Here is a 57,033-nt window from a genome sequence, read left to right as displayed (position 1 = left end):
CAGCAGGTTTTTTTTGTTCTTTTTTCTGTGCTGAATTTTTGTGTGTTTCTATATGCGCCTGCTCAGAAGCGTTTGTACTTTCTTTTATTGGTTCCTGCTTTGGGCCGGCAAGTGCCTTCCAGGAAATGCATAGTAACGTTACACCTAGAATAATCAATATCCCAAAACCTATTTTTCCTATTTGATTCAACTTACGATCCCTTCTTGGTGAATTTGACACTTTTTCCAACTCCTCAATTGTAGATATCAAAACTAGTTTTCTCGCGAACGAGTCACATAAATTAGAAGGACCAATGGAGACAAAGCCCGGTAAAAATGATGCTCTTTTAATATAGATGAGAGTTATCGCAGAAGTTTGATCAACTTGTAAACAAAATGTCAACAAATGAAGGAATCATTGTTATGTAATATCTTGCAGGTATAAGAAAAAACCTTATTTCAATAGAAATAAGGTTTACTTGAAGGATATGATATAAGAGCGATCGTCAAAAAATCGGGCTGATGAGTTTTCCATAGAAATATACCGGTTTTGTTCATAAACGAGCAGGTTGCTGCCATCTGGACTCCAATATATTTCTGATGGGCTGGTGCCGTGGTATATAGGTTCTGCGTAGAGGACATTTTTCCCTTGCAGCTTTCCTGCATAAGTATTGTCCTTGTCATATAAAGAGTAAGCGATCTTCTTTCGATCATTAGATATGGTAAAAACAGCTACATTTTCGAGCAGAACAGAGAGCTCACTGTTTCTGAGGTCGTATTCGTATAAGGTTTCTCCGATACCTAAAAATACAAATTGGTCATTGTTTAACCAAACAGGTTCACCATAGGGGCTAATCTGCCGCTTATTTTGAATAGTGATGCTGTCACCGCTGATGGTCCCCGTCATAATGCGATATTGTTGCCCTTGTAACATGGTTAGCAGCAAACTGTGTCCATCATCTGAAATGGAAACTGCCGTAAGCGAATCCTTTTCATCAACATTCTTCAATGGATACGTTTTGAGGGTTCCGGAATCTATGTTGAATACATTGACCGCAGTCTGGTCACTTTTTGCCGTGTCAATGACAAGATAACAAATGTATTTGCTATTATTTGACCATGAAATATCCTGTACAAAGGCATCCTTGCTAGAAGAAAAGCTGGCTACTTCCTTTTTGTTTCTGTTCGTCAGTGATATTAGATTTAGTGTTATCTTATTTGATGACATCGTTAATCCGGCGATACTTTTCCCGTCGGGAGACAACTTAAGGTTGGAAGTATTGCGGTCAATGCTCTGCAGAGTTTCAGGTTTTTCAAAAGGATAGGAGACATTCTGAAGATGCTGCGCTTTACCTTCCGTTGTGTCATTTCCTTTGAAAAAACCAACTACAGAGTTTGATGAAGACCAGCCAAGCAACTGGTCAGCTTGAGGGAGGCGATATATCTTCTTCACCTGAAAGGAGTCCGACTTCTGATCGTCATCAATCTGGCTCTCTTCCTTGTTTGGAATGATAATGGTTTCAGATCGCTTGCCCATATTATAACTGGATACAAAAATCAAGGAAATCAATAATATCCCTGACAATATAATAAACCGTTTGTTCTTCATGATCAGTTCTCAACCTTCATGTAAGCTAGTTCAATAGTGATGATTGTATGGTTTTCTTCGTAGAACATCTTGATTGTTCCTCCATGTTTTTCGACAATTGTTTTAACTATGCTTAACCCCAACCCTAAACTTCCTTCTTCCGTCACCTTTTGGTTTATTGAATAAAAAGGCTGAAACACTTTTGTGTATTGGTTGTCGTCATATGGATCACTTGGATTTTTGAACATAAAAAGAACCTGATCTCCCGTAACTTTAGCCTGAATCATGATTTCAGAATGAGATAAACTGTATTTGATCGCATTGTCCAAAAGATTAATAAAGAGTTGGCGCACTCTATTCTTTTGACCATACACATAGAGACTGTCTTCTATCTCATAGGTGATCTTCTTTTTATATCGTTCTGCACGAAATTTCATAGATTCGCATACATCTTTCAAAATCGTTCCTGCATCAATCCTATCGAATTGTTCTTTAGAGGTTTCTCTAGATACCTCAAGAAGTTTTATAACCAAATTGTGCAGACGCCGGCTTTCTTCAACAATATGATTCATTCCTTTATCAAAAAACGCCTGATCTGATTCCCCTTTTTGTTTTATGATTTCAGCATAGCCTTGAATAGAAGTCAGAGGTGTTTTCAGTTCATGGGTCATATTGTCAAAAAAACGTTTTTCCTGTTCATTAAGTTCCTTTAACCTGTCCCGATCTTTTTCGATAGTTGAAATTTGATCCCTAATTCTGGTGATCATATCATTGAAATTAACCGTAAGCTGGCCAATTTCATCTTTTCTAGAAAAATGGATATCCACATCCAGCTTGCCCTTTTTGACTTCTGAGGTGGCCTCTGTCAGCTTGACGATTGGAATCGTGATGTGTCTGGAGAGTATATAAGAGAAAAGAAACGCCGCCACAAATATCGCAAGAGCGATATAAAAAATAATATTTAAAATCTCTCCGCTTTGTTTGTAAAGCAAATTAAAATCTTTAGAAAAACGCAATATGCCAACTTTTGCACCATCAATGACAACTGGATAAGAAAAAAACACCTGTGCTTGATTTCGATCATAGGTGATATGATAAGCATTTTTTCCGTTAATTGCTTTTGCTAGGTCCTCGTCAATGCCTTGCGAAAACACTGTTTTATTAGAAGAAGACAACAAAGTGCCATCTACGGTATAAACGCCTACATTGCTTCCTGTTGAATGAGTTAAACTATCCACTATTTCATCGGCCATATCGCCGAAGTATAATTCATTGTTTTTATAATGATTGATTAAAAATGCTTGATTGATATACATGATGCTGTTTTTTTTTAAGTCTATTAAATCTGAGGTCACAATTTTTTCATTGCTTGACCAAATGACGCTTTTGACCGTTTGATTGAGCACTAGGAAAGAGAGAGAAAAAATCAGAAAAAAACCAATAATAAATTTACCCTTGATCGTCCGTAACACTCTCTACTCCTCCTGCTTCTCGAATTTATATCCAATGCCAAACACTGTTTTAATGAGGTCGCTTGCATCCAGTTTTTTACGGAGTCTTTGGATATGAGTATCTACCGTACGTGTATCCCCGGCAAAATCGTAGCCCCAAACAAATTCCAACAGCTCTGAACGTGTAAAGATTTTTCCACGATGGTCAATCAATGTCTTAAGCAGATCAAATTCTTTAGGAGTCAAATCAACAATGATCCCATCTTTTTTTACTATTCTTTCGTCTGGGATCATCACAATATTTTTTAATTGAATGTGATCCTCATTAGACGATCCTCGATCATTCACGTGGTTAGCTTGTTCAAGACGCCTGAGTATTGTACGAATTCTGGCGATAACTTCACGCAAGTCAAATGGCTTTGTAATATAATCGTCAGCCCCAAATTCCAACCCAAGGACTTTATCAGTGATATCTGACTTTGCGGTGATCATAAGTATAGGGATATTATAGCGTTGGGTCACTTTTTTACAGATATCCAATCCGCTGCAATCTGGCAGCATCCAATCAAGCAGCAGAAGATCGGGTTTGAATTGGTCTAGCTGTTTCATCCCTAAAGCTCCGTTAGATTCAGTACACGTTTGAAAACCTTCCTGCGTAAGCCCGTATGAAAGCAGATCTGCTATTGCTTCATCATCTTCAATAATAAGTATTTTCGTTTTATCCATTATTTCATTCATTCCCTGTTTCATGATTAAATTGAATATATCTATCTTAGATTCTGCAATATCACTCATTATAGCATTCTTTTTAATAGTGATTATTCAGAACTTCAGACCAAACTATAATTGGATATATTTTCACCATCGTCAACAAAATCGGGGGAATTGAGCTATCGTTGGATTAGAGGACTATGGTAAACAATGCAATTTTAATTGATAAATGAGCTTATTAAAAAGATACCAAATGATGCGGGTATCTTCTTTATTTATGTATAAGAGCGTTTCCATATCGTTTGATTTTATTGGGTGTTAAATAGGTAAAACATACCCCGCCAACTGTAACCACTCCGCCTAGCAGAGAGATCAGTGTGGGTATTTCGCCGATCCAGATCCAAGATATGATCAAGGCTAAAGCCGGTGTAACATAAAGTGAAAGGGTTGCTTCTGAAGCACCGACGAGTGAAGTGACATATGCTAGTGCGAAGTAAGGAATAACCGTCGGCAATAATCCTAAGTAAACGATAGACAAAGTTGCGCTTATTGAAGCGTTCATCATCTCTTCGCCTAAGCCTGGCAGAAACACAAGCATAGGTATTGTTCCGCCCCAAATGGTGAATGTAACGAATGGAATAAAACCATATTTTTTTATATAGCGGGCTTGAAAAACGAAATAAATACTCTCCGAAAATGCTGCCAGCAGGATGACCAAGATACCGCTCATTGAATATGTAAAGTCTCCCGCCCCAAATGCAATCAATAATACACCCAATAAACTGATCATAGAGCCAAGCCATTTCGTAAATCCAAAATGCTCTTTGTAAAACAGGCGGGATAGCATGGCTGAGAAGATCGGTGCCGTAGTAACGAGTAAGCTTGCAACTCCGGCACTAACTGTTTTTTCACCGATGTTCAGCAAAATGTGATAGAGTGCAAATCCTAAAAACCCTAAAAGAAAAATGGCAGGAATGTCTTTCAAGTCGGGTAGGCGCATCTGAGTCAAAACAGCAAAAAGCAATAATGCCATAGAGCCGATTAACAAACGAAATAAAGCAAGGTGTTCTGGTGTGTACCCTTCTAGTCCTGCGCGAATTCCCGGAAAAGCAGATGCCCATAAACCAATCATGAGACTATGAGATATAATTATTTGAACTGTTTTCTTTCGCATTCCTCTCACTCCTCTTTACAAAAACCAACCAGTTATTTAATGTGTTTTTATATTAATAAAGATTTGGTGATATGGCTTCAACCAGTTAAACGGATTTTGACCCAACCAATTTATTTTAAGGAGACCGATTCTATGAGCTTTCCAGAAAAAAAAAGATGAAAAAGCTCCCTAAGTACAGACAAATCGTTCATTTTATTAAAGAGAAAATAGGAAATGGAGAGTGGCCAATTGGAAGCAAGATTCCAAGCCAGCGCACGCTTGCAAAAGATTTTCAGGTAAATCGGAGCACAGTGATTACAGCGTTAGAGGAATTGATGGCCGATGGGTTAATAGAAGGCACAATGGGGAAAGGCACAGTTGTTATCAACAACACATGGACACTGATGGCTAAGAATTCTGCTCCCGATTGGGATCAATATGTCACCTCTGGCATTCAGATGCCAAGCCGGAAAATCGTTCAAGAGATCAATCAATCGGAATCCAATCCGGATCTGATACAGCTCAGCAAAGGTGAGCTTTCACCTGAGATTTTTCCTTTGGCTGTTATGAAAGAGATGATGGGGAAGGTATCTCATCACATGGAGGCATTCGGTTATGAAGAACCAAAAGGTTACTTACCTTTGAGGGAGGCATTAAGCAACTATTTAAAAACCATTGGAATCAACGTCTCATCTTCTTCCATTCTGATTGTCTCAGGAGCGTTGCAAGCCTTGCAGCTGATATCAATGGGGCTGTTACAAAGAGGATCAACCGTTTATCTTGATCAGCCCTCCTACCTTTATTCATTACACGTATTTCAATCAGCTGGTATGAAGCTGACTGGACTTCCTATGGATAATGAAGGACTTTTGCCTGAAAATGTTCATTTAACAAGAGGAGAGCGGGGAAGGGCTATCTTATATACAAATCCATGTTTTCACAATCCGACTGGTATTCTTATGTCTAAAAAGCGGCGTGAAGAGATCCTGGCAGTAAGTGAGAATACACAGCTTCCTATTATTGAAGATGACATTTATCGTGAGTTATGGATCGATGAAATTCCGCCATATCCTATTAAAACAATTGATAAAAATGGACACGTACTGTACATAGGAAGTTTATCGAAAACATTAAGCCCAGGTTTGAGGATTGGATGGATCGTCGGACCGGAACCGGTGATTGAACGTTTATCTGACATTAAAATGCAAACAGATTACGGATCCAGTTCGCTATCCCAGAGAGTAGCGGCAGAGTGGTTTACTTCCGGCCACTACCAGCAGCATGTAGAAAAGGTTAGGCAGCAATTAAAGGTGAGAAGAGAATTGGCCTTGAGTGCTATAGAAACTCATTTGAAAGATGTGGCGACATGGAATATCCCAAAAGGAGGGTTTTTTGTCTGGATAAAAATATTGCCTTCCATATCAATGAAATTACTTTATACTAAAGCCTTATCAAAAGGGATTCTGCTCAATCTCGGCAGTATCTATGCTCAGGAAAAAGGGAATTATATTCGTTTATCATATGCTTATGCATCTCTTGAAGACCTTCAAAAGGGGATTTATGAGTTGGGTTTAATGATTAAAGAATTGGCTAGCAGGTAGTATTTATTCACAAGGATATTTCCTAAAAAAAGATCAAGCTAATGTTGGCTTGATCTGGTGAGTTTTATTAAACAATTTGTTTATATTGATCATAAAATTGATCTATTTTTCTGAACATTTGTTTTATAAGCGAACCTGTTATAAATGGATTGAGGAACACAGCACGCAGCCAGCGGTTTCCTTTCCATTCCGGCAATGACAAGAAGATATTTTCTTCTTTCAATAAGAACTGCTGCAGTTCCAGGTTCCAGTTATCCCATTGATCCTTTTCAATGTCATGCGGTATACCTCGGAAACAGCAGATGTTTGTATCTGGCTCACAATAAAGCTCAAGAAAAGGCCGCTGTTTCACTTGTTCTATACATTCTTCGTTTAGTGCGAAACTTTTATTTATCAACTGGTTGTATCCTTTTGTTCCAACGTGTTGAAGTGATAAATATAATTTTAAAATATCAGCATGCCGCGTGCCTTGAACACCTAATTCACCCAGATTAATAAAATCAGTTTCATTCATATAAGGGGCAGATATACGGAAATCAGTTTCAAGTATTTCACGATTTTTAAAAAGAGTCATTGCACAGGTCTTTGTGATGTACATCCACTTTTGCGGATTAAAAGTAATGGAATCAGCCATTTCGATACCACTCAGTTTATCACGATATTTTTCAGAAAAAATTAAAGCGCCGCCATATGCTGCATCTACATGCAGCCACAGTCCGTTTTCCTTTGTGATTCTGGCAATTGGCAAAATTGGATCTATGCTTCCTGTCACAGTTGTTCCGGCAGTTGCGACAACAGCAAATGGAATGTGGCCTTCACTCTTTGCACGATGAATTTTTATTTCTAAATCATGAATATCCATGCGGGCCAGATTGTTGCTTTTTACCGGAATGATACTGGAGGTACCTAAACCTAGGATCATAGCTGCTTTGTGCAGGGAGGTATGGCTGACGTCCGAAACAAAGATGACAGGCTGTCCAGAAAGTCCGAAGATACCTGTCTTTTTCATATTTAATTGATGATTTCTTGCTACTGTAAGTGCATGCAGATTAGCGAGACTTCCGCCGCTTGTCATCACTCCTCCTGACTTATCATCATATCCAAACATACGGGCAATGGTTTTGAGTAACTGTGCTTCCACTTTTGAAAAAACAGGGGACATCTCAAGGCTTAGCATATTGTTATTAAGGGAACTGCTTATGAAGTCACCCAAGCATGAAATGAGAGTGGGGATTGAATCCATATGGCCCATATATCTTGGGTTTTGAGGATTCATTGAGTTTTTGATGATACCCTGCAGGTTTACCAAGATATTTTCAATTTCTATACCAGTTTCGGGTATATCACTATAATCAAAAGACTCCACAGCAGGCAGTGTGTCTCTCTTTGCAGCATGACTCGAATGTTCAATAACTAATCCGGCTAATTGATCGACTAAGCTTTTTACTTCATTTGTATTATGTCCATTAGGGTCTATGAATGTGTTTTTAGGTAGAAAAGATAATTCCATCGAGGCCGCACGCTCCTGTCATTACAATTTTTTCAATTATATCATGATGACAGCATGACAATGACGTGTGCTTTTATCTATTATAAAAATAGACCAAGTCTTAGCTTGGTCTTAAAATGATCATGTCTCTGAACGAAAAGTCTTTCCGACTTCTCTTCCTAAACCAAAATAATGTCTGAAATTATAGATAAGCGGGCTCCATTTGGAAGGGTTGATATGGTTTTCGTCCAGAATGATACTTTCCTCGGCATGAAAATGCAGTGCCTGCGTCTCTACAATTGCGAATGACGATTCATATTCTGGAAGCCGAATGTGTTTCACTTCGGCTTCGATTTGGATAGGGCATTCTTTAATTCGTGTTGGTGATACTGTTTTTGATTGTAAAGGCGTTAACCCTGCTGCCTCGTATTTTTCTTTTTTATATGTAAATCCGAGCTGCTTCTTTAAAGGCGGTATACTCTTTTTTCCGCTATAAGATGAAATTCTTTCAATGTTTTCCCATAATTCCGGGCCAGGCAAGTTTATGACACACTCTTTGTGTCTTTCCAAATTGTCGATGGCTTTTCCTCCCAGTCCTACTCCAAGGATTATATAATGTCCAAGAGCCCAAGAAGAAGACATAGGACTAATATTAGTGGTTCCATCCTCATTCAATGTGGTTAGAAGAAATGTCGAGGTACCATAATACATGATCTTGGGTTTGATTTCCTTAAATTGACGAGTGTCTTGTTTTTTGATGTCCAACGTTTTTTCCTCCTTGTCACGCTTACATTTATATTGTAAAGGATTAACATTTCAACTATCATCGAAATATGAATGTAAGGAGGAAAATCATGAATCCTAATATTGCAAAAATCTCTTCGTTGCTATCAGATCCCTCGCGTTCTTCCATTCTTCTCAGTCTGATGGATGGCAGGATACACCCTGCGGGAGAGCTTGCATATCTCGCTAACATTAAACCTCAAACCGCCAGTTTTCACCTGAATAAATTGCTTGAAGCAAAGCTGATTAGCGTAGAGAAGCATGGGAGACATCGGTATTACAGATTGTCTGACTCAGATGCTGCAAATGTGATCGAACAATTGCTTCATATTGCGCCTAAAGCAAAAGTCAAATCTTTAAAAGAGTCAAAAGAGAAAAAGGACTTGCATTTCGCCCGTACCTGTTATGATCATTTGGCAGGTTATGTGGGCGTGCAAATGGCACATTCATTAGTTGAGCAGGGGATGTTAAAAAAAGTTGATTTAAACTTTGAGGTGACTTCAGAGGGTGCTTTATTCTTTTCAAAGTTAGGCATCAATGAAGAGCAACAACGGAATAAGAGGAGAGCCTTTGCCCGCTGCTGTTTGGATTGGAGTGAACGGCAGCATCATATTGCAGGAGCATTAGGAAACGCCCTATTGGTGTGCATGTTAGAAGAAGAGTGGATCGTTCGTATGCCTAAAACGAGAGCGATTAGGATTACACAAAGCGGGAAAATCGCGTTTGAAAAGCACCTAAACGTGAAGATTTAGGATGTTGAAACGGAAACATCAGATGATGCGGTACGAAATCTAGGGAGGAGTAAGATTTGTTCTAATCTTACTCCTTCTTCTTATTTTGAAGCAGCTCGATTCCCCATTGCAATCGAGATGCGGTTCCAACTGTTTATTTGATTAATGATCAGAACAAGGTCAACATATTGTTTCTCATCATAATGTTCCCGCACCCGATGATATAGCTCATCAGGAACCCTTTTAGATGGAATGAGCGTGATGTGTTCAGATAGTTCGAGAGCCGCTTTCTCTTCAGGTGAGTAAAAATCACATTCATTCCAAGCATGTAAACAGTAAATTCGCTGTTCAGTTTCTCCCATTTTGCGGGCATCGGACGTATGCATATCTATGCAGAAGGCACAGCCGTTCATTTGAGAGACTCTGATTTTGATTAGTTCTCTCGTCGTTCGGTTAATTGAGGATTGTTTCGTGTATTTCTCCATATCCATCATGATTTTCATACCTTCAGGTGCAATCTCATAGTAGGACACTCTTTGACTCATAAGGCAAGACTCCTTTCCATAGAATACCTAGATTGTATCCCGGTATTGATCATTTTACCAATGTGCGGTTTGAATGACAGCTGTATCACCGTCTTTTGGAAAGAAGTTTCTTTGAATAAAAATAAGGGTAGCCAGCAATGATGAGTGGAGCTGCTAATGCAAGCAGTATCCATGAGCCTGATTGGCTGTCTCTAGTGACTCTAATGAATATATAAGTACCGATCAGAAAATATAATAAAGCACCTAGAAACCAATACATGTTCAATCTTCTTTTTCCTTGCTTTTTGGTTGCGCATTTTTGTCTGTCATATGGCTTAATCGATCAGGGTTCTGATTTTTTAATACCTTCTCAGTCCGGATTCCTTTTCTCTTTAATGATAAAATTGTGAGATCAATCGATTTCAATGATGATCATTCCTTCAATGAATAGTAAGTTCCTTATGATTTTAAAGGTAAATTTGAAAAGATAAAACGTACATAGAGGCAGAACGTTCATGTACGTTTGGGCAATGATCACTTATTGGAAACTCTAATGTTTCCCTGCACCTGATATTGTTGTGTTCCTTCTCTTCCTATAAAATGATTGGATACATGTATGTTTGCACGTTGAAATATGGGTTCGATTTTCATGAATCTCTATTCGGTGAAACAGGTAAAGGAAGTGGATAAGGTTTGCTTATAAGGAATCCTTTCAAAGATAAATATTACTCACATGATAGGCGGGCATTAAACATGCTTGCACTCAGAGTGCCGGGCCTGGCTTTTATTCTCATGATCTATATAGCCTCTATCGTGCTGCAATTTGTTTCTGGGGGCTGGTCCATTTTATTGCTTTATGCGTTTACCATATTAATCGCCATTTTTGCTTTGCTTCATTGGCACTCATATCGCTGGGTTAAGAAAAAAGTGATTCTGTATTTCGTGGTACAAGGTTTGATCACCTTTGCACTTGCTAATCTCATGACTGGCTTCTTTATACTTGTCATTATCGGCCTTTATGCATTTTTAATTGGACAAATCATAGGAATGGCTGACAGAAGAAGGACTTTTCTCATTCTTTATCTATTGCTGCTGCTGGTCATAAATTCGGCGTATCACCTTCATAAAGGTGAAGTTTTGCATTTTATTGTTATTGCTGCGCCGATCATGATTGTCATCATCACTTATGCCGCAACATTTTTTGCCCAAGTCGATGAAAAAATAAAAGCTCAATTGACTCTTGAAAGGCTGGAGCTGGCTCATCAGCAGGTAGAACAGCTGACGCTGCAGAACGAAAGACAGCGGATGGCCCGAGACTTACACGATACGCTTGCTCAAGGTCTTGTCAGTTTAAATATGCAGCTGGATGCGATTCATGTTCATCTCGCCAAAGGCAACACAGAGAGAGCGAAGGAAATCATACAACAATCGATGAAAAGAGTGAAAAGCACATTAGCTGATGCACGTTCAGCTATTGACGATCTCCGCAGCAAATCAGAAGAAATCGGTGTTTTAAAAGAAAGAATTACCTCATTAATGGATCATTTTATAGAGTCGACAGGCATGGCTTGTTTATTAGATTACAGATTGCATCAGGTGCTGGATGTGCGTACAGCTGAAAACTGTTATTACATCATTGGAGAATGCATGACGAATGCGGCAAAGCATGCTGAGGCGAAAACAATCTGGATATCCATTTGGGATGAAGAAAAGGGAAGGCTCCATTTAACAGTTAAGGATAACGGCAAGGGATTTGATGTTGAAAAAGGAAAGAAAAAGAGAGGACATTATGGGCTTCTTGGCATACAAGAACGCGTCAGGGCAATAAATGGCCAATTCAATATCAAGAGTACAAAATTGAAAGGAACACAAATTGAGATCACTGTACCAATTCAGGGAGAGATGCAAGATGAATAAGGTTTTAATCGTTGATGACCATCTTGTCGTGAGGGAAGGTCTGAAGCTTTTAATTGAAACGAATGATCAATACACCATTATAGGAGAGGCGGAAAATGGAAAAGTCGCAGTCCGTCTTGCAGATGAATTAGAACCGGATATCATTCTGATGGATTTGTATATGCCGGAGATGAGCGGGTTAGAGGCCATTAAACAAATAAAAGAAAAACACGATACCCCCATCATTATTTTGACTACATATAATGAAGATCACTTAATGATCGAAGGGATTGAATTAGGGGCGAAAGGATATCTGTTAAAGGATACGAGTTCAGAAACCCTTTTTCACACAATGGATGCAGCGATCAGAGGAAATGTGCTGTTGCAGCCTGATATTCTTAAACGTCTGCAAGAAATCCAATTTGAGCGGATGAAAAAGCAGCGCAATGAGACGCAGCTGACAGAAAAGGAAGTCATTGTTCTAAAAGCAATTGCTAAAGGTCTTAAAAGCAAAGCGATTGCCTTTGATTTGGGCGTCTCTGAGCGAACAGTAAAGTCCAGATTAACGTCCATTTACAATAAATTAGGCGCGAATTCAAGAACTGAGGCAGTAACGATTGCCATGCAAAAAGGTATTCTGACAATAGACAACTAAACTGCATATTTGAAAATTGCCCAAACGTACATGCCCGAATGTACGTTTTTTTCATTTCATTGTCAACTACAATGAGAAAGAATGTGATCAAGCAATGTGTTGAAAGGAGATTATCATGTCAAAAATGTTATATACATTAGGAGGATGGGTTGCTCGCAATCGCATAAAAGCAATTTGTGCGTGGATCGTTGTGTTAGTTGCTGCGATAGGCCTTGCAGTCACCTTGAAACCAAGTTTTTCTGAGGATATGTCCATACCTGACACACCTTCGGAAAAAGCGATGGATGTGATTCAAAAAGAATTTCCTCACGGTCCTGATAAAGGGAGCATACGGGTTATTTTCGGTGCTGGTGATGGGGAGAAACTTACTGGGAAGCCAGCAAACAAAGCAATAGAAGATACGCTCAAAGAAATCAGTAAAGATGATTCTGTTGACTCGATTGCAAGTCCTTTTGTGACAGGGACAATCGCGAAAGATGGCACAGTTGCCTATGCTGATATCAAGTATAAATCATCAGCAGATGATATAAAGGATTACTCTATCAAACACTTAAAAGACAGTTTGAAAATGGCTGATGATGAAGGATTGCAAACTGAGCTAAGCGGAGATGTACCGGGAGCCGAGATGGAGATAGGCGGTGTCTCTGAAATTGTCGGCATTATCTTGGCTTTTGTCGTTTTAGCCATTACATTCGGTTCTTTATTAATAGCAGGTTTGCCGATTTTAACTGCACTGATTGGTTTAGGTGTAAGTATTGGACTGGTTTTGATTGGGACACAAGTATTTGATATTGCTTCCGTCAGTCTCTCATTAGCCGGAATGATTGGCCTTGCTGTTGGTATTGATTATGCTTTATTTATTTTTATGAAACACCGCCAGTTTTTAGGCGAGGGCATACAAAAGAATGAATCAATTGCGAGAGCCGTGGGAACAGCGGGAAGCGCAGTCGTTTTTGCCGGACTTACTGTTATCGTTGCACTTTGCGGATTAACTGTTGTTAACATTCCCTTTATGTCTGCGATGGGGCTGACAGCAGGGCTTAGTGTACTGATGGCTGTCTTGGCTTCCATCACACTTGTGCCTGCGGTCTTATCGATTGCAGGGAAGCGGATGATTCCGAAATCAAACAAGAAAATAGAAAAACAAAGCACTGAAACAAATGTCTGGGGACGCTTTGTCACCAAAAATCCTATCATGCTAAGTGTATGCAGCATTCTGATTTTGATCGTCATTAGTATCCCATCTATGCATTTGGAACTGGGCTTGCCTGATGCTGGGATGAAAGCTAAGGATAATCCGGATCGCCGGGCATATGACTTGCTTGCCGAAGGCTTTGGAGAAGGATTTAATGGCCAATTAACAATCGTAGCGGATGCCACAAATGCTACAGAAAATAAGGCGGAGGCTTTCGCAGATGCAGTGAAAGAAATAAAGGGTTTAGACCATGTAGCAAGTGTCACCCCTGCAATGCCTAATAAAGAAGGGAACTTTGCCATCATTACGGTCGTTCCGGAAACAGGTCCAAATGATGTCACAACGAAAGATTTGGTACACGATGTACGCAGTTTGTCAGATAAAAACGGAGTAGATTTGCTTGTTACTGGATCGACTGCAGTGAATATTGACATTTCAGATCGATTGAATGATGCGATACCGGTGTTTGCTGTACTTATTGTTGGCTTTGCGTTTGTATTGCTGACCATCGTTTTCCGTTCGCTGCTTGTGCCGCTTGTTGCTGTTGCAGGTTTCGTGTTGACGATGACAGCCACTCTTGGGATCTGTGTATTTGTCTTGCAAGACGGGAATCTCATCGACTTTTTCAAAATACCTGAAAGAGGGCCGATACTCGCCTTCCTGCCGATTTTATCGATTGGGATTCTGTTCGGGTTAGCCATGGATTATCAAGTATTCCTTGTCAGCAGAATGCGTGAAGAATATGTAAAAACAAACAATCCAGTACAAGCCATTCAGGCTGGATTAAAACATAGCGGTCCTGTTGTTACAGCAGCCGGCTTGATCATGATTTTCGTTTTTGCAGGATTTATCTTTGCCGGCGAAGCTTCTATTAAAGCCAACGGATTAGCTCTTTCCTTTGGTGTGCTCTTTGATGCCTTTATTGTAAGAATGACACTGATTCCAAGTGTCATGAAGCTGATGGGGAATGCAGCCTGGTATTTGCCGAAATGGCTGGACAAGATGATTCCGAACGTGGATATAGAAGGGCATCAACTGACAAAGGAAATACAGCCAGAAATAGATCATGAACAAAAGAAGCAAATCATGTAATAGAAAAAGCAGATCTTTTATGATCTGCTTTTTTGTTAAATAGTTAAAGTAATAGCATTAAAACCGCAATCCAAATGCATGAATCACAAAAATCACAACAGGAGGGATCAAGAGGGAAGGCAGCAAATTCAATGTTTTGAACTTCTTGATTCCAAGAATGCTTAGACCTGAACTGAGGATGAGTATGCCTCCCACAATTGTGATTTCATTAATAAGGTCTGTATTGATTGCGCTCTCCATTACTTTAGCAAATAAATAGATGGAGCCCTGCCAGGCAAATAATACAATGGCGGCAGCCGCTATTCCAAAACCAAAAGTTGAAGCGAGCACAATGGAGGTGATCCCATCTAACATCCCGTTTGTCAGGAGGTATGTATAATCTCCATGCAAAGCGGCTTCAACAGGGCCCAATATTGACAGCGAACCTATACAAAATAATAAGACCGCAGTAGATAAGCCCTCTGCTAAATTGCTTTTAGAAAATTTGTTCACCAGCTTGTTGAATCGTAATTCTAAATTGATGATCTGGCCTAGCAAACCTCCAATGGCTAAACTCACAATGAATAGAATGGGGTATTTACTATCAGGCAAATGCTGTGTAATGGCGTTGATCCCCAGCGCGACTGCAGCGAATCCCATTGCCTGCATCAAAATATCCTGGTATTCATCTTTAATGCCTTTTTTGAATATCCCCCCGATTATGCTTCCTGCAATGATCATCACTGTGTTAAAAATCGTTCCAAACATAAGCTTTCTCCTCCAAAAATCATTCCTGCATAAAAAATAAACCCTCTAGTTAGTAGAGAGTCAAGGGAGATCAAAACATATTCATGAGATTATTTGATGGGCAGCAGGATTTCAGTCACATAATTGTCTAGGTTATTCGTAATGCCATAATCAATGAGTGTGATTTCGATTGAATCCCCTGCTACCTCATAATGATGTTCTTCCATATACGCCAGTAATGTTTTGTAGTATGGTTCGGCTTCGAGGTGTGACCCTCTAAACCTAATTTGCAGATATTCTCTTGAAGGGAAAATGATTTCTGATGAAGTTTTTTCATTTTCATCTTCTAGAATCATAAATATACTGGAATATTTGTCAAACTGTTTTGCCCTCACATTTGCTGCAGAAATGGATAAACCGATCTTGCCTATGAATATATCTTCGTTTACATTCAGGTGGGTTCTCAATTCAGCTAACGAATGTTCGATATCATGGCCGAGAACATATTCATGCTGCAAGTAAGCCACACGCATTGCGGGAAGTTTGATTTTTGAAATTTGATGTAACGGCATGTTAACGGCATCTTCTATATGTGTGATACGCCGGGAGATCTTTCGTTCAATGCGTTCCAATTCTTTCTTTTTGCGATCAATTTCAGCCTGCTGGCTTTTTAGTAAATGAAGAAGAGTGTTCGTATTTTGAGAGTTATAAAAATCAAGAAGCTTATTGATTGGCAGGCCTAAGGCCCTCAAATATTTGATGGTATCAAGCCGCTCAAACTGTTGGGTAGAATAATATCTATAGTTCGTTTGCTCGTCTTTATATTCCGGTTTCAAAAGACCGATTTCATCATAATACCGAAGAGCAGAGATTTTCACATTGAATAACTTTGACACTTCTCCAATCGAAAAAAATTCCTTCATTCTAACAACCTTTCTGTCCCTATGATTGATATACACACATTATATAGTACGGCGAGTTCTAAAGGTAAAGTTTGCAGCATAAAGAAAAAACTCCTTCTAAAAAGGAGCTTTTCATTCTTCGAAATAAGGATTCACATGGATGAGCACTTCTTCTACATCTGAAAACTGTCTTTTGATTTCATTTCGAATTTCGCGGGCAATATCGTGTCCCTGCTTAATTGTCAAATCATGATCCAAAGATAAACGGACATCAAGCAATTTATAGTGGCCATGTTCTCGCGCGCGGATTCTATCAATTCGTTTTACTTGATCACATTGAAAAATAACAGCTTTATATTCCTCTATCAGCTCGGGATCAACACTCTTTTCCATGAGCACATCAACAGACGGCCTGATTAATTCCATTGAAATCTTAAAAATGAGGTAAGCAACGATTGCACTGGCAATGGCATCGGCGTACAACAGATAGGACCATCCGCGGGTGTTTCCGATGATAGCCAACAGGACGCCGATAAAAGCGGCAAGAGAGGCAACGATATCGCCTTTGTGATCGTACGCAATCGCTATAATCGCTTTGCTGTTCCATTTTTCCCCTTGCTTTATAGAATAACGATATAAGATTTCCTTAGCCACGTACGAAATCAGAGCCGCAAACAATGCGCTGTATTGGGGAACGCTTGGCCCTTTAACAAAGGACAGAATCGCTTCTATGAGGATATAAACGGATACGATCACTAAGATAATTCCTACAATCGCCTCACTAATGACTTCAGCTTTTCCGTGACCAAAAGGATGGTCTTGATCGGGCGGTTTATTGGAAATGCCGATCACTGCCAAGACTGCAATCGAAGCAACGACATCTGCCGCGGAATGTATTCCGTCTGCAAACACGGCTTCACTATCGCCTACCAGCCCAAAAAAGACCTTTCCTGCCATTAAGATCAGATTGGCGATCAATGCAATCAAAGCAACTTTTCTGCTTATTTGTTCTCTTTCACTTGCCATTTTTTCCTCCTATAAAACTGCACAAAAAAATAGGAGTGCTCTATATACGCTCTCCGTATCCTTTCCTGTGTAATCACTTTGCTTATCATACCAATTCAATTTCGAGTGGGTCTATAGCAACGTTGTTTCCTGTTTACTAATAAATAAGGTGACAGAAAAAAAGTTGGAGCTATGCTAAAAGGTCATAAAGCAAACAAATGAGTTCTTATGTAACAACAGTGATGATTCGCTATTAAAATGCTGCCGTCAGTGAAAAATTCCCACTAATTTTTAAAAACCTCTTGACATGAGAGGATCTGTATTTTACTATTATCTCATATTCAAGATATTTTAATTTGAGATATTTGGTCGAAAAGATCAGCGATCAAGCGCAACTCTAAGTGTTCAATCCGTTGTCATTTCTTTTACACAATATTCAATATGGATTTTTTATAATACAATATCTCGAATTCGAGATAAAAGGGAGTGTATCGTATTGGCTGAATTTATACAGTTAGTCAATGAAAGACGATCTGCAAGCAATTTTCTTTCAGGTCATCCAATCACAAAAGAAGACCTCAATGAAATGTTTGAATTGGTTGCATTGGCGCCATCGGCTTTTAATTTGCAGCATACAAAATATGTGGCGGTTCTTGACCAGGACGTAAAAGAAAAGCTGAAGCAGGCCGCAAACGGACAATATAAAGTGGTTAGCTCATCTGCGGTTCTCTTGGTATTAGGGGATAAGCAGGCATATCAACAAGCGTCCGATATCTATGAAGGTTTAAAGGTATTGGGGATATTAAATAAGCAAGAGTATGACCACATGGTGCACGACACTGTTTCGTTTTATGAAAACAGGGGAGAACAATTTAAGAGAGATGAGGCGATAAGGAATGCTTCACTTTCTGCGATGATGTTTATGCTGAGTGCTAAGGAAAAAGGCTGGGATACCTGCCCGATGATCGGCTTTGATGCGGAAGCCGTAAAACGGATTTTGAACATAGACGACCAATTTGAGGTTGTCATGATGATTACGATTGGAAAAGAAAAAACAGAGAGCAGAAGACCGCGCGGCTACCGGAAGCCTGTGAATGAGTTTGTTGAGTATATGTAAAAGGAGCGGATAAAAATGGCTAAAAAAACGATGGGAATTCATCATATTACGGCGATTGTCGGTCACCCTCAAGAGAACACAGATTTCTACGCAGGAGTGCTTGGGCTTCGTTTGGTCAAGCAAACTGTCAATTTTGATGACCCAGGTACGTATCATCTTTATTTTGGGAATGAAGGCGGGAAGCCGGGAACAATCATTACCTTCTTTCCGTGGGCCGGAGCCCGCCAAGGCGTCATTGGAGACGGTCAAGTTGGCGTGACTTCTTATGTCGTGCCGAAAGGGGCTATGGCATTTTGGGAAAAGAGACTAGAAAAGTTCAACGTTCCATACACCAAAATCGAGCGCTTTGGGGAACAATATGTAGAATTTGATGATCCTCATGGACTGCACTTAGAAATCGTGGAAAGAGAAGAAGGAGAGGCTAATACGTGGACTTTCGGAGAAGTAACGCCCGATGTTGCCATTAAAGGTTTTGGGGGTGCAACCCTATTATCAGCGCATCCTGACAAAACCGCTGACCTTTTAGAAAACATCATGGGGCTGGAGCGAGTCGGCAAAGAAGGGGACTTCGTTCGTTATCGTTCCGCCGGTGATATCGGAAATGTGATTGACCTTAAGTTAACGCCTATTGGCCGCGGGCAAATGGGGGCCGGAACGGTGCATCACATCGCTTGGCGGGCTAACGATGATGAAGATCAGTTAGATTGGCAAAGATATATTGCTTCCCACGGATATGGTGTAACTCCTGTTCGGGATAGAAACTATTTTAATGCCATTTACTTCAGGGAACATGGGGAAATCCTGTTTGAAATCGCAACTGATCCCCCGGGCTTTGCACATGATGAAACACAGGATACAATGGGCGAAAAACTGATGCTGCCTGTGCAATATGAACCGCATCGCACACAAATTGAACAAGGGCTGCTGCCGTTTGAAGTAAGAGAGTTAGATTGATTTGACACATAAAAAATAAAGAAACATATATTCAATTGATGATTGCTGGATACTGTCAGCAAAGAATTAGATAAAATCAAAGATGAGGAGAGATACAAATGGAAGATGCAGGACTGTTGCTTATTCGTATAATGATTGGTGTGGTGTTTTTGTTTTATGGCACACAAAAATTATTCGGCTGGTTTGGCGGATACGGGATTAAAGGAACCGGACAATGGTTCGAGTCAATTGGGGTGAAACCAGGAAACGTTGCGGCCGCTCTATCAGGTCTTGGGGAGTTAGTAAGCGGTATTCTATTTATTTTAGGCGTATTCCTCCCGCTTGGAGCTGCTATCATAACGATCATTATGTTAGGTGCCATCGTAAAAGTCCATGGAGCGAAAGGTTTTGCGAATGGCGCGGGAGGTTTTGAATATAACCTGGTGCTCATTGCAGTTTCCGTAGGGGTTGCACTCATCGGTTCAGGAGCTTACGCTTTGCATTTTTAATAAGAAAGTATGTAAGAACAGTTGCTGCTTGTCAGTAACTGTTCTTTTGTTTTTACATTTTCCGGCAAGCTTACAGGTACTCTGCAAAGCAAAAAAGCGGATATCATAAATAAAAATCTGTATAGTGAATGATACGTATTGATGAGCTTGGTCATGAAAACAGACCTATTTGAAGGAGTAAATGGATGAAAGAGATGACAGAATTACATTCATTAGATTCTATAGAAAATTTTATCAAACAGCACAAATTCAGTTTTATTTATATATCAAGGCCTGGCTGTACAGTATGTCACGCAGTTCTGCCCCAGCTCAGAATAGTATTGGATCAGTTTCCAAACATCAAATTGGCGCATATCAATGCTGACGATGTAGCAGAGGTCGCCGGCAGATTTTCAGTTTTCACCGTTCCTGTGCTTCTTTTGTTCATTGATGGGACTGAGTTTCTAAGAGAAGCCCGTTTTGTTCATTTTGAACAGCTTGAACAAAAGCTGAAAAGGGTTTATCGATTATATGAAGGCGAATAAAGAAATAAGGCAAAAAAAAGAACTCAAATGAGTTCTTTTTTTTGCATCAATTTATTCTTCACTAGGCGAAGAAGGGTTATCAACCTGCCCTTGATCACTTGTATCATTATCACAACTTGCTGAAATAATAATTGAATGAGAAGGAGAGTAATCTCCTAATGTGAAATTGACACCGTAATTTTTGCTGTTCGCAGTATGGCTGTTTTGCAAGTTTTGTCCGATATCTGTATTGGCGTTTTGTGTCATTCCATTTATCGTGAGATTTGAGATGTTGATTTGAGATCGCATGCTTCAAAAACTCCTTTCACTCAGAAGTAGCCGTCATAGAGGACGCTGGCAGTCTATTTACTTCTATGATATTGCGTTTTTATATCATTGCATCAACATAATGGTAAAAATAATAGCGAGTGAATGAGTCTCTTTTGAAGATGATCAACCTATCAGCAGAAATAAAGCCGCCTGATAAAGAGGCGGCAGATCGTTATATGTCATCTATGAATTTGATGTATCGTTTTTCGTTTGCCTAAAGGATAAGATGGTCGTTTTTAATGATGAGTAGGAGCCTATAGCAGCGTAGCCATAAAACCAGCCCATAAATACGCCAGAAAAGAGGCTGTGTCGATGGCTTATGAAAACAGAAATGACAAGGCCTGTTATTAAGGCAACTGATGGTACAAAAGTTTTGGGGATTTTCAATAATATTTTGAGGATTTGGGTTATCAGTATGATGATTGGAATAGCTATCACAGCATCCCAAAAGTTTGTGTGAATAATTGGAAAATCCATACGGCACCTCATGAAGTGTTCATTTCTTATGTTTACGCTAAAAGCTTGGAAAGCAGTTCTTGGACCGCATTTGTAACATGTAGGGCTTGATTGGCGGAGCTTGTTTGGCTTAAAGCATTGGATTCAAAAACCAAACCTGTATTATTCCCTCCGGAACCATCTGTCTCTTTAGAAACAGAGAAAGGGCTGATGGAGAATGCAAAACCGTTATTAAAAACGCTGTTTCCGGATATCGAATGAATATAAACTGGGAATTTCATCATTCATCTCTCCTCTCCGTTATGACTGTTTATACAATATGGTGTGAGAGCAGCAATTGCTTAAACAAAACGGCAAAAACATTCAGTGAGAGACAAAAACCTGCAAAATTCTCCAAGTGCCTTTTGTTAATGCAGTTTTTTAGGGATGTTTTTTTTATTCTTTTTGCCAATTTCATCAAAAATATTCTGATTGCTAGACAAATGGGCTTGTCCGTCCTTATTAATGAACTTCGGGTGAATGAGTTTTTTTAGATCCCTGACAGTTAAAGGTTTGGCGTCATCAGTTAATTCTATTCCTAATTGCCCGTTTGCCTCTAATGTCGCAATTTTGACATCTTGTATAGCCGTAACGCCGTGAAGCCTTAGATGCATTTCAAGCTGATCAACTGTAAGTCTCATCTTCTTTAAGTTTTCGATATGAAGCTGTCCGTTTTCAATAACAACTTTTGCTTTTCCGGTCAACATCTTTTCAATGAAGTTCGATCTCATTTGGATCCATTCTATTACGATGAGTGTTATTGTGAAAATTGCCGCCGCAATTAATGTTTTGAAAAGGCTGTACTTGATGATTGGCTGCACGATAATAGTTCCGATTGAAATCATGACAACCGTTTGAGTTGAAGTCATTTGTGCGATTGATTTCATTCCTGAAACTCTCAGCAAAATGACTCCGGCTACAATGAGAACAAGAGATTCCCAAGTGAAATTCATGCTACCACCTGACCAATGATGAATTAGATTTGTCATGGGATTGGCTTTTCTTCGGCCAATCGCAATTTAATATATCCGAAAGGCAGTTTTTCATTCTGTCCTAAACCAAACAATATTTTTGGTATAGATGGATATATTAAGCCAAACAATGATAGCAGCAGGAGTTTTTTGACCGAAACAATCTGGGAAGCGGGGAGCGCCATAAGATGATTGAACTTGAAGTTGTCATTAGAACGGTTGCCAGCTTTGGCTTGCTGTTAATCGCAGAACGAATTTTAGGCAAACAGACAATTTCTCAAATGACGATTTTTGATTTTATTGCGGCGATAACACTAGGGGCGATTGCTGCCGGATTAGCTTACAATACTTCAATAAAACCGCACAATATGGCCATTTCGTTTAGTATTTTTGTGCTAACCATTTTTCTAATTTCGTTTCTGTCAATAAAGAACAGGAAGCTGAGGAAATTTTTTGCCGGAGATCCAACAGTGCTGATTCAAAACGGGAAGATACTTGAATCAAATATGAGGAAAATGCGTTACACGCTTGATTATTTAAATCAGCAATTACGGGAAAAAGAAATATTTAATATCGAAGAAGTTCTTTTTGCCATTCTTGAAACGAATGGTCAGCTGACTGTGTTAAGAAAACCGCAATTCCGGCATGTGACCAAACAGGATTTAATGATTGCGGTAAACCAAGAACACAGGCTTCCGATAGAGCTTATTATGGACGGAGAAATCATTGAGAATAATTTAAAGCAGAATCGTTTGACGGAATCCTGGCTTTTGGAGGAATTGCGAAAAAGAGACATAAAGGTGAAAGAGACCGTGTACGCAGTGCTGCTGGGTAATGGGGATATTTATGTGGATCAATATAAAGACCATATATCAGTCCCTATGGATAAGGAATGAAGGAACAATCAATCTTAAAGTCCCTTATTGAACGCAATGGTTTCAACTTGTCTTGGGTACGAAATGTGCAGAAGCCCGTTTAACAGCTGAATCTGTAACAAATGAGATTCAGTGGCTTCGGGAAGCTGAATGATTCGCTCAATTTCTCCGTAATACCGTTCACGCAGCACTTCCATTTCGGCTGGAAAAACAGGCGTGATCGTTCCTTTGATCAGCAGCTGGGTTTTAGATAGTAAGCGGATCGTTAATTCTTCCTCATACACACCGGGCATTTCCACAATGATAAAATTATCTTCTTCATCTTGATAAAAGTCGTAAACGAGCGTATAGGTGTTGGTATTAAAAAATTGTTCCGGGGCTTTATACTTGAGCACATTTGTCCAAAAGTCATTTTGCTTATATTCATTTGTAATCTCAAGCCACTTTCTCATTTTTTCGAGATCCATCTAGGATCCTCCTTAAATTTGGTTTGAAATCGGTGCAGAAGGGTTTCCAATTTGGTCTTGATCACTGATATCAGTATCGAGGTTCCCAGTATTTAAAAGAGAAGAAGAAGGCGAAAAATCCCCTAGAGAAAAGTTTGCCCCAAAGTATTTGCTGTTCGCTGTATGGCTGTTGTGTACGGTTGGACCGACATCAATATTTCCGTTTTGTGTGACGCCGTTCACCTTAATATTTGCGATGTTAATTTGGTATGGCATAGCGAAACTCCTTTTAATCTAAAATTGGTGGTACTGGAAGCTGAGGAGCATTCATAGTGGTATTATCAGAGTTTCCGAGTTCTGTCTGATCGTTGACATCAGGATCATTTAAGAAGTTTTCCATGATTGATTCTGCAGGTGATGTATCACCGAAAGAGGAGTTGATCCCTTGAGATTTATTATTTGCGGTATGGCTGTTATGCGCGGCTTCACCTATTGTAATTGAACCATTGCCCGAAATACTGTTGATCTTTAAATAATATAGGTTGATTATTGTAGACGGCATCCCATCACACCCTTCCATCATTCTGTACAGTACATTATGCGTTGCTGCACCCAATTGTTCCTTGCATTTGCGGGCAAAACTCTATCTGGCCCTGGAGTGATGCTCGTTAGAAAAAAGAATAAAGTTTGTCACAGCCTGAATGTCAATCTATTTGGCAAATACTTATCAGTTGAATGAAAAGCCATTGAATATAGTAATCAATGAATTGATTCAGTTATTCGAAATACATGAGACCCTTTAATAAAGGAAGCTGGCAAACAGGATCAGTTTGAAATCATTGACAATGAAGCTAATGCCATGAAATAATACTCGTGAGTAACATTACTTGCGAGTATTATTTTTGGGGGTGGTCCTCGTTGAAAAGCAAAAAAGGACGTAAAGGAGAAGAAAGCCGGAAACGGTTACTCAAAGCTGCCGCTAATGAATTTTCGATTCGGGGATTCCATGACGCGAAGGTAAGTGAAATTGTGAAAAAAGCTGGGTTCACACAGCCTTCATTTTACCTGTACTTTCAAAGCAAAGAAGCCATCTTTGCCGAGTTAATCACCGATTTTCACTCTCGAGTCAGAAAGCTGACAGAGTCACTTCTTCTGGAAAACGGATTAAACACGGAGGATGTGTCAAAACGGGTACTGCTAGCTGTAGAGACTGTTTTTCAATTTTTGGCTGAGGACAAGGATTTAACCAAGATCGGCTTTTTTCTCAACCCGGAAGCAAAACAAATGAAAAAAGACTTGGCGATGGTTTTGAAAGAAAACTTAGAAGCAGAACAGCGGCTTGGCTATTTTCACTCTGAACTGGATATGGAAACTGTCGCTGAGTGTTTGGTCGGCATGATTGAACATTTAACCGATTCATTTTTGTTAACCGGAATCAAAGATCCGGCAAGCCTCGCAGCAGAGGTTGTGAATCTTTTAATATACGGGATGCTTCCGAAAGGGAATGACGTAAGATGATATCTATTATGATGAAAGTCAGTTTGGCGGTTTTTATGTTTGCGGGAGGCATCATAAAGGTAAGCCGTGTTCCCTTTCAAGTTGAGCATTGGCGGCATTATCAATATCCATTATGGTTTCTGACTGTTACCGGCATTCTTGAAATAGCCGGGGCACTTGCTATGACAGCGGGAATTTGGAATCGGTATGCAGCTATTGGAGCAGGTGTTCTGTTTGTCGTTCTCATGGCGGGAGCCATTCATGCGCATATGTTCCGAGCAAGACAATCGGTCATCATGGCGATACCAGCGATGATTTGTTTGATTGTTTCTATCATGATCATCATGGGGAGTTACACGTAAGCTTTTCACTAATGTTTAAGAACAAGCCCATTTGCAGGAAATCTCCTGTTCTTATCGAATAATAGAAAGTCCAGGAATTAACTGAAGCAGTAAAATAGAGCTCCATTTCTGCGTTATTCGTCCGGCATCAGCTGGGCTTTTTTATAAAGGAGGAATACAGGATGGCATTCACTTTGGAAGACATGACTGAGGAAGAGTTCGAAGCCTTTCGAGTGATGTCCGTGCAAAATTATGCGAAACAAAACATAGCGTCAGGAACTTGGACGGAAAAAGAGGCGTTTGAGAAATCGGAGCAGGCATATGAGAACATGATTCCGAATGGGCGAGACAGCAGCAATCATTATTTTTGGAACATCACAAATGACCAAGGAGAAAGAATGGGCTGGCTCTGGCTGTATGCTGATCCGTTTCATCCGCAAAAGGAAGCGTTTATCTATTCCTTTGGATTGTATGAAGCCTTTCGCGGAAAAGGGCTGGCTCAATTGGCGCTTCAAAAGCTTGATGAAAAAGCAAGAGAGCTTGGTGCGGAAAGGCTGGCCCTTCATGTGTTTGCACACAACGAGACAGCCGTCTATCTTTATCAGAAGATGGGCTATGCCATGACCAATATTCGTATGCGGAAACAGCTGTGCTGAAAAGTTGCTTACGTTACCCAAACACAACATGCCTATCTGGAAGCAGTGGCAGGGTACTATAAGTCATCATTAGAAACATTAATGTCATTGGAAGGCTTGAACATATAAAGAAAAAGGACAACAGCTGTTGTCCTTTTCAATGCCGCTTGAACTTTCTCCCTCAGTCTTTTTTGTCTTGATGATCCAGCTCTTTTATTCGTTTCGTAAGCTCATTGAAAGCCTGATCAAGCTCCTTATACCCTTTATCATTTGGCGTCATAAAACTGAGTTTTCCCAGCACTTCTTGTCTTTCTGTCTCAAGCTTTAAGCGAAGCTCTTCCCGCTCATTTCTTTCTGAAGGAGCGGCGTCATTTAACTGCTTTTCGATGCCGTTGTTTGAGATGACGAGTTTACTGTTTGTTGTTTTTTCGAGAAAGTATCGGTCATGTGAAACCGCCAGCAATGTGCCGCTGTATTGTGACAGTGTTTCTTCCAGCTGTTCGCGTGACGGCAGGTCGAGATGGTTTGTCGGCTCATCTAAAATCAGCACGTCTTTTTCCTCCAGAATATAGGCCATCAGCTTGATCTTTACACGCTCACCCATACTCATATGCTTGATCGGTTCAGTCCATTGGGCGGCTGTAAAACCTAAGTGCCTCATCAGATTTTGAACGTGCCCCCTTGCTTTGAATGTTTCATTCTCAAATAACTCTTCCGGTGTTTGTTCTAAAGGCAAATCAAACACCTCCTGCGTTAAATAGCCGATGTTTGCGGACGGCGACACCCATACGCTTCCTTCTGCTGTTTCCTGTCCAAGAATGATATTCAGCAATGTCGTTTTTCCGCTGCCATTGGGGCCTATGATCGCAACCTTTTCGCCGTGCTGAATCGTAAAGTTTGCGTTTTTAAAGAGGGTCCTTTCTCCAAACGCTTTTGTTACATTCTGAACTTCTAAAAAACGTTTTCCTGTTTTGTGGGTTGTATCGATTGAAAAGCGGACTGTATATTCTGGGGTAACGGGTTCCGCCTTTGCTTTTTCCAGCTCTTTTTCAAGCCGCTTCTGCTTGGATTTTATCTGGGCATCCGTACGCTTCGCTTTTACCCGGTGATATTCTTTAAACCCTTCCTTTTTCGTCGATTGAGCATGGGCTTTTTCCGACCAAGAAGCGAGCTCATTCATTTGTGCTTCAATCCGTTCGACCATTTTTTGCTGCTTTTCATATTCACGCTGCTGGGTGAGTCTTTTCTTCTCCCGGAACTTCATATACCCGGAGTAATTCCCTTTGAATTCAATCAGCGTCTGATCCTCAAGCGACCATATTTTTGTTGCGGCTTCGTCTAAAAAATATCGATCGTGAGAAACGAGAATCACAGTGCCGTTATAATGTTTCAGCTGTTGGATGAGAAATTGCAAGCTTTTTTCATCAAGGTGGTTTGTCGGTTCATCTAACAGCAGCAGATCTGCATCCTCTGATAGTCCTTTCGCCAGCCGCGCTTTCAGTTTTTCACCGCCGCTTAACTGATGAAAATCACGAAGAGGCACATGCCATTTCTCCAGTAACTTCTTTTCGGCAGGTGTCTGGTCCGCAAAGGAATACGCCGCGGTTTCCTGTTCAACCAAAGCCAGTTTTATATCCTTCCGAAGGATTTGACCCTGTGCAGGGGCTAAGTCATTGTGAATGAGGTGCAGCAGCGTAGATTTCCCAGCGCCGTTTTTTCCGATAATCCCAATGATATCTCCTTGCTGAACACTGGCGTTTACATGTTTAAAAACAGTTTGATCCTTTACTTCATAGCTAACGTTTGTTAATGTTACGATCTCTTTCATCCATATCCCTCGCTTTAAAGGGAGAATAAAAAAATCCTCCCAAATGTGTTGGAAGGATTAGCCGTGCCTGTGCATGATCAAATAAGCTATTTTTTATAAATAGCAGTGTCGTATATATAGAAAATGGGCAGACTAATCCTATTTTTTGATTTGAAATATTGATTTCAAACGGTAAAAATAAGATTAGTTAATCATTGTCCACCCATCATCCCTTCTTGTTTTGATTACAAACACTATAGCATATCTTCAAATTCAAAAGCAAAGGTCATTTTCATCAAAAAAACCCCTGCTCTCATTTTTGAGGCAGGAGTTTCGAGTGTTATTGATGCTTCGCTTTTCTCACTTTATAAATCACAATCAGCAAAATAAACCAAACCGGTGTGACAAATAAGGAAACACGAGTGTCCTGTGCCAGTGCCAGCACAACCAGAACAAACGCCAGGAACGCAAGAATCAGGTAATTTGTAAACGGATAAAGCGGAAGCTTAAACTTGTTTGTTTTCGCTAATTCAGCTCTTGTTTTGCGGTATTTCATATGGCAGATGACCGTAATCCCCCAAATGTAGATAAAGCATACGGTTGAAATGCTTGTGATCAGGGTGAATACGCCTTCTGGCATGATGTAGTTTAACGTAACACCTATTAAAATCACGATAGCCGAAAAGAATAAAGCATTTCTAGGCACTTTACGCTGAGTCAGTTTCGCCATTGACTCAGGTGCATTGTGATCTTTCGCCAGGGAATAGACCATACGGCTTGTACTGAATACAGCGCTGTTGCATGCTGAAGCAGCGGATGTCAACACAACAAAGTTGATAATACTTGCAGCCCCGACGATGCCAACAGCGACAAATACTTGTACGAATGGGCTTTCGCTGGGATTGATGACATCCCAAGGATAGATGCTCATAATCACGAGAAGAGCCCCGATATAAAAAAGCAGCACACGGACAGGAATATTGTTGATCGCCTTAGGGATTACTTTTTCAGGGTTTTCTGTTTCACCGGCCGTAAGCCCGACAAGCTCAATGCCGACAAAAGCAAACACAACCATCTGGAACGAGAGGATAAACCCGTGCATGCCATTCGGGAACAGGCCTCCGTGGCTCCAGAGGTTTGTGAAGCTGGACACTCCTGAGCTTGTGGAAAAGCCTTTGAAAATCATCACAAGGCCAATGACGATTAACGCCAAAATGGCAATGACTTTAATCAAAGCAAACCAAAATTCTAATTCTCCAAAAAGCTTGACTGTCGCTAGGTTCATAATCAGTAAAATAATAAGAGCGATCAAGCCGGGCACCCATTGCGGCACACCCGGGAGCCAATATTGAGTGTAGAGCCCGACTGCTGTCAGATCAGCCATCGCAATGGAAATCCAGCAGAACCAATATGTCCAGCCGGTGATAAATGCTGCCATATCGCCTAGGTAGTCTTGTACAAAATCCACAAAAGAGTGATAGTTCAAGTTTGATAACAGCAGTTCACCCAGCGATCTCATAATTAAAAAGCAAATGATCCCTGTGATCATATAAGCAAATAAAATCGAAGGTCCGGCAAAATGAATCGATTTGCCCGAGCCGAGAAATAAGCCTGTCCCAATGGCTCCGCCGATGGCGATGAGCTGGATATGCCTGTTTTTCAAGCCTCTCTGCAACGTTTGCTGATTTATATTGTCTTTCGTCATGTCGTCTGTCACTTTATGTGTTCCTCCATTGAAAATTGTTTATTGAGTCAGCAATCTATTTTTAATGATTATTATAACACTAAAATTTCTATCTTTTTTACTAAAAAAGGATTGATGAAAAGAATTTTAATGTGATTTGGACTATTTCCCGAAAAAAGCGGCTCCATTTAGGGAGCCGCTTTTTTATGCTTTTTCAGTTTTTTTCATAAACAGGTAGAGCCCGTAATCTGTCGGTGCGGATGCGTAGCCTGCCTGCCGCAGCATTGCTGTGATATTGCCGCGGTGGTATGTCCCGTGATTGACAACGTGGGGAAGAAGTTCGGAAACAGTTGTTTTCATGATTCCGCTTGAGGGATTTTGAATCTGGAGTGGCTTATTGAGCTGTTCTTTTTGCTGTAAAAATAGTATATAGCGCTCGGATAACCTCAGAAAAAGGTCTTCCATTTCCTCTATTTCTTTAGCCTCTGTCTGTTCTTTAAGCTGTTCAGCTAAAGCCAAAGCATCGCTCAAGTTTTTGCCGGAAAACACTTCAATCCAGCCGAGATCAGAAAGATAAACATGAGACAATACATGGGATATTGACGGAAACACGCTTTGAATTTCTTGATGGTATACCTCTTTTGGAAGCTCTTTTAACCGGTTGAATATTTGTTGATTGGCCCAGACGTTATATTCATACAATTTGAATGCAAAATCTGACATGTTAAAATTCCCCCTTTCGTGTGTATAGCTTCTATTATACACGAACGTGCGTTCTTATGTAGAGTGCTCGTGAATAAAATTTGTTGACATATATAGTTTAGGGGAATAAACTAATTGACATTGAACATAAAGTTTAGCGGGGTAAACTATAATGAGGAGGGGAAGATATTGAATGAACAAAAGCTATGTCAGGCGATAAACCTGTTTGTGGAAGTCCTGCTTGAAGGGACAGAATTTGTGCATCGTGAAATCAATCAGGATGTCTTCAAGCATATCTCAAGGGAACAGGCAGACCTGTTGAAAATTTTAAAAGTCAAGGGCCCAACATCTCCCGGCAGCCTGGCCATGTACCAAAATGTACATAAAAGCGCGATCTCTAACAGACTGAAAAAGCTGCTCGAAAAGGGATTGGTTCAATGGGGCGACTGTCCGGAAAAAAGTGATAGGCGCTCTAAGCTTATTAACATTACACCCAGTGGTGAACACATACTAGAAGAATTAGATTCTGCCATCTTTAACGCGCTCAAACCGCTGATCGATGATATAGATGAGGAACACTTACATTCCATCATCGAGATATTCACCATTTTAAAAAGCAAATTTAAAGGAGGAGATTCTGCCGAATGAGAGCAATCATCAAATTCAAGTGGGCAATTGCAGCCATAGTATTAGCACTTACCGTCGTTTTGAGTTTGTTTTCTCCGAACTTAACGGAGCTGGCCAATCAAAAGGGGCAGGCCCAGCTTCCCGCTGATGCTGTTTCAGAAAGGGCAAACGCCATTTTAAAACAAGCGGGAGAAGAAAATAATTCGATCAGTGTTGTCTTTACATTAGACAACGCTTTAAAGAAAGAAACAGAGAATCAGCTCCGGATAATGATCGATAAAATCAAAAAGATCGACGGTGTAGAAGAGGTAACATCTCCTCTGTCAGCGGAAAAAGAAGTCAAAGACCAGTTGATGTCGAAAGACAAGAAAACCGTTCTCATGCCTGTCACGATTACAGGTTCTGATAAAAAGGCGGAAAAAATTGCGGACGAGATTTATCAAATCGTTCCTGATGATTTGACGGCATATATTACGGGAGCTTCCCTTATCAACCAGGATTTCGCTCACAGCTCAGAGGAAGGGCTTAAGAAAACGGAAGTGATCACAGTCTGCCTGATCATCGGTTTACTGTTGATCGTGTTCCGATCTGTTGTGACGCCTTTTATCCCGATTGTGGTTGTCGGTTTTTCTTATCTGATCAGTCAATCCATACTGGGCATCCTTGTATACAATGTTGATTTTCCAATCTCGACGTTTACGCAAACCTTCTTAGTCGCGATCCTGTTCGGCATTGGAACAGATTACTGCATACTGCTTCTTACACGATTCCGTGAAGAATTGGCAAACGGGCATGATAAAAAAGAAGCGGCGCTTATCGCTTACCGCACAGGGGGAAAAACCTTATTTATCAGCGGATTCGCGGTATTAATCGGATTTTCCGCCTTAGGATTTGCGAAGTTTGCGATTTTCCAATCCGCAGTAGGGGTAGCAGTCGGTGTGGGAATTTTAATGATCATCCTCTACACACTGCTGCCATTATTTATGGTGACGCTGGGTGAAAAATTATTCTGGCCTTCTAAGAAAGTGCTGTCACACAGTGATAACAAACTATGGGCGTTTCTCGGCAGACACTCCGTTGCGCGTCCGTTTCTGTTCATTGTCATCACGGTGGTGATTACGCTTCCGTTCATCTTGACCTATGATGACCAGATTTCATTCGACTCAACTGCGGAAATCAGCAGCGATTATAAATCTATAAAAGCTCTCGAGGTCATTAAGGATGGATTCGGGGAAGGAAAAGCGTTCCCGATCAATGTTGTCGTAAAAGGAGACAAAGATCTTACAACAGCTGATACAATTCCCTATCTAGGAAATATCAGCAAAGCGATCGAGAAAGTTGATCATGTTGACTCTGTGATGACCATTACGCAGCCGACTGGTGAAAAAATCAAAGATTTATATATTGATAACCAGCTAGGATCGGTTTCAGACGGGCTGGATAAGACGGTAAAAGGGATTGCCGATGTCCAAAGCGGATTAACGGATATAGAAAACGGACTGAATCAAATGGCAGGGCAAACCGGCTCGGCCTCAAATGGAGGGTCTGGCGGTTCACTGGGCGATGCGGCAGATGGCTTGGGCAAAATCAATCAGCAGCTGCAGCTCGTGAGCAAACAGATTTCCCAAACCGGCAATACCGCACAGACCGTGCAGCAGCTTACGGCAATCAGCGGACAGCTTGGCCAGATTCAAACCGGTCTTGAACAAGCGAACCAGCAGCTCTCAGGCCAGCAGGCACAAGCCGGAACGCTGACAGAAAGTCTGAAGAAGCTGTCCGAAGGCGTGAGGAGCGCAAATCAGGGCCTGACGAAAGTCTCTGACGGTATTACAGCTTCCAGTGATATGTTAGAGGACATGAGCAAAAGTCCAACTGTAAGAGATACAGGCATATTCATTCCTGATCAAGTAATGAAGGACAAAGACTTTAAGAAGTCAATTGACCAGTATTCCTTTGCAGACGGCAAAGGTGTTCAATTAAGTGTCGTTCTGGATTCAAATCCGTACTCAGAACAAGCTATTGCGACAATAAACCAAATCAAAAAAGCTGTCGCAAACGAAGTTGACGGCACTCCTTTGGAGGATGCACAGATCGTATACGGCGGGGTCACGAGTATGAATGCGGACTTAAAGGAGCTGTCCACAACGGACTTCTCCAGAACAATGGTGATTATGATTATAGGCCTGTTTATCGTGTTAACCATTTTGTTCCGCTCAATGATCATGCCGATTTATATGATCGCGTCATTGCTGCTGACGTACTATACGTCGATATCCATAACAGAATTAATTTTTGTAAACGGCTTAGGAAACGCGGGTGTCAGCTGGGCAGTGCCATTCTTCAGCTTTGTCATCTTGATCGCGTTAGGGGTAGATTATTCGATCTTCTTGCTGGATCGATTTAAGGAAGAGGTGCACCTTGGCATTGAGCAAGGTGTCGTCAGGTCAATGAGCAAAATGGGATCTGTCATTATTACAGCTGCCATTATATTGGCCGGTACGTTCGCGGCGATGATGCCTTCAGGTGTCAATACACTGATGCAGGTGGCAAGTGTTATCATCATCGGGCTCTTGCTTTACGGCCTTGTCATACTTCCGCTCTTCATCCCGGCAATCATTGCAACCTTTGGAGAAGGAAACTGGTGGCCGTTCGGCAGGAAGAAAGGAAAAGAATATTCGAGAGAAGAGTGATGAATGGTCATCACTCTTTTTTCATGACTAAACGACTAACTTTAGACGTGTTACCCAAAAAAGGTCAGACGATCAAACGGCGGCTGTACTTAAAAACAAAGAGCCCGGAAAACATTCCCGGGCTCTTTGTTTTATTTCCATTCTGCAATTGTATCAATCGGCAGACGGTAGGAAGCATAGCCTTCGTCTGCTGCTTTTCCGATAGAAAGTAGCATAACCGGTACATAACGTTCTTTATCTAATCCGAAGGTTTCCGCGATGTTTTCTTTATCGTATCCGCCGATCGGGTTTGTATCGTAGCCATGCGCGCGTGCAGTCAGCATCAGCTGCATGGAAACGAGACCTCCGTCAATCAGGATCGTTTCACGGTTGACCTGTGCCGGAAGCTTTTCAAAATGTGCGGTCAGCGCAGCGATTTGTCTGTCTTTGACCTCCTGCGGCATGTAACCAAGTTCCACGGCTTTTGAATAGATTTCTTCTAAGTAGTCTGCATTGTTCATGTCTGCAAATACAGCGATGACAGCAGATGATGTTGTGACCTGTGTTTGGTTAAAGCTGGCAAGCGGTGCGAGCTTTTCTTTTCCTTCCGGGCTGTCAATGACAAGAAAACGCCATGGCTGCGCGTTAACAGAAGATGGGGCAGTTGTTGCTTCCTCTAAGATCTCTGTCATTTCTTCTTTGCTGATTTTTACTGCCGGATCATAGTTGCGAATCGAACGGCGGCCTTTCATAATTTCCATAAAATCGTTTGTTTTGATCATGTTGATACACTCCTCTTAAGCTTCGATATTATTTATATTGTTTCGCATGCGCGCCAGCACATCAATGAGCAGGCGGCGTTCTTCTGCGCTTACATTTGCGAGCATTTCCTTCATGAAACGCTCCTTTTCCTTCTTAGAAGACTCGATTCGCTCTCTTCCTTGGTCTGTTAACCGAACAAGGGTGATGCGGTTGTCCTCAGGCTTGCGCCGCCTTGATACCATGCCTTTGGCTTCCAGCTGTTTCAGGTGTCTGGTAACGGCTGCGCTATCAATATTTACTTTCTTTTGAAGGTCGCTTTGACTGATCTCATCTGCATGATAAAGCAATGTCAGCAATTCCAAACGAGATTGGCTGATGCCCGTGCATGCCTCGAACTTCACGCCAATCACCTTGTTCACGCCTTGCAGCTGATATAAAATCTCGGCTTCCTCTGAACAAAATGACGCCAAAACCCATCCCTTCTTTCCTGTCAAAACTATTAATTGATATATCAATGATTGACACGTCAATTAATATACAACGATTGATTTCATCTTGCAAGCCATTTGCACTCTAGAAAAACCTCCCAGCGTATAAAATTCGCTAGGCTAGAACTTAGATAAAAAGCTGGCCGCTTCTTCAGATGATGCTGGTCACGATGATTCCCTGCATCATTCCCATTTATAGGTGTTCGGAATATCACTTTGCCGAGCCCATGCTCAAGCGGCTTTCACAGGCTGAAAGTTATGATACAATATACAAATGTTTCACAGCTTCAATCCATAGTTGGAGCTGACATCCATTATATAAGGGACTAGGTTGAAGGGAAGGTTTGATAACATGCTGCACAATCCAACTGGAAAAGAACGCTTGGCACTAGCGTTTCTGCTCGGCATGCTTGCTATATTGGGCCCGCTTAATATAGATATGTATTTGCCAAGTTTTCCTGAAATCGCGGAAGATTTATCAGCAAGTGCTTCACTTGTTCAGTTAAGTTTAACAGCCTGTCTGGTCGGGCTTACGATCGGCCAGCTGATTGTCGGGCCGGTCAGCGATGCGCAGGGAAGACGAAAACCGCTATTAATCTGTATCTTTTTATTTGCGTTATCTTCTCTGTTTTGTGCACTGTCGCCCAATATAACAACTTTAGTGGCTGCGCGTTTTTTACAGGGCTTCACTGCTTCTGCAGGGCTTGTGCTGTCTCGCGCAATCGTCCGCGATGTGTTTACCGGAAGAGAGCTTTCTAAATTTTTCTCGCTGTTAATGGTTATTACCGCGGTGGCGCCAATGGTTGCGCCTATGACAGGCGGTGCCATTTTGCTTTTGCCGTTCGCAACGTGGCATACAATTTTTCACGTTCTCATGATCATCGGATTTTTACTAGTTCTTCTGATTGCATTGAGGTTAAAAGAAACGCTTCCGCCGGAAAAACGGATTCCAAGCTCAATCGGAACATCCGTCAAAACGATGGGCAGCCTGCTGAAGGATCGGTCCTTTATGGGGTACGCGTTAACTGTCGGATTTATTCACGGGGGAAGCTTTGCATATGTGTCTGGTACGCCTTTTGTATACCAGGATATCTACGGGGTGTCTCCGCAGGTATTTAGTATTCTTTTTGGCATTAACGGGCTGGCGATTATATCGGGCAGCTTTATCATCGGACGCTTTGGCGGAATCATTCATGAAAAAAGCCTGCTTCGTATAGCGGTCATTACGGCTATGATTGCGACGGCTGTGCTATTAACCATGACCATGATTCACGGTCCTCTTGCTACATTAGTCATATCCATTTTCATTTACATGATTACGATCGGCATGGTTCTGACCAGCACGTTTACCTTGGCCATGGAAAAGCAGGGGCACCGCGCCGGAAGTGCAAGTGCGCTGCTTGGGATGCTCCCGCTGCTCCTCGGTTCAATCGTGTCACCGCTTGTAGGCATTAATGAGACAACAGCCGTTCCGATGGGAGCCATCATGTTTGTAACAGCTGTCATCGGCTCACTGGCGTTTTTTGGATTAACGAAAGAACGAGTAGGGCAGAATTCATAAAAAAACCTGACATGACGTCAGGTTTTTTGTTTTATTTAGAATAACAACAGCAGGCCTGCAATCGCCGGAGTCAAAAAGATGGCTGATTTCAAAACCACCTTTGGCATGAGGTTGGTGAATTTCGCGCCTACATAGGCACCGCACATTGTCCCTACCAGAACTTTGACAAGCAAAACGTAATCAACAAAACCTTCTGTGATATATCCGATGCCTCCACCTACAGCCAGAGGGATGATCACAAGCATCGTCGTTCCGACAGAATGGCGAATGGACAGATTCAGCATAATCATTAAACCAATTTGAATAAAAGGTGCCGACCCAATGCCGAATGTGCCGGAAAGAACGCCGGCTACAATTCCTAAGATGACCGCTCTCGTATACGTTGAAAGAGTGCTTTGATTCACTTGAGCCTTCTCTTTTAAAATAAATAATCTGATTAAAATGAGAATTGCTGATAAAAATAACATTCCAGCCGTCAAATAATGAAGCAAATCAGCCGGAATAAAAGATGTCAGCTTGGCGCCGAAAAATGAGCCAACTGCAGCAAAGCCTCCGACTATTAAGCCGATTTTCATTTGAATGTTGCCCTCGCGATAGTGGCTGTATGCCCCTGATAAGCTTGTAAAAGCCATGCCGGCAAGCGAAGTGCCTAAAGCCGTATGAATCGGGATATGGAAAAGAAGCGTTAAAAGGGCAATGACAAAGCCGGCTCCACCGGCGCCAATAAAGCCTAAAATAATTCCTAGAAGAAACATAACAAGAATAATGAGCATATTTTTTCCTCCATTGAAAAGATGTAAAAATGTAATCGTGCGCTATTCTGGCGGAGGTATGGTGTCCTATTGACGAAGAAAAACACGACGTTTTTTCAGTTGCCAGTAGTCCGTCGACCGTCGTTCAGCAAACATATCGTACCTCAAATTCAGGGATCTGACAAGGCAGTTTGTTGCTTCCCATTACCATCTGTTATATGATTTTGATGAAGAAAAGCCCTTGAATATATTCAAAAGAGGTATTATATATGGACGATTTTAAATTAGATAAGCCGACTCCCTACTACCTGCAATTTTATAACCAGCTAAAAAAAATGATCTTTAACGGGACTTTTAAGCCTGGGGAACGGATAAACGAAACACAGCTGGCGAAAAGCTTTGGCGTCAGCCGCTCTCCGATAAGGGAAGCCATGCGATTGCTTGAGAAAGATGGTTTGTTAAAAGCAGATGACCGAAATGGGTTTTCGATCACGTCATTAACGGCAAAAGATGTAGATGAGATTTATAAAATCAGAATTCCGCTGGAGCAGCTGGCAGTCGAATTAGTCATAGACGAAGCGGACGAAGAAGAGCTGACCATACTCCAAAAACAGCTTGAAGAAACAGAGAAGGCGATTCACAACGGCACGGAAGATACGGAAATCATTCGTTTAAACCAAAAATTTCATGAGCTGCTGGTTGATTTCAGCCATAACAGACATTTGAAAAATTTGCTTGAGCACGTAAATGATCTGATTCATTTTTGCAGAATCCTTAATTATACCGGCGACCACCGTGCAGAAACGATACTGAGTGAGCACCGCAGGATATTTGAAGAAGTGAAAAAGAAAAACAAAGAAGCAGCCAAACAACATGTACTGGCTCATTTCAATCATGACTGTGAGCATTTGAAGCATGTGCTTGAAGAAGGTAAAGAGAATTGATTTCTATGATCCGGTACCAAGGGGGAGCAGAACCCTTGGTATTTTTTTATGTATTCACCACATATCTAAGAGGCTCCGTTAATAAGATTTTATGATGGTTTGACTAACGAATAATGGGGGTTAAACATGTTTATCCATATCGTCGGGCCTGGTGATTCTTTGTTTTCGATAGGCAGAAGATACGGTGCTTCTGTTGATCAAATACGGGGTGTGAATGGTTTAGATGAAACGAATATCGTGCCGGGGCAGGCTCTGCTTATCCCTCTTTATGTATATACAGTCCAGCCTGGAGATACGCTTACCGCCATTGCAGCCAAAGCGTTTGTGCCATTAGAGCGACTGCGAGCCGCCAATCCGGGCATCAGCCCAAATGCTTTACAGGCGGGAGCAAAAATAACGATTCCTTCGATCTCAAATTACATTGCGGGAACGTTAAGTTTTTATGTGCTCCGAAACCCAGACCTCGATCGAGAATTAATCAATGATTATGCGCCATACTCGTCTTCGATTTCAATTTTCGAATACCATATTGCACCGAACGGCGACATTGCAAACCAATTGAATGATGCGGCCGCTATTGAGACAACTTGGCAAAGACGAGTCACGCCGCTGGCAACAATTACGAACCTTACATCAGGAGGCTTCAGTACGGAGATTGTTCACCAAGTGCTAAACAATCCGACAGCGAGAACCAATCTGGTCAACAACATTTATGACTTAGTTTCCACAAGGGGATATGGCGGTGTCACAATCGATTTTGAGCAGGTGAGCGCCGCGGATCGCGATCTTTTCACTGGATTTTTACGCCAGCTGAGAGATCGACTTCAGGCGGGAGGGTATGTGCTGACGATAGCTGTTCCTGCAAAAACAAGTGATAATATCCCATGGCTGAGGGGCTACGATTACGGGGGGATAGGAGCGGTTGTCAATTATATGTTTATCATGGCTTATGATTGGCATCATGCCGGAAGTGAGCCGGGTCCTGTAGCGCCGATTACTGAAATAAGGAGAACCATTGAGTTTACGATTGCGCAGGTGCCGAGCAGAAAAATCATTATCGGAGTCCCGCTCTACGGGTACGACTGGATCATACCGTACCAGCCGGGCACAGTTGCTTCAGCGATTTCAAATCAAAACGCAATCGAAAGAGCGATGAGGTACCAAGCTCCGATACAATATTCAGCCGAATATCAATCACCGTTTTTCCGGTACAGTGATCAGCAGGGACGGACGCATGAGGTATGGTTTGAGGATGTCAGAAGCATGAGCCGGAAGATGCAGATCGTCCGTGGATACAGATTGCAGGCTATTGGCGCTTGGCAGTTAACGCTGGGCTTTACGCCGGGCCCATGGCTTCTGCGGAAATTTTTTACGATCAGAAAAGTGTAAAAAAAGACACCACAGCTGGGGTGTCTTTTTTTTTGATTAAGTCCAGAGCAGCAGAATAGTTCATTCATTTGTACCTTGCATGGGTTGTGTTCCCATTTTACGATTAGTAGTAGTCTGATCAAACAAAGAGTCAGAATACGATTTGAGAGGGAGTTGTCTACATGAAGACAGTATTGATTTTGAATTTTCCTGCGGAAGGCCATGTGAATCCTACTTTAGGCATTACAAAAGCGTTTTCCGATAAGGGATATGATGTCCATTATATATCCACTGAAAAATATAAAAAACGATTAGAAGCAGCGGGAGCAACGGTCCATCTTCACCGGGATCTGCTGCGAACGACACCTATTCATGTCGGTTCGCCCAATGGCATTCTTGATTTCGTGAAAATCCATATCAAAACGTCATTGGACATTTTACAGATTGTCAAAGACTTATCTAAGAGCATTCAATTTGATTTTGTTTATTATGATAAATTCGGCGCGGGGGAATTGGTGAGGGATTACTTAGATATTCCAGGGGTCTCTTCATCGGCGTCTTTCCTGTTTGGCGAGGAGCACCTGAAAATCCTGCCGCTGCATCCGGAGTCTGGAGCGCCGCTTGAATTGGATCAAGAGTGCGAAGATCTTTTGGCAAAAATGAAAGAAACGTACGGTGTTGCCCCGAAAAACCTGGTTCAATTCATGAACAATAAAGGGGAATTGAACGTAGTGTATACAAGCCGTTATTTTCAGCCAGAAAGTGATCGTTTCGGGGATGAATGTCTGTTTATCGGGCCGAGCTTTCCAAAGAGAGCGGAAAAAACAGATTTCCCGATTGAACAGCTAAAAGATGAGAAGGTCATTTATATTTCAATGGGGACTGTACTGGATCATACAGAGGATTTCTTCAACCTTTGTATTGATGCATTTTCAGGCTTTAACGGAAAAGTCGTCATCGCTGCCGGAGAAAAAGCGGACCTGACCAAATTAAAGCAGGCGCCGGAAAACTTTATCATTGCTCCGTATGTCCCTCAGCTGGAAGTGCTGGAGCGATCGGATGTTTTCATTACACACGGCGGAATGAACAGCGTAAACGAAGGGATTCATTTCAGCGTGCCACTGGTTGTCATGCCTCATGACAAGGATCAGCCGATGGTGGCGCAGCGTCTCTCTGAACTCCATGCAGGCTATGTCATCTCTAAAGATGAAGTCAATGCCCAAATATTAAAACAGGCCGTAGATGAGGTTTTGCGCAACGATCAGTATACGGCAGGCATTAAAAAAATCAATCAAAGCTTCAAAGAATGTATGGACATGGAAGAAGTGATGGAGCGGATTGATGAGTTGATTCGCCAAAAAAACAAATAAGAAAAAGAACTCCCGTACCTTGTACGGGAGTTCTTCATTTAAAACTTGATTTTGATTTTTTGAGCATCACTGATTTTCTTATGGTTATGGTCAAAGACGTCACTTGTCGTGATTTCGATCCACTTGATCTCTTTTGTTTTCTTCTCGGCATCCGCGGCCTTATCATGAGCATGGCCGCTTGATGCGTTCACAATAAAGCCGAGATTTCCGGACTTTTCGGCGCCGCCTTCCAATTCGCCGTTTAACTCTTCAAGATAAATATCTTTGTTCCAATCAAAGGTTTCGCCCGTATTTGTTTTCATCAATGCAATCGGCGCAACATTTACTTTTTTTGAAGAGGTGTTCTTGATATCAACGAAGACCTTAACGAAATCAAACTCTTCATCGTGTGTTAACTCATGAAAGTAATCAATCATGCTGTAGTCCGGGCGCAAGTGGATCAGCTTCATTTCTTTTACTGTTAACTCCACGTCGCCAATCTTATAGGTTTTGTTCACTTGTTTGATATCTTTTAAGACAGCTTTTCCTTTATCATCTGAAAACGTTTGGCCGACCTTAAGCAATGACCGGTCATCAGTTACCTGGGAATTAGGCTGATAATTATCTGTGCTGTCCTTCTGGGATGAAGTGCTTTGCAGCTCAGCTTTTACTGTTTTCTCCCCGCCTGCATGCTGTTTTTCAGTACTGGCGTTTGATGAGCAGCCCGCAAGCATGATAGCAAAAACGAAAATTGAAAGAATTCTTCTCATGATGATTCCTCCATTAAAAAGAGATCCCGTTACTTCATACAAGCAACGGGACACCTTGTATTCTTTTACTTATCGTTAATCTTAATGTTGTATTGTAAAGCCTTGAAGACATTTTTGGCGATTTCTGTATTGTCGATTTGGCCGGCAAATGTCTCACTAGACGGACCGTATGCATAGACGGGAACATCTTCACCGGTATGTCCGCCTGTTGTCCATCCAGTGTGAGAGCGTTTGTTAAAGATGTTCTCGATTGCGTTATCGATATCCAGTACTTCCTTCGATTTTGCCGCTTCTTCAACAGATTGAATTTCGGCTTTTGTTAAAGCCAATTTTTTTTGATCGATATATGTTTTCAACGTTTTTTCAACATCCGCGCCGTCAGCGATCTTTTCTGCCATAAAGTCTGGTGTGCGCTTTGCGGCTTTAATGGGTTCACTGAACCAATTGTAGATGCCGTCCGCACCGATGGAATATCCGCCGGTTGAGTGGTCAGCCGTTGCGACAACCAATGTGTGCTTGTCTTTTTTAGCGAAATCAATAGCCGCCTTATAAGCTTGTTCGAAGTCTTCCATCTCGCTCATGGCGCCGACGATATCATTGTCATGGCCCGCCCAGTCAATTTGGCTGCCTTCCACCATGAGGAAGAATCCGTCTTTATCCTTGTTTAATTTTTTTATGGCTGTGTTTGTAATGTCTTTAAGTGATGGAACATCCTTCGTCCGGTCAATCTTTTTAGGCAGGCCGCCGTCAGCGAATAGGCCGAGAACTTGGCTGTCTTTGTTTTTCAGCATGTCCTTGCGGTTATCCACATAGCTGTATCCCGCTTTTTTGAATTCCTTGATCAAATTACGGTCCTTACGGTCAAAATTGCTCTTTCCTCCGCCTAGAAGGACATCAATTTTGTGCTTGCCGTTGACCATCTCATCAAAATAATCATCCGCAATTGAGTTCATATTTTTTCGGCTGTGGTCGTGGGAACCGAAAGAGGCCGGAGTGGCGTGTGTAATTTCTGAAGTGGCCACAAGTCCTGTTGCTTTTCCTTTTTCTTTCGCAGCTTCAAGCACCGTTTTGGCTTCTGATCCGTCGTTATCCACCGCTATGGCATTATTGTATGTTTTAATTCCCGCAGACATAGCCGTTGCCGCCGCTGCAGAATCCGTTACATTTTGTTCAGGATCATCGGGGTAAGTTGTTTGCTGGCCGACAAGATACTGATCAAAAGCCGTAGGCTCCACAACTTTTGTCTTTTTATTATCCTTTAAGTATCGATAAGCAGACGTATAAGACACACCCATACCATCACCAATCAGAACAATAACATTCTTAATTTCGTCGTGGTTCCCCTTTTTCTTTTCCTGGGCGCTGGCTTCAGGCACACTGCCGCTGGCTAAGCTGCTGAACGCAATTGATGATAAAACCGCGATAGGCAGTAATTTCTTCGGGAATTTTTTCAACTGGATAACCTCCTAAATATAGATGAATCTCAATGACAACCCAATTATATTTTTAAACTGTTAAGCTAGTATTAATCGATTTTAAAGATTGGATTTACAAGAATAATGAACTGCTATCAAGAGAAAGGAAAGAGTGATAGTACTATAGAAATAAATTGGAGGAATAGATACTGGCCGTGGATAGGCGGACTGAAATCTGCTATAGTCGCATAGAAGCAACCCGCTTACATCTTGAACAATTTTAAGTATTATGTTGGAAGAGGTATTGTGTAAGTACATGTCTGAGCAGTTCATATGGAGTGGCATCATTTTATTTTAGGAGGGAACAACATGGACGTTTTTTCTGAGTATTTAGCCGGGATTGATGACCCGTTCCACCGAGAAAGAACGGAAGAGGTGTTAACTTGGATAAAAAATAAATATCCAAATTTACATACAGAAATAAAATGGAACCAACCGATGTTTACGGATCACGGTACATTTATTATTGGCTTTAGTGTTTCTAAAAAGCATTTAGCTGTCGCTCCTGAAAAAGTAACGATAGCGCACGTAGAGGATGATATTGTGAAGGCAGGATATGACTACACCGAGCAGCTGATACGTATCCCTTGGAACGATCCAGTTGATTACACGCTACTTGAGAAAATGATTGAGTTTAATATTCGGGATAAGGCAGACTGCTCCACTTTTTGGCGAAAATGAAGGAAAAAGGCATAACATATGAGCTGTATAAAATATGTTACACCTTTTCATTTGTCTATTTTTCGTTTTGATCATCTATTGCTGCTTTTCTTCAAACAAGGTCTTTTCATTGAGCGTAAGCTGGCTCGCAGAATAATGATTACCTTGTTTCCATTTCACTTCAATCGTAATATCATGGCCTTCAAGCTCATGTTCATCTAACCGCTCTAAAAAAGAAACGGACTTTTCTTTTGCGCTTCCATCAGAAAAAGTGCCTCCAGCATAATCATGCATCGGGATTCCGTGTCAGAACTCAGCAGAACTTCATCATCCTTTTTTACAATCAGTGATTCCAAATAAGTGTTGTCTGTTTCATGTGGTTCACCGATCCAATAAAGTTCGCCGCTGTATTCATTCGGTGCATCTTCATTTTTTTTGAAAACAGCTTCCCAATTCTGATCTTTGCTTTCTCCCTGCCAATTCGGATACTCCAAACGAACATGATGAATCAGGTGATAGGAAAAAAAGATCAAGCAGAAAGCGATTAATAGGAATGCCGTGAAAATGAGAGGGTATTTATAATGACTGGACATAAAAGACTCCTATTCGTTTAATCAATTACCTTCGAAAATAGAATTTCATCCCGAATCAAAATGCCGTTTTCAGCCACCTCTGGAATCTCTGGCTTGAGTCGGCGCGCTTTTTCAACTGCGTTCGGAAACACTTCGGCGAATTGATAGCCTCTCTTTTGATAAAACGCCATCGCATGTACATTATCATTCGTTGTGATAAGCTTTATTCGTTGACAATGTGCATGTTTAGCCGTCTCTTCAACCTGCTGAAGTAAAGCTGTGCCGATTCCTTTATTTTCAATCATACTATCTAATGAAATAATTTCACAATCTTTCCCATCTATTGTGTATGTAATACAGCCAATGATTTCGCCGCTTTCATTTACTGCGGCAAATCCATCTAATTCATCACATCGAAAAATGCCGCTGGAAATCGCCATCTCGGGTGTACCCCAATGCTTGGCAAAAAAAGCGGTCAACATATGTTTCGCTATCTCATTGTTTGGGATGATGATCATCGTAACACTCCTCTATTGAAAGATTGCATGTGTACTATCAATATAAACAATATATAACAAAAAAAATAGATGTTGAGGTGACGGCATGGAAATCAGCGATGTCATTTACGGGCACCACCATATAGACGGAGTGCTGGAAGAGCTTATCAAAAGCGCTCCTGTGCAAAGATTAAAAGGGATCTATCAAGGCGGAGCAAGCTTTTTAGTCAATCGAAGGTGGAATGTGACCCGGTATGAGCACTCCATCGGCGTAATGCTCCTCATCAAAAAGCTCGGAGGAACGATAGAAGAACAGATTGCGGGTCTGCTCCACGACGTATCACACACAGCTTTTTCTCATGTGGTCGACGTTGTCTTTGAAAATCAAGCAGAAGACTATCATGAAAACATCTTTCAACAAGTCATTGTTCACTCTGAAATCCCGGACATTTTACAAAAACACGGCTATCATACTGAAGAACTTTTATCTGACGATTCAAGGTGGACATTGCTCGAACAGCCCGCACCGGAGCTGTGTGCTGATCGGACAGACTATACGCTGCGTGATATGTACCGATATGGACACATTAACCTGCACGAAGCGCAAACCTTTTTGGATCATCTTATTGTGAGAAACGGAAGGATGTTTCCTGATAGTATTGAAGCCGCCGAATGGTTTGTCAGTGTGTACTACAAGGAAGTAATTGATTTCTTTTTGAATCCTGTGAATGTATATGGATATGAATATTTAGCGCGAGCATTGAAGGCAGCGCTGCGGCATGATGTCATATCCGCAGAGGATCTGCTGAAAACGGACCAAGAGGTACTGAACATCCTGCGTGCATCAAAAAATGAAGAAGTCCTGAGCTTGCTTACAACCATTCATCCCGGCATACAAGTAATAGAGGATGACATCCAGTACGATTTCCATCAAAAGAAGAAAATGCGCCTAATCGATCCATCCATTTTTCTTGATGACGAATGGATCAAATCCTCAGATGCTTCTGAAAAGGTGAGGAAAATGGGTGAGGCTGCTTATCAAAAAGCAAAAAAAGGTGTGTATATAAAAATCTTAAAACAGTAATTGCCGCCTGACAGCGGCTTTTTTCATGTTTGGCTTTGCAAACAAAGGGGAATAGGACAAACTGCGGGAATGCTTTATGAGAATATCAGCGTATTTACATACCGTTCGGGGGTATAGTATTATCGATAGGGCATGTTTTCATTGTCTGCGGGCAAAAGTTACAGGGAAAAATGAAGCAAAGGAGAATGAACATGAAAATCTCTAAAAATGCACTGGGAATTCTGATGTTATCTCTTGTTTTAGTTTTATCAGCATGCGGCAATAACAACAGTACGAAACAAAGCACACATGACAATCATTCAGACTCCTCAACACATGAAGAGATGGACCATTCCGGATCAGCTGACGTTCCAGAGGGATTACAGGAATCTAAAAATCCGAAATACAAAGTAGGCAGCCAGGTAACCATCAATACTTCCCATATGAAAGGCATGAAAGGTGCCGAAGCTACGGTAACAGGCGCCTATGATACAACGGCGTATGTTGTTTCTTATACTCCGACTAATGGGGGACAGCGTGTGGATCATCACAAATGGGTGATCCAAGAAGAAATCAAAGATGCTGGAGATAAAACGTTACAGCCCGGAGATCAGGTGATTTTAGAGGCTTCTCATATGAAAGGCATGAAAGGAGCAACAGCCGAGATCGACTCGGCAGAAAAAACAACTGTATACATGGTTGACTATACATCGACAACGAGCGGCGAAAAAGTGAAAAACCACAAATGGGTCACAGAAGATGAGCTTTCAGCTAAATAATAAAAAATCCTCCTTTTACAAGGAGGATTTTTTTGCTGTTTGAACAGGTCTTGTTAAAGAAATGAAAGCAAACAGGACAGCGATGATCACAATTGACCCGCCGCACCATGCTGTTGACACTACAGTACCCGTCTGATCCAAAACAACACCGCCAATGGCTGAGCCAAGGGCAATTCCGACTTGGAGGGCCGACGTGTTAAAGCTTTGCTGAATGTCAGACGAATCAGGTGCAATTTCAATTAAATAGCTTTGCTGAGCCGGGGCGAGGCTCCAGCTCAGAAGACCCCAAATCACCATGACAGGCAAAAAGAAAATCATAGACGATGTAGACAGCGGCAGTAAGAACATAATGATGGCAAAGGAACCCGTCACCAGCAAAATGCTCTTAAAGGAACCAAGCCGGTCAGATAGCGCTCCTCCGAAAGGGCCTCCGCATACAGCAGATATCCCGAAAAGGAAATAACAAATGCTGACCCAGAAAGAGCTCAGGTGAAGAGTCTCTTCTAAAAACGGTGCAAAGTAAGCGTAAAGCGTGTAGTGGCCAGCTAATGTAAACATCGTGACGAGGTGTGAACTCGCGATTTTCAGATTACCGATCGTCTTGAGCTGTTCCCGGAAAGGAATCATTTTCTCCGCCGGTATTCTTTCAAAGAAAATTGAAATAATCAGCATGGAGATCAGCGCCAACAGGCCGATGCCAAGGAACAAAATCCGCCACCCGAAGGAATCGCTGATTAAGATTCCGAGCGGCACGCCTAATGCGATAGCAGAGCTGAAACCCATAAAAATAATTCCGATTGCGCGGGCTCTGTATTCAGGCGCTACAATTTTCGGGGCAATTGTTAAAGAAAGCACAACAATCAGCCCTGTACTCATTGCTGCCAATACCCTAGATACCATCAATGTGGCGAAATTAGGGCTGAAATAGGCGACAAGATTGCTAAGGAAGAAAACAAATAAAGCAATTAGATATAAGCGCTTCCGCTCAATCTTCGCAGTCAATGCCAAAAGCAGCGGCCCAGATACTGCATATCCCAGCGCAAACACACTGATCAGCTGTCCGGCTGAAACAATGGAAATGTCTAAATCATTTGCGATCTGAGGAAGAATCCCCCCCACAATTAACTCAACCAATCCGACTGCAATCGTAGAAGCTGCAAGCAGGAAAACTTTGAAATTCATAACAAACTCCTTTACTTAAATGTTTTGATAAATAAAAAAAATCCTGATTACAAAAAATGTCATAAACAAATTTTGTAATCAGGATTTTACGGTTCCTGGTAGACACCCTCAAACCATATTATTGAGGTTATACAAGTGATAATAGCTATTTAATTGATTCGTTTCCGTTGATGAGTGTACCACATTATGAATGAATCTTCCATAGAAAAATTTACAAAGTGATGAACCGGACAAGTGTATGATTATATTTATTTTATAAAAGTATAGACATTTAAAAATAAATGATTATAATAATCCATGTAAGCGTTTTAATCACAAGGGGGGATAGCAGTTGAAAAAAATATTACTCGCGTGCAGCTCAGGAATGTCTACCAGTTTATTGGTGACAAAAATGAAGGAATACGCACAGTCTATCGGTGAGGAAGCAGAGATTTGGGCTGTTGGCCAGGATAAAGCAAAAGAAGACATGAGAAAAGCGGATGCCGTTTTGATCGGTCCGCAAATGAGCTTTCTGAAAAGCGAACTCCAAAAAGAAGCGGATCAATACAACATTCGGGTTGAAGTCATTGACATGATGGCCTACGGAATGGCAGATGGGAAAAAAGCGTATGAGCAGGCATTGTCCTTAATGGAGAATCAATAATGGAACAGGTGAAAATCACGAACTTAACAGACGAACAAATCAGTTTTCAGCTTATCCTGCACAGCGGCAATGCCCGCAGCTGCATCATACAATCACTGCGCAGCTATAAAGAAGGGAACAAGGACGAGGCTGATGCCCTCATTGCAAAGGCGGAGCAGGATTTATCCGCGGCCCATGACATTCACTTTCAAATGATACAAAAGGAATCCGGCGGAGAAGCACAAGCTTTCTCATTGCTTCTTATGCATGCAGAGGATCATCTGATGTCAACATTATCCATGAAAGAATTAGTGAAAGAGATGCTTGATCTCTTTAAAACCAAGAATCTATAAATAATCGGGGTGGATAGGGTGTTCGAGAAAATCAGCCAATTCCTTGTTCCAATTGCAGGGAGGTTAAACAATAATCGTTATTTGCAAGTGCTGCGTGATGCATTTATGCTGGCTTTCCCGCTGACGATATTCGGGTCCATTTTTGTCGTGTTAACGAATTTGCCGTTTCTAAACAAAATCATGAACGCCTCAATGCTTACATCGTTTCAGTCTCATTTCGGCATTGCCTCCACGGCGACAATGGGCATTATGTCTGTCTTTGTTGTGTTCGGGATAGGCTATTACCTGTCAAAAAGCTATCAGGTCGAAGCTGTATTTGGCGGAGCGATCGCTTTGGTTTCCTTTTTGCTCTTAACGCCATTTATCATTCAGCCAGAAACAGGAGATGCCATTACAGGGGTTATCCCGGTCGATCGTCTCGGTGCAAAAGGGATGTTTCTTGGGATGATTACGGCATTTCTTTCTGGAGAAATCTACAGAAGAATCGTTCAAAAAAACCTGACAATCAAAATGCCAGCCGGCGTTCCGCCTGCTGTAGCAAAATCATTCGCCGCACTTATTCCGGCTTTTATCACATTGACCGTATTTTTGCTGATTAACGTAATGGTGAATCTGTTTTTTAAAACAAATATGCACGACGTCATTTATCACGCGATTCAGGCTCCGCTTGTCGGACTTGGAAGCGGTATCATTCCAACGCTTATTGCCGTGTTTTTCATTCAAATTCTTTGGTTTTTCGGACTGCATGGACAGATCATTATCAACTCCGTGATGGACCCGATTTGGAATACACTGCAGGTAGAAAACCTTTCTGCTTACACGGGGGGAAAAGAAATCCCTCATATTATTTCAAAACCGTTTATGGAGATTTATACAGTAGGGATGGGCGGAACCGGGATGACGCTTGCGATTGTGTTTACCATTCTCATATTCATGAAAAGCAGGCAGATGAAGCAAGTATCAAAACTTGGCCTCGCTCCCGGTATTTTTAACGTCAACGAACCGATTATCTTCGGGCTTCCGATTGTCATGAATCCGATCATTATTGTGCCTTGGGTGCTGGCACCGATGGTTGTTACGCTCGTCACCTATTTGGCCATGTCAGCCGGGCTCGTTCCGCCTCCGACTGGTGTGACGGTGCCGTGGACGGTTCCATTATTCATTAATGGCATCATGGCGACGAACTCGATCATGGGGGGCGTGATGCAGCTTATCAATCTGCTGATTGTCTTCGTGATTTGGTTTCCGTTTCTAAAAGCAATGGATAAATTAAATCTGGCAAAAGAAAAAGAACAGGCTGTACAGGAAACAGCTGCTCAGCAAAATGATAACAGCATAAAAATGTGACATAAGGGGAGAGAGACTTGGCACAAACAGAACAATATCGTTTTCCAAAGGATTTTTGGTGGGGATCATCCGCTTCAGCAACACAAACGGAGGGTGCCGCCGACAGAGACGGAAAAGGCCAGAATATATGGGATTATTGGTTTGAAAAAGAACCGCATCGTTTTTTTGACCATGTCGGACCCGAAGAAACATCCCAATTTTACGACAACTATAAAGAAGATATCAGGCTGATGAAGGAGCTTGGCCACAACTCGTTCCGGATGTCGATTTCCTGGTCACGTTTAATACCAAACGGAACGGGCGAGATCAACGGTAAAGCCGCAAATTTCTATAACAATGTCATTGATGAGTTGATCGCTAACGGAATTGAACCATTTGTCAATTTGTTTCATTTCGATATGCCGATGGCGCTTCAAAAAATCGGCGGCTGGGTCAACAGAGAGACGGTTGACGCGTATGAAAACTATGCGAGAACGTGCTTCCGTTTGTTTGGCGGCCGGGTGAAAAAATGGTTCACGCATAATGAACCAATCGTTCCCGTAGAAGGCGGCTACTTATATGATTTTCATTATCCAAACAAGGTCGACTTTAAAGAGGCCGTCCAAGTTGGATTTTTTACGATGTTATCAAGTGCCCGCGCCATTCAGGCTTACAGGGAGATGGAGCAGGACGGAAAAATCGGAATCATTTTAAATTTGACTCCATCATACCCGAGAAGCAGCCATCCGGCGGATGTGAAAGCCGGGGAAATCGCAGACGCGTTTTTTAACAGATCCTTTTTAGACCCATCTGTCAAAGGCGAATTTCCAAAAGAGCTGGTTGACATTTTGAAGCATGAAGGCTTTATGCCAGATTACAACGCTGAAGATCTTGACATCATCAAAAAGAACACGGTTGACCTGTTGGGAGTGAATTATTACCAGCCGAGACGTGTGAAAGCGAAAGAACATCTTCCGAATCCCGACGCTCCTTTTTTGCCTGACAGGTATTTTGATCCCTACGTCATGCCGGGCCGCAAAATGAATCCGCATCGTGGCTGGGAGATCTATGAAAAAGGCGTTTATGATATTTTGATTAATTTAAAAGAAAACTACGGCAACATCGAGTGTTTTATCTCTGAAAACGGTATGGGGGTTGAAGGTGAAGAGCGATTCAGGGATGAACAAGGCATCATTCAAGATGATTACCGGATTGAATTTATAAAAGAGCACCTCAAATGGATTCACCGCGCCATACAGGAAGGCTCGAACGTAAAAGGCTATCACTTATGGACGTTCATGGACAACTGGTCTTGGACAAATGCCTATAAAAACCGATACGGATTTGTATCAGTCAATCTTGAGAAAGACGGAGAAAGAACCGTCAAAAAGAGCGGAAAATGGTTCAAAAAGGTTGCTGAGCAAAGCGGTTTCTAGATTTTCCTAAAGGTCAAGATCTTCCGGCAATCATCATAACGAATAGAGATGACGAAAATCCGCAACATTGATGAAATAGGGAAAAGAACTTATGATATCCGTAAAAGCTTATGTGATATCAAACTCTAACAGCTGCCGGAGGATACCAATGAATAAATACGAAATCATTGCAAATGAAATGAGAAATAGAATTAAAAATAACGTATATCCGATCGATCAGCCCATTCCTGATGAAGTATCTCTTGCAAAAGAATTTAACTCAAGCCGCATGACGATGAAGAGAGCCTTGGATAATTTAGTTGCCGAGGGTCTGCTGTTTAGAAAACGAGGCCATGGCACGTTTATTATTCAATCTGCAATACAGGATGACCATGTACATGTAGTCAGCAATGAGATTCTCGGATTGACCAACTTGCTGAAAGATAAAAAAATCCAAAGCAAGGTCATTCAGTTTGAAGTGCAATTTCCCACTGAGGAAGTGGCCGCCCATTTGTCTATTGATCAGAAAACACCGGTTTATTATGTCGTTCGGCTGCGAATTGTAGAAGGTGAACCCTATGTATTAGAAAAAACATATATGCCGACTCATTTAATACCGGGCATTAATGACGATGTCCTTCATGATTCGATCTACAATCATATTACAAATGTGCTGCAGCTCAAAATCGCCGGAACGCATCGGAAAATCAGAGCCTGCAAATCTGATCATATTGACCAGCAGCATCTGGGCTGTAAACAGGATGATCCAATTCTTGAAGTGGAACATGTGGGCTTCTTAGATACCGGGATTCCATTTGAATATTCCTTTTCACGTCATCGGCATGACAAGTTTGTTGTGACTTCTGTAAACATACGGCGCTGATTGCGGAGACAACAAGGAGGCCATCTGCATGCTTGGCGGTATTGAAGCAGGCGGCACAAAGATTGTTTGTGCTGTCGGTAGAGAAGATGGAACGATCATTGACCGAATAGAATTCCCTACAAAGCTGCCGGATGAAACGATAGAGAAAGTGATTCAATATTTTCGCCAATTTTCATTACAGGCAATCGGCATCGGCTCCTTTGGCCCCGTTGATAACGATAAAACCAGTCAAACATACGGTACCATTATGGCCACGCCGAAAGCAGGCTGGAGACACTACCCCTTTTTGCAAACCGTTAAGAACGAAATGAAAATCCCAGTAGGATTTAGTACAGATGTCAACGCTGCGGCGCTGGGTGAATTCCTTTTCGGTGAAGCGAGGGGTCTCGACAGCTGCCTGTATATAACGATTGGTACTGGCATCGGTGCGGGCGCAATTGTAGGGGGCAGGCTCCTTCAGGGGCTGTCGCACCCAGAGATGGGCCATATTTATATCCGGAGGCACCCGGATGACGCATACCAAGGGAAGTGTCCTTATCATGGAGATTGCTTTGAAGGCTTGGCTTCCGGTCCCGCCATTGAAGCGCGCTGGGGAAAAAAAGCCGCGGATTTATCAGATATAGCACAAGTCTGGGAACTGGAAGGGTACTATATTGCCCAAGCACTGGCTCAGTATATTTTGATCCTTGCACCTAAAAAAATCATTCTTGGCGGCGGCGTCATGCAACAGAAACAAGTGTTTTCTTATATCTATCAATATGTACCGAAAATCATGAACAACTACTTAGATTTTTCTGAATTGTCAGATGATATAAGTGATTATATTGTACCTCCACTTTTAGGCTCTAACGCCGGAATCATCGGCACGCTAGTTTTGGCGCACCAGGCCTTACAAGCAGAGGCAGCATCCGGGGAGGTGCGATCATGACGCATCCTTTATTTTTAGAGCCTGTCTTTAAAGAAAGACTATGGGGAGGGACGAAGCTTCGTGACGCTTTTGGCTACGCAATACCCTCACAAAAAACAGGTGAGTGCTGGGCCGTTTCTGCCCATGCCCATGGCCCGTCGGCTGTAAAGAACGGCCCGCTGGCAGGAAAGACACTAGATCAAGTATGGCAAGATCATCCAGAGATTTTCGATTTTCCAGATAGGAAGGTGTTTCCGCTGCTGGTAAAGCTGCTGGACGCCAATATGGATCTCTCCGTGCAAGTCCATCCTGATGATGATTATGCAAAACTGCATGAAAATGGCGACCTTGGTAAAACGGAGTGCTGGTATATCATTGATTGCAAAGATGACGCCGAACTGATTTTGGGACATCACGCAAGCACAAAGGAGGAATTCAAACAACGAATAGAAAGCGGTGATTGGAACGGGCTGCTGAGGCGAATCAAAATCAAGCCCGGAGATTTCTTTTATGTGCCAAGCGGTACACTCCATGCTTTATGTGAGGGAACCTTTGTCCTTGAAATCCAGCAAAACTCTGATACAACGTATCGCGTATACGATTATGACCGCTGTAATGACCAGGGCCAAAAAAGAACTCTTCATATAGAAAAAGCCATGGAAGTCATAACGATACCGCATATCGATAAAGTGCATACACCGGAAGTAAAAGAAGTTGGTAACGCTGAGATCATTGTTTATGTGCAATCAGATTATTTCTCAGTGTACAAATGGAAGATTAGCGGCCGAGCTGCTTTTCCTTCACATCAAACCTATTTGCTGGGGAGTGTTCTGAGCGGATCAGGACGAATCATAAATAATGGTATTCAGTATGAATGCAATGCAGGCTCACACTTTGTCTTGCCTGCGCATTTTGGCGAGTTTTCAATAGAAGGAACATGTGAATTCATGATATCTCATCCTTAATGAATGGGGGAGTTGCATTTGTTTAAGAAACATACGATCTCTTTGCTCATTTTATTTTTACTTGCGTCTGCTGTTTTAGCAAAACCAATTGAAGCGCATACTGTGTCGCCTGTGAATCCTAATGCCCAGCAGACAACAAAAGCAGTGATGAACTGGCTTGCGCACCTGCCGAACCGAACGGAAAACAGAGTCCTTTCCGGAGCGTTCGGAGGTTACAGTCATGACACATTTTCTATGGCTGAGGCTGATAGAATCCGAAGCGCCACCGGGCAATCGCCTGCTATTTACGGCTGCGATTATGCCAGAGGGTGGCTTGAAACAGCTAAAATTGAAGATTCAATAGATGTAAGCTGCAACGGTGATTTAATTTCGTATTGGAAAAATGGCGGAATTCCGCAAATTAGTTTGCACCTGGCGAACCCTGCTTTTCAGTCAGGGCATTTTAAAACACCGATTACAAACGATCAGTATAAAAAAATACTAGATTCTTCAACAGCAGAAGGAAAGCGGCTAAATGCCATGCTCAGCAAAATTGCTGACGGACTTCAAGAGCTGGAGAACCAAGGTGTGCCTGTTCTGTTCAGGCCGCTGCATGAAATGAACGGCGAATGGTTTTGGTGGGGACTTACATCATATAACCAAAAGGATAATGAAAGAATCTCTCTATATAAACAGCTCTACAAGAAAATCTATCATTATATGACCGACACAAGAGGGCTTGATCATTTGATTTGGGTTTACTCTCCCGACGCCAACCGAGATTTTAAAACTGATTTTTACCCGGGCGCGTCTTACGTGGATATTGTCGGATTAGATGCGTATTTTCAAGATGTCTACTCGATCAATGGATACGATCAGCTAACAACGCTTAATAAACCATTTGCTTTTACAGAAGTCGGCCCGCAAACAGCAAACGGCAGCTTCGATTACAGCCTGTTCATCAATGCAATAAAACAAAAATATCCTAAAACCATTTACTTTCTGGCATGGAATGATGAATGGAGCCCAGCAGTAAACAAGGGTGCTTCAGCTTTATATCATGACAGCTGGACACTCAACAAGGGAGAAATATGGAACGGCGATTCTTTAACGCCAATCGTTGAATGAATCAGTAATGTACAATAAGAAGGTGCTCAAGAAGTTTCTTGAGCACCTTCCCACTGGATTAAGCATTCATATCGCCTAACCCAGGACTGTGTTCATTTGGTATTTCAGGAAGCACTGGTACGGGAAACCCTGCCGGAGGATCTATTACTTGCAACTCTCCGCCATTTCGGCTTGGAGATTTCCCTTGATAGATTTCACCGATTCTCGTTTCATCCAACCTAAAGTTAAACTGTGCATTATGGTAGCCTAATTCGACATACTTTCTGCACTCAGGATATTTATTAATGTCATAATTCGGTACAGGGAGGAGCTTCGCCCACTCAACGCCCAATGTCTCGAGCGCTTTCGCGAATGCATTCTGGTGAGCATTGTCGCGTACAATCAGAAAAGCAAGTGTTTCGCGGAACGTCTGATTAGAGCTCATTTCATAAATTCTTGTTTTTTGCAGCACACCTGTCGACTCAAGAAGCAGGTTATCCAGCAGGTCAGTAATTAAGTTTCCGTGGTTATACACCCACGACCCGTTCCACGGATTGCCCCCTGCATCAACGGGAAGGGAACTTTGCGCACCAATAATATAATGATGAGGATTAGCATGTTTAACGGCTTCATTAAGTGGTGCTTGATCTGCACCTTGACTGCCGACACCTTCACCGCCTGATTCATCTAATAAAGCATTGATTGTGTTTTGAACCAGTTCAACGTGGGCAATCTCCTCTAAAAAAATGCCGCGAAGCAGATCGCGGTACTGTTTCTGCTTTCCTCTGAAATTAGAGCTTTGGAAAAAAAACTGCATCATTGTACGCATTTCTCCGTAATGACCGCCTAATATCTCCTGCAGGACCTTAGCAGCTGCCGGGTCTGGCTTGTCCGGTTTAATGATATTAATCAGTTCCTCTTTGTAGTAATACATAACACGCCTCATTTCTTCTTAAGAGATTTTCTTATATTATTTGTAAGATGAGATAAAATATATACATGAGAAGGGGTGAAAGAAGAGAATAAAAAATACAGGAAAAGTGTTGACCAAATAAAATAGGCATGGTATATTATTAAACGTCGCTGATGAACAGCGTGAAACAAAACGAAAAACAAAAAAGTTTTTCTAAGGTGTTTACAAGATTTTAAAAATGTGTATAATAAGAAAAGTCGAATTGAAAAAGATTCGAAAAAACATTTTAAAAAAACTTCTTGACTTCACCATCAAATGATAGTATGATAGTTAAGTCGCTTGATAAGCGCCCGTAGCTCAATTGGATAGAGCGTTTGACTACGGATCAAAAGGTTAGGGGTTCGACTCCTCTCGGGCGCGCCAATATAAGATACTACGCGGGTGTAGTTTAGTGGTAAAACCTCAGCCTTCCAAGCTGATGTCGTGAGTTCGATTCTCATCACCCGCTCCATTATTGAATGATCTTTGAAAACTAAACAAGACAAAACGTACCTGTTAATTCATTTTTATAAATCGCACAGCAATGTGCGTAGTCAGTCAAACTAGGGCCTGCACGACGCAGGTCACACAGGTGTCGCCGCAGGATGCGGTGAACTTAACCTGTGATCCATTTATCGGAGAGTTTGATCCTGGCTCAGGACGAACGCTGGCGGCGTGCC

General features: G+C 41.7%; 59 protein-coding genes, 2 tRNA genes, 3 pseudogenes and 1 riboswitch (1 of these 65 only partly in view). Of the genes and pseudogenes, 32 read left to right on the top strand and 32 right to left on the bottom strand.

Annotation, left to right across the window (positions count from 1 at the left end):
- The 5 genes from FB592_RS10350 to FB592_RS10330 all read right to left on the bottom strand — a co-directional run.
- A protein-coding gene (locus FB592_RS10350; RefSeq protein ID WP_031315635.1) for a polysaccharide deacetylase family protein crosses the window boundary here: on the bottom strand, positions 1 to 220 show its 5' end (the start). 608 nt of this gene lie to the left of the window's left edge; 220 of the gene's 828 nt are visible here — the first part of the coding sequence; it begins with the start codon at positions 218 to 220; the stop codon falls past the left edge of the window.
- A gap of 234 nt (positions 221 to 454) precedes the next feature.
- On the bottom strand, positions 455 to 1,594 hold the full coding sequence (locus tag FB592_RS10345; RefSeq protein ID WP_103803984.1) for a hypothetical protein: 1,140 nt from the start codon (positions 1,592 to 1,594) through the stop codon (positions 455 to 457).
- On the bottom strand, positions 1,591 to 3,039 hold the full coding sequence (locus FB592_RS10340; protein WP_038827559.1) for a HAMP domain-containing sensor histidine kinase: 1,449 nt from the start codon (positions 3,037 to 3,039) through the stop codon (positions 1,591 to 1,593). Before FB592_RS10340 ends, FB592_RS10345 begins: the two co-directional genes overlap by 4 nt.
- Positions 3,040 to 3,042: 3 nt before the next feature.
- Complete coding sequence (locus FB592_RS10335) at positions 3,043 to 3,744, bottom strand: response regulator transcription factor (protein ID WP_024572364.1); 702 nt, start codon at positions 3,742 to 3,744, stop codon at positions 3,043 to 3,045.
- Positions 3,745 to 4,000: 256 nt separating this feature from the next.
- Positions 4,001 to 4,903, bottom strand: a complete 903-nt coding sequence (locus tag FB592_RS10330; protein ID WP_101501893.1) for a DMT family transporter — start codon at positions 4,901 to 4,903, stop codon at positions 4,001 to 4,003.
- Positions 4,904 to 5,035: 132 nt separating this feature from the next.
- Here FB592_RS10330 and FB592_RS10325 point away from each other — a divergent pair.
- Positions 5,036 to 6,483 (top strand): annotated as a pseudogene (locus FB592_RS10325) (aminotransferase-like domain-containing protein).
- 67 nt (positions 6,484 to 6,550) lie between these two features.
- Here the strand turns inward: FB592_RS10325 and FB592_RS10320 are convergent.
- A complete protein-coding gene (locus tag FB592_RS10320; protein ID WP_014478967.1) occupies positions 6,551 to 7,993 on the bottom strand; it encodes a pyridoxal phosphate-dependent decarboxylase family protein in 1,443 nt (480 codons plus the stop codon).
- Between the two features lie 120 nt (positions 7,994 to 8,113).
- Positions 8,114 to 8,737, bottom strand: a complete 624-nt coding sequence (locus tag FB592_RS10315; RefSeq protein WP_014478968.1) for a flavin reductase family protein — start codon at positions 8,735 to 8,737, stop codon at positions 8,114 to 8,116.
- Between the two features lie 89 nt (positions 8,738 to 8,826).
- Here FB592_RS10315 and FB592_RS10310 point away from each other — a divergent pair, with 89 nt between their 5' ends.
- The gene (locus FB592_RS10310) at positions 8,827 to 9,507 is read left to right on the top strand and encodes an ArsR/SmtB family transcription factor (RefSeq protein ID WP_015715305.1); all 681 of its coding nucleotides are present in this window, start codon (positions 8,827 to 8,829) and stop codon (positions 9,505 to 9,507) included.
- An 80-nt stretch (positions 9,508 to 9,587) separates the two neighbouring features.
- On the opposite strand, the gene FB592_RS10305 is transcribed toward FB592_RS10310, so the two are convergent.
- The 3 genes from FB592_RS10305 to FB592_RS10295 all read right to left on the bottom strand — a co-directional run bounded on the left by FB592_RS10305 (position 9,588) and on the right by FB592_RS10295 (position 10,436).
- Positions 9,588 to 10,031 carry a carboxymuconolactone decarboxylase family protein gene (locus tag FB592_RS10305; RefSeq protein WP_014475936.1) on the bottom strand — a complete coding sequence of 148 codons (444 nt, stop codon included), beginning with the start codon at positions 10,029 to 10,031 and terminating at the stop codon, positions 9,588 to 9,590.
- A gap of 85 nt (positions 10,032 to 10,116) precedes the next feature.
- Positions 10,117 to 10,296, bottom strand: coding sequence for a hypothetical protein (locus tag FB592_RS10300; protein WP_010886421.1), 180 nt, complete (start codon positions 10,294 to 10,296; stop codon positions 10,117 to 10,119).
- The gene (locus FB592_RS10295; protein ID WP_014478971.1) at positions 10,293 to 10,436 is read right to left on the bottom strand and encodes a hypothetical protein; all 144 of its coding nucleotides are present in this window, start codon (positions 10,434 to 10,436) and stop codon (positions 10,293 to 10,295) included. Before FB592_RS10295 ends, FB592_RS10300 begins: the two co-directional genes overlap by 4 nt.
- 267 nt (positions 10,437 to 10,703) lie before the next feature.
- On the opposite strand from FB592_RS10295, the gene ydfH reads away from it, so the two are divergent.
- From ydfH to FB592_RS10280, 3 genes are all read left to right on the top strand, one after another.
- Positions 10,704 to 11,927 (top strand): two-component system sensor histidine kinase YdfH, encoded by a 1,224-nt coding sequence (gene ydfH / locus FB592_RS10290; RefSeq protein ID WP_141949483.1) that lies wholly within the window; start codon positions 10,704 to 10,706, stop codon positions 11,925 to 11,927.
- Positions 11,920 to 12,561 carry a two-component system response regulator YdfI gene (gene ydfI / locus FB592_RS10285; protein ID WP_003244318.1) on the top strand — a complete coding sequence of 214 codons (642 nt, stop codon included), beginning with the start codon at positions 11,920 to 11,922 and terminating at the stop codon, positions 12,559 to 12,561. The genes ydfH and ydfI overlap by 8 nt, the downstream gene beginning before the upstream one ends.
- Positions 12,562 to 12,676: 115 nt before the next feature.
- Positions 12,677 to 14,848: an MMPL family transporter gene (locus tag FB592_RS10280; RefSeq protein ID WP_141949482.1), complete on the top strand. Its 2,172-nt coding sequence runs from the start codon at positions 12,677 to 12,679 to the stop codon at positions 14,846 to 14,848.
- A 57-nt stretch (positions 14,849 to 14,905) separates the two neighbouring features.
- Here FB592_RS10280 and FB592_RS10275 read toward each other — a convergent pair whose 3' ends face one another.
- The 3 genes from FB592_RS10275 to mneP all read right to left on the bottom strand — a co-directional run bounded on the left by FB592_RS10275 (position 14,906) and on the right by mneP (position 17,502).
- A complete protein-coding gene (locus FB592_RS10275) occupies positions 14,906 to 15,595 on the bottom strand; it encodes a DUF554 domain-containing protein (protein WP_015252719.1) in 690 nt (229 codons plus the stop codon).
- Between the two features lie 89 nt (positions 15,596 to 15,684).
- Positions 15,685 to 16,497, bottom strand: a complete 813-nt coding sequence (locus tag FB592_RS10270; protein ID WP_038827552.1) for a MerR family transcriptional regulator — start codon at positions 16,495 to 16,497, stop codon at positions 15,685 to 15,687.
- A gap of 111 nt (positions 16,498 to 16,608) precedes the next feature.
- Complete coding sequence (gene mneP / locus FB592_RS10265) at positions 16,609 to 17,502, bottom strand: manganese transporter MneP (protein ID WP_015252717.1); 894 nt, start codon at positions 17,500 to 17,502, stop codon at positions 16,609 to 16,611.
- Between the two features lie 475 nt (positions 17,503 to 17,977).
- Here mneP and FB592_RS10260 point away from each other — a divergent pair, with 475 nt between their 5' ends.
- The 4 genes from FB592_RS10260 (at position 17,978) to FB592_RS10245 (ending at position 20,564) form a co-directional block, all read left to right on the top strand.
- Entirely contained in the window at positions 17,978 to 18,598 is a 621-nt protein-coding gene (locus FB592_RS10260) for a nitroreductase family protein (RefSeq protein WP_021481652.1), read from the top strand.
- A 15-nt stretch (positions 18,599 to 18,613) separates the two neighbouring features.
- The gene (locus FB592_RS10255; protein ID WP_038827550.1) at positions 18,614 to 19,552 is read left to right on the top strand and encodes a ring-cleaving dioxygenase; all 939 of its coding nucleotides are present in this window, start codon (positions 18,614 to 18,616) and stop codon (positions 19,550 to 19,552) included.
- A gap of 98 nt (positions 19,553 to 19,650) precedes the next feature.
- The gene (locus tag FB592_RS10250; protein WP_014475946.1) at positions 19,651 to 20,040 is read left to right on the top strand and encodes a DoxX family protein; all 390 of its coding nucleotides are present in this window, start codon (positions 19,651 to 19,653) and stop codon (positions 20,038 to 20,040) included.
- Positions 20,041 to 20,225: 185 nt separating this feature from the next.
- Positions 20,226 to 20,564 carry a thioredoxin family protein gene (locus FB592_RS10245; protein ID WP_014475948.1) on the top strand — a complete coding sequence of 113 codons (339 nt, stop codon included), beginning with the start codon at positions 20,226 to 20,228 and terminating at the stop codon, positions 20,562 to 20,564.
- A gap of 51 nt (positions 20,565 to 20,615) precedes the next feature.
- On the opposite strand, the gene FB592_RS10240 is transcribed toward FB592_RS10245, so the two are convergent.
- The 4 genes from FB592_RS10240 to FB592_RS10230 all read right to left on the bottom strand — a co-directional run bounded on the left by FB592_RS10240 (position 20,616) and on the right by FB592_RS10230 (position 22,321).
- Positions 20,616 to 20,852, bottom strand: a complete 237-nt coding sequence (locus tag FB592_RS10240) for a spore germination protein (RefSeq protein ID WP_003244342.1) — start codon at positions 20,850 to 20,852, stop codon at positions 20,616 to 20,618.
- A 204-nt stretch (positions 20,853 to 21,056) separates the two neighbouring features.
- Complete coding sequence (locus FB592_RS20935) at positions 21,057 to 21,350, bottom strand: hypothetical protein (protein ID WP_021481649.1); 294 nt, start codon at positions 21,348 to 21,350, stop codon at positions 21,057 to 21,059.
- 32 nt (positions 21,351 to 21,382) lie between these two features.
- Positions 21,383 to 21,613: a spore germination protein gene (locus tag FB592_RS10235; RefSeq protein WP_038827548.1), complete on the bottom strand. Its 231-nt coding sequence runs from the start codon at positions 21,611 to 21,613 to the stop codon at positions 21,383 to 21,385.
- A gap of 123 nt (positions 21,614 to 21,736) precedes the next feature.
- Positions 21,737 to 22,321, bottom strand: a complete 585-nt coding sequence (locus FB592_RS10230; protein WP_185739358.1) for a DUF421 domain-containing protein — start codon at positions 22,319 to 22,321, stop codon at positions 21,737 to 21,739.
- A 206-nt stretch (positions 22,322 to 22,527) separates the two neighbouring features.
- On the opposite strand from FB592_RS10230, the gene FB592_RS10225 reads away from it, so the two are divergent.
- On the top strand, positions 22,528 to 23,235 hold the full coding sequence (locus tag FB592_RS10225; protein ID WP_014478990.1) for a DUF421 domain-containing protein: 708 nt from the start codon (positions 22,528 to 22,530) through the stop codon (positions 23,233 to 23,235).
- Positions 23,236 to 23,249: 14 nt separating this feature from the next.
- Here the strand turns inward: FB592_RS10225 and cotP are convergent, their stop codons facing one another.
- The 3 genes from cotP to FB592_RS10210 are packed head-to-tail and all read right to left on the bottom strand — an operon-like array spanning position 23,250 to position 24,222.
- On the bottom strand, positions 23,250 to 23,681 hold the full coding sequence (cotP, locus tag FB592_RS10220; RefSeq protein ID WP_021481645.1) for a spore coat protein CotP: 432 nt from the start codon (positions 23,679 to 23,681) through the stop codon (positions 23,250 to 23,252).
- Between the two features lie 12 nt (positions 23,682 to 23,693).
- Positions 23,694 to 23,936: a spore germination protein gene (locus tag FB592_RS10215; protein WP_014475957.1), complete on the bottom strand. Its 243-nt coding sequence runs from the start codon at positions 23,934 to 23,936 to the stop codon at positions 23,694 to 23,696.
- 13 nt (positions 23,937 to 23,949) lie between these two features.
- Positions 23,950 to 24,222: a spore germination protein gene (locus tag FB592_RS10210; RefSeq protein ID WP_038827544.1), complete on the bottom strand. Its 273-nt coding sequence runs from the start codon at positions 24,220 to 24,222 to the stop codon at positions 23,950 to 23,952.
- A gap of 356 nt (positions 24,223 to 24,578) precedes the next feature.
- Between FB592_RS10210 and FB592_RS10205 the strand changes: the two genes are divergently transcribed.
- The 3 genes from FB592_RS10205 to FB592_RS10195 all read left to right on the top strand — a co-directional run bounded on the left by FB592_RS10205 (position 24,579) and on the right by FB592_RS10195 (position 26,154).
- Positions 24,579 to 25,178, top strand: a complete 600-nt coding sequence (locus FB592_RS10205) for a TetR/AcrR family transcriptional regulator (RefSeq protein WP_015382890.1) — start codon at positions 24,579 to 24,581, stop codon at positions 25,176 to 25,178.
- The gene (locus FB592_RS10200) at positions 25,175 to 25,519 is read left to right on the top strand and encodes a DoxX family protein (RefSeq protein ID WP_049140467.1); all 345 of its coding nucleotides are present in this window, start codon (positions 25,175 to 25,177) and stop codon (positions 25,517 to 25,519) included. Before FB592_RS10205 ends, FB592_RS10200 begins: the two co-directional genes overlap by 4 nt.
- A 161-nt stretch (positions 25,520 to 25,680) precedes the next feature.
- Positions 25,681 to 26,154: a GNAT family N-acetyltransferase gene (locus FB592_RS10195; protein ID WP_049140468.1), complete on the top strand. Its 474-nt coding sequence runs from the start codon at positions 25,681 to 25,683 to the stop codon at positions 26,152 to 26,154.
- A gap of 160 nt (positions 26,155 to 26,314) precedes the next feature.
- Here the strand turns inward: FB592_RS10195 and vmlR are convergent, their stop codons facing one another.
- The 3 genes from vmlR to dinB all read right to left on the bottom strand — a co-directional run bounded on the left by vmlR (position 26,315) and on the right by dinB (position 30,347).
- Positions 26,315 to 27,961, bottom strand: coding sequence for an ABC-F type ribosomal protection protein VmlR (vmlR, locus tag FB592_RS10190; RefSeq protein ID WP_049140469.1), 1,647 nt, complete (start codon positions 27,959 to 27,961; stop codon positions 26,315 to 26,317).
- A 319-nt stretch (positions 27,962 to 28,280) separates the two neighbouring features.
- Positions 28,281 to 29,657, bottom strand: coding sequence for an amino acid permease (locus FB592_RS10185; RefSeq protein ID WP_128441403.1), 1,377 nt, complete (start codon positions 29,655 to 29,657; stop codon positions 28,281 to 28,283).
- Positions 29,658 to 29,828: 171 nt separating this feature from the next.
- Positions 29,829 to 30,347 carry a damage-inducible protein DinB gene (gene dinB, locus FB592_RS10180; RefSeq protein ID WP_041351245.1) on the bottom strand — a complete coding sequence of 173 codons (519 nt, stop codon included), beginning with the start codon at positions 30,345 to 30,347 and terminating at the stop codon, positions 29,829 to 29,831.
- A gap of 168 nt (positions 30,348 to 30,515) precedes the next feature.
- Between dinB and FB592_RS10175 the strand changes: the two genes are divergently transcribed.
- Together FB592_RS10175 and FB592_RS10170 are read left to right on the top strand one after the other, a co-directional pair.
- A complete protein-coding gene (locus FB592_RS10175; protein ID WP_021481637.1) occupies positions 30,516 to 30,974 on the top strand; it encodes a MarR family transcriptional regulator in 459 nt (152 codons plus the stop codon).
- Positions 30,971 to 33,643 carry an MMPL family transporter gene (locus tag FB592_RS10170; protein WP_141949480.1) on the top strand — a complete coding sequence of 891 codons (2,673 nt, stop codon included), beginning with the start codon at positions 30,971 to 30,973 and terminating at the stop codon, positions 33,641 to 33,643. The genes FB592_RS10175 and FB592_RS10170 overlap by 4 nt, the downstream gene beginning before the upstream one ends.
- A gap of 131 nt (positions 33,644 to 33,774) precedes the next feature.
- On the opposite strand, the gene FB592_RS10165 is transcribed toward FB592_RS10170, so the two are convergent.
- On the bottom strand, positions 33,775 to 34,404 hold the full coding sequence (locus FB592_RS10165) for a nitroreductase family protein (protein ID WP_003234135.1): 630 nt from the start codon (positions 34,402 to 34,404) through the stop codon (positions 33,775 to 33,777).
- Positions 34,405 to 34,419: 15 nt separating this feature from the next.
- Complete coding sequence (locus tag FB592_RS10160) at positions 34,420 to 34,914, bottom strand: MarR family transcriptional regulator (RefSeq protein ID WP_015252703.1); 495 nt, start codon at positions 34,912 to 34,914, stop codon at positions 34,420 to 34,422.
- Between the two features lie 310 nt (positions 34,915 to 35,224).
- On the opposite strand from FB592_RS10160, the gene FB592_RS10155 reads away from it, so the two are divergent.
- Positions 35,225 to 36,433, top strand: a complete 1,209-nt coding sequence (locus FB592_RS10155; RefSeq protein WP_014475975.1) for an MFS transporter — start codon at positions 35,225 to 35,227, stop codon at positions 36,431 to 36,433.
- 35 nt (positions 36,434 to 36,468) lie between these two features.
- Here the strand turns inward: FB592_RS10155 and FB592_RS10150 are convergent, their stop codons facing one another.
- Positions 36,469 to 37,206, bottom strand: a complete 738-nt coding sequence (locus tag FB592_RS10150; protein ID WP_015252701.1) for a sulfite exporter TauE/SafE family protein — start codon at positions 37,204 to 37,206, stop codon at positions 36,469 to 36,471.
- A 248-nt stretch (positions 37,207 to 37,454) separates the two neighbouring features.
- On the opposite strand from FB592_RS10150, the gene FB592_RS10145 reads away from it, so the two are divergent.
- The 3 genes from FB592_RS10145 to FB592_RS10135 all read left to right on the top strand — a co-directional run bounded on the left by FB592_RS10145 (position 37,455) and on the right by FB592_RS10135 (position 40,867).
- The gene (locus FB592_RS10145) at positions 37,455 to 38,129 is read left to right on the top strand and encodes a GntR family transcriptional regulator (RefSeq protein WP_038828168.1); all 675 of its coding nucleotides are present in this window, start codon (positions 37,455 to 37,457) and stop codon (positions 38,127 to 38,129) included.
- A gap of 126 nt (positions 38,130 to 38,255) precedes the next feature.
- A complete protein-coding gene (locus tag FB592_RS10140; RefSeq protein ID WP_141949479.1) occupies positions 38,256 to 39,518 on the top strand; it encodes a glycoside hydrolase family 18 protein in 1,263 nt (420 codons plus the stop codon).
- Between the two features lie 161 nt (positions 39,519 to 39,679).
- Positions 39,680 to 40,867 carry a macrolide family glycosyltransferase gene (locus FB592_RS10135; protein ID WP_125121441.1) on the top strand — a complete coding sequence of 396 codons (1,188 nt, stop codon included), beginning with the start codon at positions 39,680 to 39,682 and terminating at the stop codon, positions 40,865 to 40,867.
- A 38-nt stretch (positions 40,868 to 40,905) separates the two neighbouring features.
- On the opposite strand, the gene FB592_RS10130 is transcribed toward FB592_RS10135, so the two are convergent.
- Together FB592_RS10130 and phoB are read right to left on the bottom strand one after the other, a co-directional pair.
- Entirely contained in the window at positions 40,906 to 41,616 is a 711-nt protein-coding gene (locus FB592_RS10130) for a membrane lipoprotein lipid attachment site-containing protein (RefSeq protein WP_125121440.1), read from the bottom strand.
- A 65-nt stretch (positions 41,617 to 41,681) separates the two neighbouring features.
- A complete protein-coding gene (gene phoB / locus FB592_RS10125) occupies positions 41,682 to 43,070 on the bottom strand; it encodes an alkaline phosphatase family protein (RefSeq protein WP_141949478.1) in 1,389 nt (462 codons plus the stop codon).
- Positions 43,071 to 43,400: 330 nt separating this feature from the next.
- Between phoB and fra the strand changes: the two genes are divergently transcribed.
- A complete protein-coding gene (fra, locus tag FB592_RS10120; RefSeq protein ID WP_072173543.1) occupies positions 43,401 to 43,772 on the top strand; it encodes an iron chaperone frataxin in 372 nt (123 codons plus the stop codon).
- Positions 43,773 to 43,847: 75 nt separating this feature from the next.
- On the opposite strand, the pseudogene FB592_RS10115 reads toward fra, so the two are convergent.
- Together FB592_RS10115 and FB592_RS10110 are read right to left on the bottom strand one after the other, a co-directional pair.
- Positions 43,848 to 44,344 (bottom strand): annotated as a pseudogene (locus FB592_RS10115) (YdhH/YoaO family protein).
- A gap of 17 nt (positions 44,345 to 44,361) precedes the next feature.
- Positions 44,362 to 44,841 (bottom strand): GNAT family N-acetyltransferase, encoded by a 480-nt coding sequence (locus tag FB592_RS10110; protein ID WP_032727120.1) that lies wholly within the window; start codon positions 44,839 to 44,841, stop codon positions 44,362 to 44,364.
- A gap of 85 nt (positions 44,842 to 44,926) precedes the next feature.
- Here FB592_RS10110 and FB592_RS10105 point away from each other — a divergent pair, with 85 nt between their 5' ends.
- Both FB592_RS10105 and FB592_RS10100 read left to right on the top strand, forming a co-directional pair.
- Complete coding sequence (locus tag FB592_RS10105) at positions 44,927 to 45,904, top strand: HD domain-containing protein (protein WP_049140473.1); 978 nt, start codon at positions 44,927 to 44,929, stop codon at positions 45,902 to 45,904.
- A 141-nt stretch (positions 45,905 to 46,045) separates the two neighbouring features.
- Positions 46,046 to 46,662, top strand: a pseudogene (locus tag FB592_RS10100) (YdhK family protein).
- Between the two features lie 15 nt (positions 46,663 to 46,677).
- On the opposite strand, the gene pbuE reads toward FB592_RS10100, so the two are convergent.
- The gene (gene pbuE, locus FB592_RS10095; protein ID WP_003234105.1) at positions 46,678 to 47,844 is read right to left on the bottom strand and encodes a purine transporter PbuE; all 1,167 of its coding nucleotides are present in this window, start codon (positions 47,842 to 47,844) and stop codon (positions 46,678 to 46,680) included.
- Between the two features lie 55 nt (positions 47,845 to 47,899).
- A riboswitch (purine riboswitch) is annotated at positions 47,900 to 47,999 on the bottom strand.
- Between the two features lie 176 nt (positions 48,000 to 48,175).
- On the opposite strand from pbuE, the gene FB592_RS10090 reads away from it, so the two are divergent.
- The 8 genes from FB592_RS10090 (at position 48,176) to gmuG (ending at position 55,422) form a co-directional block, all read left to right on the top strand.
- Complete coding sequence (locus tag FB592_RS10090) at positions 48,176 to 48,487, top strand: PTS sugar transporter subunit IIB (RefSeq protein ID WP_014112863.1); 312 nt, start codon at positions 48,176 to 48,178, stop codon at positions 48,485 to 48,487.
- Positions 48,487 to 48,819, top strand: coding sequence for a PTS sugar transporter subunit IIA (locus tag FB592_RS10085; RefSeq protein WP_049140474.1), 333 nt, complete (start codon positions 48,487 to 48,489; stop codon positions 48,817 to 48,819). Before FB592_RS10090 ends, FB592_RS10085 begins: the two co-directional genes overlap by 1 nt.
- Positions 48,820 to 48,837: 18 nt before the next feature.
- Entirely contained in the window at positions 48,838 to 50,166 is a 1,329-nt protein-coding gene (gene celB / locus FB592_RS10080) for a PTS cellobiose transporter subunit IIC (RefSeq protein ID WP_021481623.1), read from the top strand.
- 17 nt (positions 50,167 to 50,183) lie between these two features.
- Positions 50,184 to 51,581 (top strand): 6-phospho-beta-glucosidase GmuD, encoded by a 1,398-nt coding sequence (gmuD, locus tag FB592_RS10075; protein WP_141949477.1) that lies wholly within the window; start codon positions 50,184 to 50,186, stop codon positions 51,579 to 51,581.
- Positions 51,582 to 51,729: 148 nt separating this feature from the next.
- The gene (gmuR, locus tag FB592_RS10070) at positions 51,730 to 52,443 is read left to right on the top strand and encodes a transcriptional regulator GmuR (protein ID WP_015715336.1); all 714 of its coding nucleotides are present in this window, start codon (positions 51,730 to 51,732) and stop codon (positions 52,441 to 52,443) included.
- Between the two features lie 28 nt (positions 52,444 to 52,471).
- Complete coding sequence (locus tag FB592_RS10065) at positions 52,472 to 53,371, top strand: ROK family protein (RefSeq protein ID WP_049140478.1); 900 nt, start codon at positions 52,472 to 52,474, stop codon at positions 53,369 to 53,371.
- Entirely contained in the window at positions 53,368 to 54,315 is a 948-nt protein-coding gene (manA, locus tag FB592_RS10060; RefSeq protein ID WP_141949476.1) for a mannose-6-phosphate isomerase, class I, read from the top strand. The genes FB592_RS10065 and manA overlap by 4 nt, the downstream gene beginning before the upstream one ends.
- A gap of 18 nt (positions 54,316 to 54,333) precedes the next feature.
- A complete protein-coding gene (gene gmuG / locus FB592_RS10055) occupies positions 54,334 to 55,422 on the top strand; it encodes a mannan endo-1,4-beta-mannosidase (RefSeq protein WP_021481618.1) in 1,089 nt (362 codons plus the stop codon).
- Positions 55,423 to 55,480: 58 nt separating this feature from the next.
- Here gmuG and FB592_RS10050 read toward each other — a convergent pair whose 3' ends face one another.
- Positions 55,481 to 56,335 carry a manganese catalase family protein gene (locus FB592_RS10050; protein WP_021481617.1) on the bottom strand — a complete coding sequence of 285 codons (855 nt, stop codon included), beginning with the start codon at positions 56,333 to 56,335 and terminating at the stop codon, positions 55,481 to 55,483.
- A 325-nt stretch (positions 56,336 to 56,660) separates the two neighbouring features.
- Here FB592_RS10050 and FB592_RS10045 point away from each other — a divergent pair.
- A tRNA-Arg gene (locus FB592_RS10045) sits at positions 56,661 to 56,737 on the top strand.
- Between the two features lie 14 nt (positions 56,738 to 56,751).
- Positions 56,752 to 56,825 (top strand) — tRNA-Gly (locus FB592_RS10040).
- Positions 56,826 to 57,033: the final 208 nt, after the last annotated feature.

The sequence above is a fragment of the Bacillus sp. SJZ110 genome, assembly GCF_006715455.1.
Taxonomy (GTDB): Bacteria; Bacillota; Bacilli; order Bacillales; family Bacillaceae; genus Bacillus; species Bacillus subtilis.
Note: the sequence above shows the minus strand (reverse complement) of the source record. Positions and strands in the feature narration are given on the sequence as shown.

Excerpts from the sequence above, each read along its gene's own strand:
- FB592_RS10335 (WP_024572364.1), bottom strand. The coding sequence starts at position 3,744 with ATGGATAAAACGAAAATACTTATTATTGAAGATGATGAAGCAATAGCA.
- FB592_RS10330 (WP_101501893.1), bottom strand. The coding sequence starts at position 4,903 with ATGCGAAAGAAAACAGTTCAAATAATTATATCTCATAGTCTCATGATT.
- FB592_RS10320 (WP_014478967.1), bottom strand. The coding sequence starts at position 7,993 with ATGGAATTATCTTTTCTACCTAAAAACACATTCATAGACCCTAATGGA.
- FB592_RS10310 (WP_015715305.1), top strand. The coding sequence starts at position 8,827 with ATGAATCCTAATATTGCAAAAATCTCTTCGTTGCTATCAGATCCCTCG.
- FB592_RS10305 (WP_014475936.1), bottom strand. The coding sequence starts at position 10,031 with ATGAGTCAAAGAGTGTCCTACTATGAGATTGCACCTGAAGGTATGAAA.
- ydfI (WP_003244318.1), top strand. The coding sequence starts at position 11,920 with ATGAATAAGGTTTTAATCGTTGATGACCATCTTGTCGTGAGGGAAGGT.
- FB592_RS10280 (WP_141949482.1), top strand. The coding sequence starts at position 12,677 with ATGTCAAAAATGTTATATACATTAGGAGGATGGGTTGCTCGCAATCGC.
- FB592_RS10275 (WP_015252719.1), bottom strand. The coding sequence starts at position 15,595 with ATGTTTGGAACGATTTTTAACACAGTGATGATCATTGCAGGAAGCATA.
- FB592_RS10270 (WP_038827552.1), bottom strand. The coding sequence starts at position 16,497 with ATGAAGGAATTTTTTTCGATTGGAGAAGTGTCAAAGTTATTCAATGTG.
- mneP (WP_015252717.1), bottom strand. The coding sequence starts at position 17,502 with ATGGCAAGTGAAAGAGAACAAATAAGCAGAAAAGTTGCTTTGATTGCA.
- FB592_RS10255 (WP_038827550.1), top strand. The coding sequence starts at position 18,614 with ATGGCTAAAAAAACGATGGGAATTCATCATATTACGGCGATTGTCGGT.
- FB592_RS10250 (WP_014475946.1), top strand. The coding sequence starts at position 19,651 with ATGGAAGATGCAGGACTGTTGCTTATTCGTATAATGATTGGTGTGGTG.
- FB592_RS10245 (WP_014475948.1), top strand. The coding sequence starts at position 20,226 with ATGAAAGAGATGACAGAATTACATTCATTAGATTCTATAGAAAATTTT.
- FB592_RS10240 (WP_003244342.1), bottom strand. The coding sequence starts at position 20,852 with ATGCGATCTCAAATCAACATCTCAAATCTCACGATAAATGGAATGACA.
- FB592_RS20935 (WP_021481649.1), bottom strand. The coding sequence starts at position 21,350 with ATGGATTTTCCAATTATTCACACAAACTTTTGGGATGCTGTGATAGCT.
- FB592_RS10235 (WP_038827548.1), bottom strand. The coding sequence starts at position 21,613 with ATGATGAAATTCCCAGTTTATATTCATTCGATATCCGGAAACAGCGTT.
- FB592_RS10230 (WP_185739358.1), bottom strand. The coding sequence starts at position 22,321 with ATGAATTTCACTTGGGAATCTCTTGTTCTCATTGTAGCCGGAGTCATT.
- FB592_RS10225 (WP_014478990.1), top strand. The coding sequence starts at position 22,528 with ATGATTGAACTTGAAGTTGTCATTAGAACGGTTGCCAGCTTTGGCTTG.
- cotP (WP_021481645.1), bottom strand. The coding sequence starts at position 23,681 with ATGGATCTCGAAAAAATGAGAAAGTGGCTTGAGATTACAAATGAATAT.
- FB592_RS10215 (WP_014475957.1), bottom strand. The coding sequence starts at position 23,936 with ATGCCATACCAAATTAACATCGCAAATATTAAGGTGAACGGCGTCACA.
- FB592_RS10210 (WP_038827544.1), bottom strand. The coding sequence starts at position 24,222 with ATGCCGTCTACAATAATCAACCTATATTATTTAAAGATCAACAGTATT.
- FB592_RS10200 (WP_049140467.1), top strand. The coding sequence starts at position 25,175 with ATGATATCTATTATGATGAAAGTCAGTTTGGCGGTTTTTATGTTTGCG.
- FB592_RS10195 (WP_049140468.1), top strand. The coding sequence starts at position 25,681 with ATGGCATTCACTTTGGAAGACATGACTGAGGAAGAGTTCGAAGCCTTT.
- vmlR (WP_049140469.1), bottom strand. The coding sequence starts at position 27,961 with ATGAAAGAGATCGTAACATTAACAAACGTTAGCTATGAAGTAAAGGAT.
- dinB (WP_041351245.1), bottom strand. The coding sequence starts at position 30,347 with ATGTCAGATTTTGCATTCAAATTGTATGAATATAACGTCTGGGCCAAT.
- FB592_RS10170 (WP_141949480.1), top strand. The coding sequence starts at position 30,971 with ATGAGAGCAATCATCAAATTCAAGTGGGCAATTGCAGCCATAGTATTA.
- FB592_RS10165 (WP_003234135.1), bottom strand. The coding sequence starts at position 34,404 with ATGATCAAAACAAACGATTTTATGGAAATTATGAAAGGCCGCCGTTCG.
- FB592_RS10155 (WP_014475975.1), top strand. The coding sequence starts at position 35,225 with ATGCTGCACAATCCAACTGGAAAAGAACGCTTGGCACTAGCGTTTCTG.
- FB592_RS10150 (WP_015252701.1), bottom strand. The coding sequence starts at position 37,206 with ATGCTCATTATTCTTGTTATGTTTCTTCTAGGAATTATTTTAGGCTTT.
- FB592_RS10145 (WP_038828168.1), top strand. The coding sequence starts at position 37,455 with ATGGACGATTTTAAATTAGATAAGCCGACTCCCTACTACCTGCAATTT.
- FB592_RS10140 (WP_141949479.1), top strand. The coding sequence starts at position 38,256 with ATGTTTATCCATATCGTCGGGCCTGGTGATTCTTTGTTTTCGATAGGC.
- FB592_RS10135 (WP_125121441.1), top strand. The coding sequence starts at position 39,680 with ATGAAGACAGTATTGATTTTGAATTTTCCTGCGGAAGGCCATGTGAAT.
- FB592_RS10130 (WP_125121440.1), bottom strand. The coding sequence starts at position 41,616 with ATGAGAAGAATTCTTTCAATTTTCGTTTTTGCTATCATGCTTGCGGGC.
- fra (WP_072173543.1), top strand. The coding sequence starts at position 43,401 with ATGGACGTTTTTTCTGAGTATTTAGCCGGGATTGATGACCCGTTCCAC.
- FB592_RS10110 (WP_032727120.1), bottom strand. The coding sequence starts at position 44,841 with ATGATCATCATCCCAAACAATGAGATAGCGAAACATATGTTGACCGCT.
- FB592_RS10105 (WP_049140473.1), top strand. The coding sequence starts at position 44,927 with ATGGAAATCAGCGATGTCATTTACGGGCACCACCATATAGACGGAGTG.
- pbuE (WP_003234105.1), bottom strand. The coding sequence starts at position 47,844 with ATGAATTTCAAAGTTTTCCTGCTTGCAGCTTCTACGATTGCAGTCGGA.
- FB592_RS10085 (WP_049140474.1), top strand. The coding sequence starts at position 48,487 with ATGGAACAGGTGAAAATCACGAACTTAACAGACGAACAAATCAGTTTT.
- gmuR (WP_015715336.1), top strand. The coding sequence starts at position 51,730 with ATGAATAAATACGAAATCATTGCAAATGAAATGAGAAATAGAATTAAA.
- FB592_RS10065 (WP_049140478.1), top strand. The coding sequence starts at position 52,472 with ATGCTTGGCGGTATTGAAGCAGGCGGCACAAAGATTGTTTGTGCTGTC.
- manA (WP_141949476.1), top strand. The coding sequence starts at position 53,368 with ATGACGCATCCTTTATTTTTAGAGCCTGTCTTTAAAGAAAGACTATGG.
- FB592_RS10050 (WP_021481617.1), bottom strand. The coding sequence starts at position 56,335 with ATGTATTACTACAAAGAGGAACTGATTAATATCATTAAACCGGACAAG.